This window comes from Brevundimonas sp. (assembly GCF_041911375.1).
Taxonomy (GTDB): Bacteria; Pseudomonadota; Alphaproteobacteria; order Caulobacterales; family Caulobacteraceae; genus Brevundimonas.
In genome coordinates this window covers 1-53,251 of sequence record NZ_JAYRPA010000025.1, presented here as the reverse complement: position 1 = coordinate 53,251, position 53,251 = coordinate 1, and the positions used below count along the sequence as shown (strand labels likewise).

Below are 53,251 nucleotides of genomic sequence, written 5' to 3'. Positions count from 1 at the left end.
CGTCCCACATGTCGTGTGGATCCATGACGGCGACCTGCACCGGGGTGAAAGCGCCGGTCCGCGCCATTCCAGCGCTCTTCGGCTCCGACGCGCCGGGGCTCAGCGGCACGTCGATCGCCGCGACATGATCCGCCAAGGCCTCGAACCCGCCATCGTCCTCGACGCCCACGCCACAGCCGGCCAGGGCCAGGCCCAGGACCAGGCTCAGCGCCAGGGCGGCGGCGATCGGAACTGGACGGGTCGCGCGTGCGGGCGTCATAAGCACGACCCTAACCCCCGGCCTTTGAGGTCTGGTTCAGAAACAGGCTTAAGCTGAAAGGTTAACCGCCCGATCATGACCGACGCCGCTCCCCTCCCCGTGGCCCGCACCGTCGCGAACCTGCGCGCCATCGTCGGCGACTGGAAACGCCAAGGCCTCAGCGTCGGCCTGGTTCCCACAATGGGCGCGCTCCACGAAGGCCATCTGACGCTGGTCCGCGAGGCCGCCCGCCGCACCGACCGCGTCGTCGCCTCCAACTTCGTCAATCCGACCCAGTTCGCCGCTCACGAGGACCTGGGCCGCTATCCTCGCCGCCAGGACGAAGACGCCCGGCTGCTGGAGGGCGCCGGCTGCCATCTGATGTTCGCCCCCGCTGCGCAGGAGATGTACCCGGACGGCTTCGCCACCAGCATCGCCGTCGCAGGCCCTGCCCTGGGCCTCGAGGGCGACGCCCGGCCCCAGATGTTCGGGGGCGTGGCCCTGGTCGTCACCAAGCTGTTCAACCAGGTTCAGCCGGATGTCGCCGTCTTCGGCGAGAAGGACTACCAGCAGCTGATGGTGGTGCGTCAGTTCGTGCGTGACCTGGACCTTCCGATCCAGATCGTCGGCTCCCCGACCGAGCGTGACGGCTGGGGCTTGGCCCTCTCTTCCCGCAACGCCTACCTGTCCGAGGACGAACTGGCGATCGCGCGTCGTCTGAACGGCGTGCTGGCCGAGGCCGGCGCCCGCGCATCCGCCGGCGAACCGATCGATGGCGTGGAGTCGGACGCCGCCGAGGCCCTGCTGCAGGCCGGCTTCGCCTCAGTCGACTATGTCGCCATCCGCCGTGCGGAAGACCTCGGGTCATTCGCCGGCGTCGTCGACGCGCCCGCCCGCATCCTGGCCGCGGCCTGGCTCGGGAAGACGCGCCTGATCGACAATATGGCGGTCGGCTAGCCGATTGCGCCCACGCAGCCTTCGGCCTCGCCCGGCGTCAGATCGGCGTCCGTCAGGGCGATGGTCCAGCCGTGGTGCGTGTTCAGACCCCAGCGGCGCGCGCCGCCGCCGTCGCCCGCATCGCCCCCTGCGGTGACGATCACGCGGCGGCCCTTCGGCAGCGCCGGCGGATCGATCTTGCCCACCGCCAGCGAGGTGGGCGTAGCGCCGCCATAGCCGTCGAAGACGCTCAGCATCGACCACTCGCGACGCAGGCCCATCCACCAGGCGTCGTCGGTGTTGATGGCCAGCACCGCCACCCCGTGCCCCTCGGCGGCGAAGGCCAGGGCCTTCTGCGGATCGCGCACCATCCTGATGTCGGCGGCCGCGCCGAAGCGCAGCCGGGCGCCGTCGAAGGCGCGGGTCGGCTCGATCGGCGCCCAGACCTGAACCTGCAGCCGGCCCTGGCGCGCCAGGCCCCAGCCGACGATCTCACGCCATAGGTGCTCGACGGCCTCGGCGTTCTCTGGGCTGGCCTGGGACAGCATGCGCGACAGAACGGTCTGCTCGCGGTCGGGGCGCAGCTTGGTGTGCGGGCCGGTCGGGGCGTCCTTGGCCCGGCCGACGGTGGCCGCGATGGCCAGGCGCTGCTCGAACAGCTTCAGGATCTGGTCGTCGATGCCGTCGATCTCGGCGCGCAGGGCGGCCAGCGCCTGCTGTTCGGGGGTCAGTTCGGCCACGTCAGGCCAGACCTGCTGAATGTTGGAATTGGGCATGGGTTTCGGCTTTCGGCATTCTGGAATTTCGATGTGCAAGGGCGAACAGCCGCTCTGATCCAGAGCGGTCGCCGGCGAGACGGTCAGGGACGGAGAGCGCCCGACGCCTCAGCCGGCGTATCGAAAGCCGTAGAAGCCGAAATAATAGCCGGCAGCCGCGCGCGAACGGTCAAAGGAAACAGCAAGGGTGCGCGAGCGGGACATGGGTCCGGGTCCGGTTATGCGGATCGTTGGCGATCCGTAGGGTCTAAAACACGCAAAGACCTTGCGCCGTCAACCCTCGGGAAGGCTCAGCAGGACGAAACGCGTCCGGTTATCGCTGGAATCCTGCAAATCGTTGCGCAGGATCGACAGTCCGTACACCTCCGCCGCATTGCGCGGCGCGATCGCCGCCTGGGTCGGATCGCCGGCCTCGGCCACGTCGCGCGCGGCGCCGGCGGTGTCGAAATGCTCGACCACGTTCAGGCGCATGCCCTTCAGCGTCTGTTCGCATTGCGCCAGGGCGATCGGGTGGCTCAGGACGATGCGCAGGTCGCCCACGCGTGCGCCTTCGATCCCCATCAGCGCGTGCCGGATCGGCCGCCAGGCCTCGGCCAGGATCTTCAGACCGGACTCGCGCACCAGCGTCGCCGCGGGCTCCACCGCGCCGATGGAAGAGTTTTCCACCGGGATCAGGGCGCAGTCGCAGTCGCCGGACTTCAGCGCGTCGATCGCCGCCTGAAAGGTCTCGAACGCCACCGCCTCGTCCCACGGACGAAGCGCCGTACAGGCTTCATGGCTGAACGCCCCCGGCGCGCCCTGATAGGCGACCCGGCCGGGCTTCTGGTCATTCCGGCTCGGGGCCTTGTCCATCTTCGTCACCCTCGGCTTGTCCCAAGGGCCCACCTCTCAGCATTTGCGGTCCCGAGCGGACGCCTCGCCTTCGACGACGACGCCCGGTCGGACCGCTCGTATCTGGGGCGCCGGGGGCCCTCGGGACAAGCCCGAGGATGACGGAATCTGATTCAGGCCAACGTCAGGCCGCGGCCGACCGCTGGATGCGCCCGGACTTCAGCCGCTCCGCCACCAGGAAGGCCAGCTCCAGCGCCTGGTCGGCGTTCAGGCGCGGGTCGCAGTGGGTGTGATAGCGGTTGGACAGGTCGTCCTCGGTCACGGCCTGGGCGCCCCCGATGCATTCCGTGACGTTCTGGCCGGTCATCTCCAGGTGGACGCCGCCGGGGTGCACCCCTTCCGCCTCCGCCACGTCGATGAAGGTCCGCACCTCGCTGAGGATCCGGTCGAACGGCCGGGTCTTGTAGCCGTTGCCGGCCTTCAGCGTGTTGCCGTGCATCGGGTCGATGGACCAGATCACCTTGCGGCCCGACGCCTTCACCTCGCGCATCAACTTGGGCAGGCGTTCGCCCACCTTGTCGTGCCCGAAGCGGCCGATCAGGGTCAGGCGGCCCGAAACATTGTCCGGGTTCAGGACGTCGATCAGCGGCAGCAGGTCGTCGGCCGTCATGGTTGGTCCGCACTTCACGCCGATGGGGTTCTTGATCCCCTTCATGAACTCGACGTGGGCGCCGTCCAGCTGGCGCGTCCGCTCGCCGATCCACAGCATGTGCGCCGAGGTGTCGAACCATTCGCCCGAACCGCCGTCCAGACGCGTCAGCGCGCTCTCGACGTTCAGCAGCAGGGCCTCGTGGCTGGTGAAAACCTCGACCCGGCTCAGGTCCGGATGCGTTTCCGGCGTGACGCCGACCGCCTCCATGAAGGCCAGGGCCTCGGTGATCTTGTCGGCCAGTTCGCGGTACTGCGCGCCCGCCGCATTGTCCCCGGCGAAGCCCAGCGTCCAGCGATGGATGTTGTACAGGTCGGCGTAGCCGCCGCCGGCGAAGGCGCGCAGCAGGTTCAGCGTCGAGGCCGACTGGTTGTAGGCGCGGATCAGCCGCTGGGGATCCGGCATGCGCTCCTCAGGCGTGAACCCCATGCCGTTGATGATGTCGCCGCGATAGCTGGGCAGTTCGACGCCGCCGATCTCCTCCAGCGGCGACGAGCGCGGCTTGGCGAACTGGCCGGCGATCCGCCCCACCTTCACCACCGGCTTGCGCCCGGCGAAGGTCAGCACGACCGCCATCTGCAGGATCAGGCGGAAGGTGTCGCGGATGTTGTCGGTCGAAAACTCCTTGAAGCTCTCGGCGCAGTCGCCGCCCTGCAGCAGGAAGGCGTCGCCCCGCTCGACCTGCGCCAGCTTCGACGTCAGGGTCCGCGCCTCGCCCGCGAAGACCAGCGGCGGCAGCGCGCGCAATTCGTCTTCCACGGCGGCGAGCGCCTTGGGATCCGGATAGTCCGCCGGCATGTGCAGGGCGGTCTTGGTTCTCCAGCTTTCGGGGGTCCAGCGTGTCATGGCGCAAGAATAGGGCTTAGCGCCCAGTCAAACAACGAAAACACGAACGGTTATTGCGCCGCCGCCTCAGTCCTCGGCCGGGGGCGCCTTTTCACCGGCGGCTTCGGCTTTCCGTTCAGCCTTCATCGCCGCCTTCTCAGCCGCCTTCTTGGCCGCCGCGCGCTCGCGTTCCTGGCGTTCGAAGCTGTAGTTCGGTTTGCGGGCCATCGGCGCCTCCATTCGTATCCACCCGCGCCAGATGGCGATGCGGACGGGCAGACACAACGGACGGATTCGTCGCAGGAAGCGACAGCCGACGGACGATTTCGACAGGGACTTCTCGGCGGCCTTGCCCGACCAGGCTTTGATCGCCCGCGCCTGCCCAAAGCCTGAATTGCTAAGGGGCCGCCCGAGAGCGACCCCTTCAACCAACCGTCTTCATTGGGGAAGATGGTCGGAGCGACAGGATTCGAACCTGCGACCCCTTGACCCCCAGTCAAGTGCGCTACCAGGCTGCGCCACGCTCCGAAGGCGCTCCCTATAGACGGGCGCCTCGCCCGCCGCAAACCCAAAAACCGGGTTTTCCACCTAGTGTGAAAGAACGGCGTCCAGACGGGCCCTGGCCTGCTCCAGATCGGCCAGCAGGGCGCGCAGCCGTGCGGCGTCGACGGGCGATTTCGCGCCTGCCGACGGCGTGGCGGCCGGTTCCGGCGACTCGCCCTCGTCGACCAGCACGGACGCCTCCGCGCCGAGAAGCCGCTTGAGCCCCTGGTCCTTGTGCAGGCGCTGCACGCCGCGAATCGTCAGCCCGTCGTCGTGCAGCAGCCGCTTGACGGCCTTCAGCACCGCGATGTCCGCGGGACGATAGAAACGCCGCCCGCCCGCCCGCTTCACCGGCGTGACGAAGGCGAACTTCGTCTCCCAGAAACGCAGCACATGCTGCGGCGCGCCGACTTCCTCTGCGGCCTCGGAGATGGTGCGGAAGGCGTGGGCGCTCTTGGTCGAGGCCACGGCGATCAGTCCTCCAGGACCGCGTCGTGAACCCTGCCCTTCATGATCTGCGAGGCGCGGAAGCTGATGACGCGGCGCGGGCTGATCGCCGCCGGCTCGCCGGTCTTGGGATTGCGGCCCATGCGGGCGCGCTTTTCGCGCACCTGAAAGACGCCGAAGCCCGACAGCTTGACCGTCTCGCCCCGTTCCAGCGCGTCGACGATCAGGTCCAGGGTGCGCTCGACCAGTTGCGAGCATTCCTGACGCGACAGTCCGACTTCCGCGTGAACCGCCTCGCAGAGATCCGCGCGCGTGAGGGTCTGCTGTCCAGCCATGGCGACCGCCTCCCTGATTGCCTTGCGCCTCATAGAGACGCGAAATCCGTCAGAAATCAATGGGCCGGACGACGATCCTACAGCCGCAACGCGCAGGCGCCCCAGGTCAGGCCGCCGCCCATCGCCTCCAGCAGGATCAGGTCGCCCTTCCTGATCCGGCCATCCTGGATCGCGGCGTCCAGCGCCAGCGGGATCGAGGCCGCCGAGGTGTTGGCGTGCAGCGCCACGGTCGAGATCACCTTGTTCTCGTCCAGGCCCAGCCGGTCGCCCACGCCCTTGATGATGCGCTGGTTGGCCTGGTGCGGCACGAACCAGTCCACATCGGCGATTTCGACGCCCGCGGCGGCGCAGGCGGCGGTGATGCCCTCGGCGATGTTGACCACCGCATGGCGGAAGACCTGGTTGCCGGCCATGCGCAGATGGCCGACCGTCCCGGTCGAGGCCGGGCCCCCGTCGACGTAGAGCAGGTCGGTCTTCGTCCCGTCGGCGCGCAGGGCGAAGCCCAGCATCCCCTGGTCGGCGGCCGTCCCCTGCCCCTCGCGCGGCTCCAGCACCACGGCGCCGGCGCCGTCGCCGAACAGGACGCAGGTCGTCCGGTCGGTCCAGTCCATCAGCCGGGTCATCTCCTCGGCGCCGATGACCAGGGCGCATTTCGACAGGCCGCGCGCCACGAAGCCGTCGGCGACGCTCAGCGCATAGACGAAGCCCGAACACACCGCCTGCACGTCGAACGCCACGCCCACGGGCGCGCCCAGCTTGCGCTGAACGATGGACGCCACGGCCGGAAAGGTCATGTCGGGCGTGGTGGTGGCCACGATGATCAGATCGATGTCGGCCGCCGTCTTGCCCGCGTCGATCAGCGCCTTCTTGGCCGCCTCGACGGCCAGGTCGCTGGTCGGCTGGTCGTCGCGCGCCTTGTGGCGCTGCTTGATGCCGGTGCGCTCCTGGATCCACTCGTCGGAGGTGTCGACGATCTTGGACAGGTCGGCGTTGGTGACGATCTGCTCCGGCAGGAAGGAGCCGACGCCGGTGACGGCGCTGCGGGTGACGCTCACTGAAGGACCTCTCCGGCGGGGGCGGCCGAGGGCGCGGCGTGGTCGAACACGGCGTCCAGCTTGCCCAGGTTGGCGCCGACCTTGGTCATGTAGTCGCTGCGGGCCAGGTCGACGGCGATGCGGATGGCGTTGCCGAAACCCTTGGCGTCGGCGCCGCCGTGGCTCTTCACCACGATGCCGTTCAGGCCCAGCAGGGGGCCGCCGTTGATGGCGCTGGGGTCGATCTTCTCGCGCATCTTCCTCAGCGCCGGCATGGCGATGACCGCACCCAGCTTGGCCTGCAGGTTCGAGGTCAGCGCCTCGCGCAACAGGGCCGAGACGTAGCGCGCCGTGCCCTCGGCGGTCTTCAGGGCGATGTTGCCGGTGAAGCCGTCGGTGACGACGACGTCCACCGTGCCCTTGGCGATGTCGTCGCCCTCGACGAAGCCGCGATAGTTCAGGTCGAACGGGCCGTCGCGCAGGATCGCGTGCGCCTCGCGCACCTGCTCGTTGCCCTTCATGTCCTCCGAGCCGACGTTCAGCAGGCCGATGGTCGGGCGCGCCACGCCGTGAACCGCCGTCTGGAAGGCCTCGCCCATGATGGCGAATTCGACCAGCTGCTCGGCGTCGCTGCCGATGTTGGCGCCCACGTCCAGCACCGCCGTATGGCCCTTGAAGGTCGGCCAGCTGGCCACGATGGCGGGTCGCTCCAGACCCGGCGCGGACATGCGCAGGATCAGCTTGGAGATGGCCATCAGCGCGCCGGTGTTGCCGGCCGAGACGACGCCGCCGGCCTCGCCCGCCTTCACCGCCTCGATGGCGTTCCACAGGCTGGAGCCCTTGCCCCGCCGCATCGCCTGGGCGGGCTTTTCGTCCATGGCCACGACCTTGTCGGTATGCCGGATTTCACAGGTGTCCGCCGTCAGGCCGCAGCGGGCGAGCTCGGCTGAAATCCTCGTCTCGTCGCCGTGCAGCAGAAAGCGGACGCCTTCGCCGCCGTGCTCGCGAATGTAGCTGCGGACGCCCGGCACGATGACGGATGGCCCGTGATCGCCGCCCATGGCGTCAAGCGAGATCGTTACTGGGGCTGGCAAATGGACCTCGTGTGGCCGCGTCGTCTTGTCGCGACGCTTGATATGGGGCGCGGGACGATAGCGCCTAGGCCGGGGGATGCAACCAACCGGCCGTTAGGTCAACCTTAGCCCTGTTCGTCGCGCGGCTTCAGGGCCTTGAGTGCGGCGAAGGGCGAAATCTCCGCCGGCTCCTCCGGCTGGACGAATGCGGCGCCCGGCTTGCGCGGGAACGGGTCGAGCGACAGCGCCAGCTGTTCGACCGCATACTGCCCCAGGTCGATCTTGCCGTCCTCGATGGGATCGACGTCGTCCTCGTCCTGGGTCACCTCGATCTCGTCGGCCTCCTGCGGCGCCGATTCGACCAGTTGGATCGAGAAGCGGCGGTCCACCTCCGCCGGCAGCGGCTCCAGCGTCAGGCCGCAGGTCTGCACCGCATGGGCCGTCACCCGCCCCTTCAGGGTCCAGGCGCTGGACGACGGCGTCGGCGCCAGATCCAGCTCCGCGACGAAGTCCTCCAGACCCTGGAGGTCCAGCGCGCGGGCGATTCGCTTGCGCGCGTCCGCGTCGGGTTCCAGCCTGCGCTGCAGGCCGGCGCCGATCTGATTGATCCGCACGATCTCGCTGTAGGGGGGCGTCACGCTCATGGATCAGATCTCCGCCCAGGCCGGCCGCGCCAGCACGTCGTTGAATTCCTGCGCCGCCAGACCCGCCCGCGCCGCCAGGGCGTAGCGCGCCAGGGCGGGCGCATGTTCCGCCTCCGCCGCGCCATAGACATTGCGCGCCAGGGCGTCCGACAGGGCGGACGCGTCCGCGCCCCGCAGGGGCTGTTCATAGGCGGTCATGCGTCCGTACAGGGCCTCGCCCAGCTTGCGCATCTTCTTGCCCACCGAGATGTCGCCCACGCCCTCCTCGCGCAGCGCGTGGTCCAGCGCCGAGACATAGACGTCGAACAGCGCCTGCGCCGTCTCCTGCCCCCGCACCGTGTTCTCGTCGCGCAGCCTCAGCACCATCAGCAGGACGTGAAGCGTATAGAGCTCGAACCGCGCGTCGATCCGGTCGGCCACGCCCAGGCGCGTGTAGAAGGCGGGGTTGCGCGCCTGCGCCACCGCCAACGCATAAAGTTCGTCGCCGATGCGGGCGCCGGGTCGCGGTTTGAACAGGTTCTTGAGCATGGTTTCGGACGGCCCCTTTTATGCCGCGTCGTTGAACTAGGACGCGGGTCCGTCTAGGTCAAAGACCTTGTTCTCTCGCAGGCGCCCGATCATGTCCCGTTTCGCCCCGCTCCTCGTCGCCGTTTCGCTGGCCGGCCTGTCCGCCGCCTGCGCGCCGACCATCGGCAACAACGGCTTCCAGGCCATCGACGCCAAGCCCCAGGACGTCGTCGCTGGCACGGACACCAAGGAGACGGTGCTGGCCAAGCTGGGCTCGCCGTCGACCACCTCGACCTTCGAACCGGATCAGGTCTGGTACTACATCAGCCAGACCACCGAGAAATACACCTACAACCGCCCGGTCATCTCGCAGCGGACCGTGACCGAGATCACGTTCGAAGAGGGCGGCGACAAGGTCGCCGGCGTGCGCACCCTGGGCATGACCGACGGCCAGCAGATCGCAATGAACGAGAACGAGACCCCCACGCGCGGCCGTTCGCTGACGGTCCTGGAACAGCTGCTGGGCAACGTCGGCCGCGGCCAGCTGCCCCGCACCGAGGAAGACGTCCCCGGCCAGCGCCGCCCGGACTAGTCCGCCTCCGGCCTCAAGCCGCAAGCGACCGCGTCGCGCGCACAGGCCACAAAAAGAAACGCCCCGGAGATCGCTCTCCGGGGCGTCTTTCGTTTCGCGGCTTGCGATCAGCCGACCGTGCCGCTGGCCAGCACCGCCAGCAGCAGCAGGGCCACGATGTTGGTGATCTTGATCATCGGGTTCACCGCCGGGCCGGAGGTGTCCTTGTAGGGATCGCCGACCGTGTCGCCGGTCACCGCGGCCTTGTGGGCCTCGGAACCCTTGCCGTGAACCACGCCCGCCTTGTCGGTGAAGCCTTCCTCGATCACCTTCTTTGCGTTGTCCCAGGCGCCGCCGCCCGAGGTCATCGAGACGGCGACGAACAGGCCGGTGACGATGACGCCCATCAGCATGGCGCCCAGGGACGCGAAGGCGTTGGCCTTGTCCGAGATGGCCAGCACGGCGACGAACAGCACGATCGGCGACAGCACCGGCAGCAAGCTCGGCACGATCATCTCGCGGATCGCCGCCTTGGTCAGGATGTCGACGGCCCGGCCGTATTCCGGCTTGGTCTGATAGGTCATGATGCCGGGGTTCTCGCGGAACTGGCGGCGGACCTCGGCCACCACGGCTTCCGCGGCGCGACCGACCGCCATCATCGACACGCCGCCGAACAGGAAGGGCAGCAGCCCCCCGAACAGCAGGCCGACCACGACATAGGGGTTGGTCAGGTCGAAGGCGATCGGCCCCATGTCGGCGAAGAAGGGATAATCCGCCGGATTGGCCGAGAAGTACTGCAGGTCCGACGTATAGGCCGCGAACAGCACCAGCGCGCCCAGACCCGCCGAGCCGATGGCGTAGCCCTTGGTCACCGCCTTGGTGGTGTTGCCCACCGCGTCCAGGGCGTCGGTCGAGTGCCGCACTTCCGAAGGCAGGCCCGCCATTTCGGCGATGCCGCCGGCGTTGTCCGTCACCGGACCGAAGGCGTCCAGCGCCACGATCATCCCCGCCACGCCCAGCATGGTCGTGGTGGCGATGGCGATACCGAACAGCCCCGCCAGCTGGAAGCTGGCGATGATGCCGACGATGATCGTCAGGGCCGGAAGCGCAGTGGCCTCCAGCGACACGGCCAGGCCCTGGATGACGTTGGTGCCGTGGCCGGACACCGAGGCGTTGGCCACCGACCGCACGGGACGGAAGTTCGAGCCGGTGTAGTATTCGGTGATCACCACGATCGCCGCCGTCACCGCCAGGCCGACCATGCCGGACCAGAACAGGGCCATCGGCTGGATCTCCAGGCCGCCGACCGTGACGATCGGACCCGTCACCATCTGGTTGATCACCCAGAAGACCGCCCCGATGGACAGCACGCCGGTGACGATCAGGCCCTGATACAGCGCCCCCATGATGTTGTTCGACTTGCCCAGCCGCACGAAGAAGCTGCCGATGATCGAGGTGACCACGCACGCGCCGCAGATCGCCAGCGGCAGGGCCATCATCACGCCCACATAGGGCTGGTCGCGGAAGAAGATGGCGGCCAGCACCATGGTCGCCACCGTCGTCACCGCATAGGTCTCGAACAGGTCGGCGGCCATGCCGGCGCAGTCGCCGACGTTGTCGCCCACATTGTCGGCGATGGTGGCGGCGTTTCTGGGATCGTCCTCGGGAATGCCCGCCTCGACCTTGCCCACCATGTCGCCGCCCACGTCGGCGCCCTTGGTGAAGATGCCGCCGCCCAGTCTGGCGAAGATGGAGATCAGAGAGGCGCCGAAGCCCAGCGCCACCAGACCGTCGATCACCTCGCGGCTGGTCGGGTCCAGCCCCATGTGATGGGTCAGCACGATATAGTAGCCGGACACGCCGATCAGCGCCCCGCCCGCCACGAACATGCCGGTGATGGCGCCCGAGCGGAACGCCAGGTTCAGCCCCTTGGCCAGGCTCTCGGACGCCGCCTGCGCGGTGCGGACGTTGGCGCGCACGGAAATCAGCATCCCCGCATATCCGGCGGCGCCGCTGAGCACCGCGCCGATCAGGAAGCCGACCGCCGCATAGGGGCCGATCAGGAAGAAGGCGGCGATCAGGATCACGATCCCGACCAGGCCGATGGTCATGTACTGCCGCTTCAGATAGGCCGAGGCACCTTCCTGGATGGCAGCCGCGATTTCTCGCATCTTGTCGTTGCCGGCGCTGGCCTTCATCAGCACGCCGGTCTGGACGGCGCCGAACAGCACCCCCAGAACGCCGGCCGCGAAGGCGAGCGAAAGATAAATGGTCATTGGCGTTTCCATGCCCTTGCAAAGTAAAGCGCACGGACCCTTGGCGCGGCGGGCGTTATCGCCTCTATCCGCCTTCCGGTCCCCCCGAGCGCGGCGGACGCACAATCGCGTCCCTTTGGGAATTGCCGGGCGAGCGTGTCATGCGGCGAAAGCTGGCGCAACGGGGGTATTCAAGCTTGGCCGGCCGCAGATTCGCCTCCCCCGCCGCCTCCTGAGAACCGTTATCAATTAAGGCTTTGGACGTTTTGTCCATGCCCCGGACATGGACAAGCCCGGCTTGCGGGCGCAAATACCGTTCAACATCGCCATAAGCGAAAGAATGCGTCTGTTGTTCGACTATAAGGCCGCCTTTCAGAACTCCGTCGAACAGGTCCGCAGCGAGGGACGCTATCGTGTCTTCGCGGACCTGAAGCGCGTGCGCGGCCAGTTCCCCAAGGCGGTGCGGCGGCGCGAGGACGGGTCCGAGCAGGACGTCGTCATCTGGTGCTCGAACGACTATCTCGGCATGGGCCAGCACCCGGCGGTGCTGCAGGCCATGAAGGACGAGATCGACGCCGTGGGCGCCGGGGCCGGCGGCACCCGCAACATCTCGGGCACCACCCGTTCCGCCGTCGACCTGGAGGCCGAGCTGGCCAGCTGGCACCAGAAGGAAGCGGCGCTGCTGTTCACCTCCGGCTATGTCGGCAACGAGGCGACGCTGTCGACGCTGCAGAAGATCCTGCCGGGCCTGATCACCTTCTCCGACTCTCTGAACCACGCCTCGATGATCGCCGGCATCCGCCACGGCGGCGGCGAGCGGCACATCTACAAGCACAATGACCTGGCGCACCTGGAGGCCATGCTGGCGGACGCCCCGGCGGACGCCCCCAAGCTGATCGCCTTCGAGAGCGTCTATTCGATGGACGGCGACATGGCCGACCTGGCCGGGACGATCGCCCTGGCCAGGAAGTACGGCGCCCTCACCTATCTGGACGAGGTCCACGCCGTGGGCCTGTACGGCGAAACCGGCGCGGGCGTGGCCGAGCGCGACGGCGTGCTGGACCAGATCGACATCATCGAATGCACCCTGGGCAAGGCCGTCGGCGTCATGGGCGGCTATATCGCCGCCGACGCCGTGATCATCGACGCGGTGCGCAGCTGGGCCTCGGGCTTCATCTTCACCACCTCCCTGCCCCCGGCCCTGACGGCGGGCGCCCTGGCTTCGGTGCGCCACCTGAAGGCCCATCCCGAGCTGCGCGCCCAGCACCAGGAACGCGCCGCCACGCTGAAGGCCCGCTTCGCCGCCGCCGGCATTCCGGTAATGGAAAGCGAGAGCCACATCGTGCCGGTGCACGTCGGCGATCCGGTCCACTGCAAGATGATCTCGGACATGCTGCTGGACGAGTACGGCGTCTATGTTCAGCCGATCAACTATCCGACGGTGCCCAAGGGGACCGAGCGCCTGCGCTTCACCCCCTCGCCGAACCACACCGACGCCATGATGGACCACGTCGTCCAGGCGATGGACAAGCTGTTCGCCCACTGCAACGTGGCGCGGCGTCCGGTCGCCGCTTGAGCGGCGACGCCGATCTCGGCGAGGTGATCGTCGAGTTCACCCGCAACGGTCCCTACGTCAAATGCTCGGCCATCCACGTGGCCACCGGCCGCGAGGTCAGCGCCATGGGTCCGGTCAACGAACCCAAGGCGGTCGAGCGCGTGGCGATCGCCAAGCTGAGGCGGGCGTTGGGCGCGTCCTGACCACAAGATGTTGTGGTCGGCCCCGCTGGGGACTAGATAGGCGGCCTTCTGATTTCCGGGGATTTCAGCGTGACCGCCTTCACCCACGACGCCTATTTCACCAAGACCCTCGCCGACGCCGATCCGGACGTCTTCAAGGGCATCCAGGGCGAGTTGGGCCGCCAGAAGGAACAGATCGAGCTGATCGCCTCCGAGAACATCGTCTCCAAGGCGGTGCTGGATGCGCAAGGCTCTGTCCTGACGAACAAATACGCTGAGGGCTATCCCGGCCGCCGCTACTACGGCGGCTGCGAATACGTCGACGTCACCGAGGACCTGGCCCGTGAGCGCGCCAAGCAGCTGTTCGGCGCCGCCTTCGCCAACGTCCAGCCCCACTCGGGCGCCCAGGCCAACCAGGCGGTCTTCTTCACCCTGCTGCAGCCGGGCGACACCTTCCTGGGCATGGACCTGGCCTGCGGCGGCCACCTGACCCACGGCTCCCCGGCCAACCAGTCGGGCAAGTGGTTCCGCCCCGTCACCTACAAGGTCACCGAAGACACCCATCTGATCGACTATGACCACGTCGCCGAGATGGCCGAGCGTGAGAAGCCCAAGCTGATCCTGGCCGGCGCATCCGCCTACAGCCGCCACATCGACTTCAAGCGCTTCCGCGAGATCGCCGACAGCGTCGGCGCCTATCTGATGGTCGACATGGCCCACTATGCGGGCCTGATCGCCGGCGGCGCCTATCCCGATCCGATCCCGCACGCCCACGTCGTGACCACCACGACGCACAAGACCCTGCGCGGCCCGCGCGGCGGGATGATCCTGTCCAACGACGCGGACCTGGGCAAGAAGATCAACTCGGCCGTCTTCCCCGGCCTGCAGGGCGGCCCGCTGGAGCACGTCATCGCCGCCAAGGCCGTGGCCTTCGGCGAGGCGCTGAAGCCCGAGTTCAAGCTCTACGCCCAGCAGGTGGTCAAGAACGCCCAGGCCCTGTCCGGCGTGCTGATCGAGCGCGGCCTGGCCATCATCTCGGGCGGCACCGACAGCCACCTGGCCCTGGTCGACCTGCGACCCAAGGGCGTGACCGGCAAGGCGACCGAGCACGAGCTCGAAAAGGCGCTGATGACCTGCAACAAGAACGGCGTGCCGTTCGACACCGCCCCCTTCACCGTCACCTCGGGCGTCCGCCTGGGCACGCCCGCCGGCACCACGCGCGGCTTCGGCGAGGAAGAGTTCAAGCAGATCGGTCACTGGATCGCCGACGTCGTCTCTTCGATGAACGGCGGCGACGAGGCCGATCCGGCCGTGGTCGCGGGCGTGGCGGCGCAGGTGCGCGAGCTGACGCACCGCTTCCCCATCTACGGATAAGCCGCTGATGAAGTGCCCTTTTTGCGGTCATCAGGACACCCAGGTTAAGGACAGCCGGCCGTCGGACGACGGTTCGGCCATCCGTCGCCGCCGGTCCTGCCCGAACTGCAACGGGCGCTTCACCACCTTCGAGCGGGTGCAGCTGCGCGAACTGGTCATCCTGAAGCGCAACGGCCGCCGCACCCCCTTCGACCGCGACAAGCTGGAGCGGTCGCTGGGCGTGGCCCTGCGCAAGCGCCCGGTCCAGGCCGAACAGATCGAGCAGATGGTCAACCGCATCGTCCGCCAGCTGGAAAGCCTGGGCGAGACGGAAATCCAGTCCAGCACGGTCGGCGACTTCATCATGAAGGCGCTGAAGGGCGTGGATGAGGTGGCCTATGTCCGCTACGCCTCGGTCTACAAGGACTTCCGCCACACCGGCGACTTCGCCAAATTCCTCGGCGACGAAGGCTTCGACGAGCCGTCCGGCAAGGTCTGATGCGCCCGCGCGTCACCCTGAAGCTGGCGACGTCGCTCGACGGTCGCATCGCCACGGCGTCGGGCGAGAGCCAGTGGATCACCGGCGAGGCCGCGCGGCTTGAGGGCCATCGCCTGCGCGCCGCCCATGACGCCATCCTGGTCGGCGTCGAGACCGTGCTTCACGACGACCCCGAACTGACCGCCCGCCTCCCCGGCCGCACGGTGGACCAGCCGTTGCGCGTCGTGCTGGACAGCCGCCTGCGGACCCCCGCGAAGGCGAAGGTGGCGTCCGCCAACACCCTGATCCTGACAGCCGCCGACCCTCGCCCCGTCGGGGGCGCCCAGGTGCGCCGCATCGAAGCGGCAGAGGGCCGACCCACGGTTCCGGCGGTGCTGGACGCCTTGGCGAAAGCCGGCGTCGCCTCGATCCTGATCGAAGGCGGCGGCCAGGTCGCCGCATCCTTCCTCAGGGCCGGCGTGGTCGACCGCCTGGAATGGTTCCGCGCCCCGATCCTTCTGGGTGCCGAAGGCCGCCCCTGCGTCGCCGCCCTGGCGCTTGCAAAGCTGGCCGACGCCCCCAAGTTCCGGCGCCTGGGCGCCGCGCCCGCCGGAGACGATATGTGGGAACGTTACGACCGAATCTGACGCCGAACGCGCCCTCGGCCGGTCGATTTCAGACATTTCACACCATTCACACCCTGTTTTTCGCGTCCGAAGGGGACCGAGCGTAATGTTCACCGGCATCGTCACCGACATCGGCCGCGTCCGCGATGTGCGCGCCACCGACCGCGACCGCCGCTATGAGGTCGAAACCGCATGGGACACCGCCTCCATCGACCTGGGCGCCTCCATCAGCCATGCGGGCTGCTGCCTGACGGTCGTAGAGAAGGGCCCCGGCTGGTTCGCCGTCGAGGTTTCCAACGAGACCCTGTCCCGGACCACGCTTGGCGCATGGCAGGCCGGCGACGGCGTCAATCTGGAACGCGCCGCGAAGCTGGGGGACGAGATGGGCGGCCATGTCGTCTCCGGGCACGTCGACGGCCTGGGCCGCGTCGTTTCGATCACCCCCCAGGGCGGATCGCATCGGATCGACGTGGAGGCGCCCGCCCCTCTGCACCGCTACATCGCCGCCAAGGGCTCGATCACCGTGGACGGCGTGTCGCTGACGGTGAACAGCGTCGAGGGACGCGTATTCTCCCTGAACATCATCCCCCACACCTGGGACTCCACCACCCTCGGCCGCCTGAAGGTCGGAGATTCGGTCAATCTCGAGATCGACATGCTGGCGCGATACCTCGCGCGGTGGCAGGAGACGGCATGATGCAGCTTGCGGCCAGCAATATGAACGACAGCCCGATCAGCCCCATCGAGGACATCCTGGAGGACGCCCGCAACGGCCGCCCCTACATCCTGGTGGACGCCGAGGATCGCGAGAACGAGGGGGACGTGATCATCCCCGCCCAGTTCGCCACGCCGGACCAGATCAACTTCATGGCCAAGCACGCGCGCGGCCTGATCTGTCTGGCCATGACGGCTGAACGCGCCCGCCAGCTGCGACTGCCGCCGATGGCCGCCGAGAACCGCGAGAGCATGAGCACCGCCTTCACCGTCTCGATCGAGGCGAAGGAAGGCGTCACGACCGGCATCTCGGCCGCCGACCGCGCGCGCACGGTGCAGGTCGCGTCCGACCCCAGCCGGGGCGTCGACGACATCGTCTCGCCCGGTCACGTCTTCCCGCTGGTCGCGCGCGACGGCGGCGTGCTGGTCCGCACCGGCCACACCGAGGCGGCCGTGGACATCAGCCGCATGGCCGGCCTGACGCCCGCCGGGGTGATCTGCGAGATCATGAACGACGACGGCACCATGGCGCGGATGCCCGACCTGGTCGCCTTCGCCCAGTTGCACGGACTGAAGATCGGCACCATCGCCGACCTGATCGCCTACCGCCGGCGAACCGAACGTTTCGTCGAGCGGATCATGGATACGCCCTTCGACAGCGTCCACGGCGGCCCGTTCCGCCTGATGCTCTACAAGAACACCATCGAAGGCGCCGAACACGTCGCCCTGGTCCACGGGCGGATCGAACCGGGCAAGCCGACGCTGGTGCGCATGCACCAGGTGGATTTCGCCTGCGACCTGCTGGGCCATGTCGAGCAGCGGCAGGACTATGTGCCCAAGGCCCTGAGACAGATCACCGACCATGACGGACCGGGCGTGGTCGTCTTCCTGCGCGACCCGACGCTGCATTCGCTGGCCGAGCGCCTGGCGGGGGCGGACAAGCCGGCGGCCCTGGATCGCTCGCTGAAGGCTTACGGCGTCGGCGCGCAGATCCTGCTGGATCTCGGCGTGCGCGACATGATCGTGATGAGCTCGACGCGGCCTGAGCCGACGGCGCTGGAGGGCTATGGCCTGCGCATCGTCGGCTGGCGCGACATGGACGGAGAAGACAAGAAGTGAAAGACGCCCCGCGCATCCTGATCGTCGAGGCGCGCTTCTACGACGAACTGGCCGACGCCCTGCTCGAGGGCGCCAAGGAGACCCTGAAGGCGCACGGCGCCGACTTCGACGTGGTCACGGTCCCGGGCGCCCTGGAAGTCCCCACGGCCATCGCCCTGGCCGACGAGGCCGGGCGCTATCCGACCGCCCCGCGTTACGACGGCTATGTCGCCCTCGGCTGCATAATCCGCGGCGAGACCTATCATTTCGAGATCGTCTCGGATCAGTCCGCCGCCGGCATCACGCAGTTGGGCGTCAGGGGCCTGGCCATCGGCAACGGCATCCTGACGACCGAGGACGAGGACCAGGCCTGGGCCCGCGCCCGGCTGTCCGAAGGCGACAAGGGCGGCGGCGCGGCGAAAGCCTGCCTCGACCTCATTGCATTGCGTCGTCGGTTGCGCTTAGGCCTCGGCGCATGACCGAACCGAACAGCCTGAAATCCGTCCTCGAACAGTTGGCCGAGGCAGAGCGGCAACGCGCCGAACCTCAGCTCACCTCCAGGCAGCGTCGCGCCCGCACCGTGGCGCGCCTGGCCGCCGTCCAGGCCCTCTACCAGATGGAGCTGGCCGGCGAGGGCGTGGAGACGGTGATTTCCGAGTTCTCGAACCACCGCTTCGACGCCGACATCGAAGGCGAGGCCCTGGCCGAGGCGGACGAGACCTACTTCGCCGAGATCGTGCGCGGCGTCGTGACCGAGCAGCGCGAGTTGGACGCCGCCGTAAAGGCGCGGCTGGCGTCGAACTGGCGGCTTGAGCGGCTGGACGCCACCCTGCGCGCCCTGCTGCGCTCGGGCGCCTGGGAACTGCTGAAGCAGCCGGAAACCCCGCGTGAGGTGGTGATCGACGAATACGTGGAACTGGCCAAGGCCTTCTTCGACGACGCCGAGGCCCGGTTCGTCAACGCCGCCCTGGATGGTGTCGCCCGCGACGCCCGCGCCTGATGCCCGCCCTCGACGTCGCGGGCGAGTTCGAGACGATCGACAAGCTCCTGGCGCCGCTGGCCCATCCCGAATGGGCGCGGGGCCTTCGTGACGACGTGGCCGCCCTGCCCGCCCGGGCCGGCTTCGACCTGGTTCTGACCAAGGACGCCATCGTCGAGGGCGTCCACTTCCTGCCCGACGACCCGCTGGACACCGTGGCCCGCAAGCTGTTGCGGGTGAACCTGTCGGATCTGGCCGCGAAGGGGGCCGACCCCTTCGGCTACCTGCTGGCCTGCCAGTGGTCCGAGCGTTGCGGCTGGCCGGAACGGGAAGCCTTCGCCGCCGGCCTGGCCGCCGACCAGGCGACCTTCGGCGTTCACCTGCTGGGCGGCGACACCGTGACCACCCCTGGCCCTGCCTCCTTCTCCCTTACGGCCCTGGGCTGGACGCCCACGGGCCGGACTGTGCCGCGCTCCGGCGCCCGTCCCGGCGACCGGGTCTTCGTCACCGGCCATATCGGCGACGGGAGACTGGGGCTGAGGGCCGCGCGCGGCGAGCTGTCATTGGGTCAGGAGCGCCTGGACGCGCTGATCGCCCACTATCGCACGCCCGTTCCGCGCCTGGACTTCGCGGAGGTCGTGCGGGACTACGCCACCGCCTCCGTCGACGTCTCCGACGGCCTGGCGGCGGACCTGACCCACATCGCGCGCGCCAGCCGCGTCCAGGTGGGGCTGAACCTGAACGTCCTGCCCCTGTCGGCCGCCGCCCAGGCCTGGTTCGCCGAACGCGTCGATCCGCAGCTGTCGCTGGAGGAGCTGGCGGCCGGGGGCGACGACTATGAGATTGCCTTCACCGCCGACCCTCGCCATGAGGACCTGTTGCGCCGCGAGGCCGAGCGACGCCTGGTGCGCCTGACCCTGATCGGCGAGGTGTCGACCGGCCAGGGTCTGGCCGTCACCTACGATGGCCGCCCCGTCGCCCTCGCACGGGGGGGCTGGACCCACGGCTGAGCGGAAAGGGAATCCTAACCGCGCCGTGACACAGGGTTCTCATGAACCGCCGCGCCCTCATCGCCGCCGGAGGCCTGGCCCTGGCCGCCGCCCCCGCTCAAGCCTCCGCGCCCAAGGCCCAGTCGGCCGAGGCGCCAACCCTCGGCATCGCCGGGGTCGGCCTGCCGGTGATCGAAGGCGGCCGCCTGCGCAACTACGTCTTCGTCTCGCTGCGGCTCCACCTGGGCGCCGGCAAGACCGTCGAACAGATGCGGCCCAAGGAGGCCTTCTTCCGCGACGCCCTGGTCAAGGCGGCCCACCGCACCCCCTTCACGGTGCCCGGCGACTGGACACGGCTGGACGCGCGCGCCCTGTCGAACGCGCTCGTCGCGGCGGCGAACGGCATTTCAGGGCGCGGATCCGTGACCCGCGTCGAGATCATCGCCCAGAACCCGCGCCGCCGCTCGGGCATGCCGACGGCGCGCTGAGGCCGTCAGCCCGGCTTGCGGAAGCGATAGACGAACTGGTCCGTGCGCCCGCGGATGCCCGCGTCGAAGACGTTCAGGCTGTGGTCGTCGGCGGGGTTGGCGACGGCGCGACTTTCACCCTCGAACACGAACCCGGCCGCCTCGACCTCGCGCCGCAGATAGTCCCCCTCGATGCGGTGAAGCGTCGATACGGCCGAGATTCCCGTGCCCGGCGCGGCCTCATGGTCGATGACGACGTAGCGCCCGCCTGGCTTCAGGGCCGCGAACACCGCCGCGTTCATGCGCGCCACGTCGGTCTCGAATCCGGGGATGTGGAAGTCGTGGTACTCCTGGCTCATGAAGACCAGGTCCAGCGGTTCTTGGAAGGTCATGGCGTCGAGCGCCCCGTTGACCCGGCTGACGTTTGAATAGGTCTGGGCCAGGGCGTCGCCGCCGGCGTTCTCGCGGGCGGCGGTGCGGTTCGGGATGAAGGCGTAGACGTGGCCGTTTGGACCGGCGACCGAAGAGAACAGCCGGGTGAAATAGCCGGCGCCCGGCCGGATGTCGGCGATCTTGTCGCCCGGCGCGACTTCGGCGAAGGCCAGGATGTCCAGCGGGTGGCGCAAGGCGTCGCGCGCCGTCTCTTCGGCCGGGCGCCGCGCATCGGCGACCGCATCCTGGTACAGGGCGGCGAAGCTGGCCGCGGGGGCCGCGACGGGCTCGGCGGTCCACGACGCGGCCGGGGTGACGACGGTCCGTTCGCCGCCTTCGGAATCGATGATGATGCACCCCGAGAGCAGCGCGCCGAGCGCCACTGCCGACGCCGCCGCCGCAAACCGCCTGATCATATCGTCTCTCCTCGCTCGCGCGTTCAGCGCGCCCTGTCCTATATCCGCAGATTGTCGAGGTAACGATCCGACGCAAGACGCGATTTGCGCGAAAGTCCGCCGGGCGTTAGTCCGACGCGTCCGGTTCCGAGGTTCCCATGCTTGCCTATCCGCCCGCCCCCTTCCCGCTTGCCCGGCCTCGCCGTCTGCGGTCCAGCCCCTGGGTGCGTCGGCTGGTGGCCGAGACGACCCTGACGCCATCCGACCTGATCTGGCCGCTGATCGTCCATGACGGCGCCGAGGACCGCCAGCCGGTCGCCTCCATGCCTGGCGTCTTCCGCCTGTCGCCAAAGGCCGCCGCCGCGGCGGCCGTGGAGGCGCGCGACCTGGGCATCCCCGCCGTCGCCCTGTTCCCCAACGTCGACGGCGCGATCAAGGACGGGGTCGGAACCGGCGCCACCGATCCGGACGGCCTGATCCCCGACTGCATCCGCGCCATCAAGGACGCCGCGCCGGAGATCGGCGTCATGACCGACGTGGCGCTGGACTGCTACACCGACCACGGCCACGACGGCGTGCTGGAGGACGGTCGGGTTCTGAACGACGCGACGGTGGAGCGGCTGGCCGAACAGGCCTTCATCCACGCCCACGCCGGCGCCGACATCGTCGCGCCGTCGGACATGATGGACGGCCGGATCCAGGCCGTCCGCGAGGCGCTGGAGGCCAATGGCTTCCAGGACACGCTGATCCTGGCCTATGCGGCCAAATACGCCTCGTGCTTCTACGGCCCCTATCGCGACGCCGTCGGCTCGGCGCGCTCGCTGACGGGCGACAAGAAGACCTATCAGATGGACTACGCCAACTCCGACGAAGCCCTGAAGGAGGTCGCCATGGATCTGGCGGAAGGCGCCGACGCCGTCATGGTCAAGCCCGGCATGCCGTACCTGGATATCGTCCAGCGGGTGTCAGAGACCTTCCGCGTGCCCACCTTCGCCTATCAGGTGTCCGGGGAGTACGCGATGATGCAGGCCTCGATCGCCAACGGCTGGCTGGACGAGGACCGCGCCATCCTCGAGACGCTGCACGGCTTCAAGCGCGCGGGCTGCGCGGGCGTGCTGAGCTATTTCGCCCCCAAGGCGGCGCGACTGCTCGGCGCCTGATCCATGAAAGTCCGGCCGCTGACCGACGCGGACTGGCCGGGCCTGTGGCCGATCATCGAAGCCGTCACGCGTGAAGGCGAGACCTACACCTATCCGCTCGACATGACCGAGGCGGCCGCGCGCGCCATGTGGACGCCCGCCCCGCCTGGCGGAACCCTGGTCGCGGTGGAGGATGGCGGCATCCTCGGCGCCGCCAAGATCGTCCCGAACCAGCAGGGCAACGGCGCGCACGTCGCCAACGGCAGCTTCATGGTCAGTTCGAAGGCGCGCGGACGCGGCGTCGCTCGTCGGCTGGGTCAAGCCGCGCTGGACTTCGCCCGCGCCGCCGGTTTCCGATCCATGCAGTTCAACGCCGTGGTCGAGACCAACGCCCACGCCGTCGCCCTGTGGCGCTCGCTGGGCTTCGAGATCGTCGGCACGGTCCCCGAGACGTTCGACCATCCGAGGCACGGCCTCGTCGGCCTGCACGTGATGTATCGGCGGCTTTAGCGCGGGGATTGAAGCCGCGCCGCCAGGCTGGAGGTGTCCCAGCGATTGCCGCCCATGGCCTGCACCTCGGCGTAGAACTGGTCGACCAGCGCCGTCAGCGACAGCCGCGCGCCGTTCGCCCGCGCCTCGTCCAGCACCAGGCCCAGATCCTTGCGCATCCAGTCGACGGCGAAGCCGAACTCGAACTGCCCCTTGGCCGCCGTCTTCCAGCGGTTGTCCATCTGCCAGCTCTGGGCGGCGCCCTTGGACACGGCGTCGTAGACGGCGTCGGTGTCCAGTCCCGCGGCCTGGGCGAAATGCACCGCCTCGGCCAGTCCCTGGACCACGCCCGCGATGGCGATCTGGTTGACCATTTTGGTCAGCTGGCCCGCGCCGGACGGCCCCATGTGCTTTATCGCCTTGGAATAGGCCCTCAGCGCCGGTTCCGCTCGCGCCAGGGCGGCGGCGTCGCCGCCCGCCATGACGCTGAGCTGGCCGTTCTCGGCGCCCGCCTGGCCTCCAGAGACCGGGGCGTCGATGAAGAACCGCCCTTGTCCCTGCGCCAGTTCGGCCATCTCCCGCGCGACCTTGGCCGATGTCGTGGTGTGGTCGACAACGACAGCCCCCGGGGCGAGATGCGGCAGGGCTTCGGTCGTCACGGCGCGCACGTCGTCGTCGTTACCGACACACAGGACGAACAGTTCGGAGCCGTCCGCCGCCTCCGTGACCGTCGCCGCGAAACGCCCGCCGGTCGACTGAGCCCAGGCCTGCACCTTGCCCGGCGAGCGGTTGAAGCCCGCGACCTCGTGCCCGGCGTTCACCAGGTGTCGCGCCATCGGCGCGCCCATCACGCCCAGGCCGGCGAATGCGATCTTCATGGCGGTGCTCCTATGCTCGCCGTCGCACTAGGACCCCTGTCCGGCGGGGGCAAGGGAAAGGACGCCTTAACCTTATCTGGCGCACAATCGGGCACAGACTCCAGGGGTTGCGTCCATGGCCGTGAGCGATCGCCCGATCCTCATCAAGAAGGTGAAGAAGAGCGGGGGCCACGGCCACCACGGCGGCGCGTGGAAGGTCGCCTATGCGGACTTCGTCACCGCGATGATGGCCTTCTTCCTCCTGATGTGGCTGATCAACACGACCGACCCGGAACAGAAGAAGGGCATCGCCGAATATTTCGCCCCCGCCAGCGTGTCGGAGACCACCTCCGGCTCGGGCGGCATTCTGGGCGGCACGGCGCTGGGTGACGACGGTCCCAAGAGCTCCGGCTCCATGGCGGTGATCGAACAGCTGGCGCCCGAGGCTCCGCCTAACGCTGCCGAGACCGGTCCCAGCTCCAATCTGTCCTCGGCCAGCGACGCCGCGCTGGAGGCCGAAATGCGCCGGCGCGAGGCCGAAGAGTTCGCCAGCGCGGCCGAATCCCTGCGTCAGGCCATGCAGTCGATGCCGGAACTGGCCGAACTCTCCAAGCAGCTGATCGTGGACCAGACGCCCGAGGGACTGCGCATCCAGTTGGTCGACCAGGAAGGCCGGTCGATGTTCGACAACAACTCGGCGCGCCCCAATGCACGCGCCCAGGTGCTGCTGCGCGCGGTCGCCAGGGTCATCAACCAGCTGCCGAACCGCATCTCGATCACCGGCCACACCAGCGCCACGGCCGGCTCCGGCCGCGCCAGCGCCGCCGGCGACTGGACCCTGTCGTCCGAGCGCGCCAACGCCTCGCGTCTGGTGCTGCAGGGCGCGGGCGTGGATGCAGACCGGGTCTATTCCGTCGCGGGCAAGGCGGGCTCGGATCCGCTCTACCCTGACGATCCCAGCCTGGCCGGGAATCGCCGCATCGCCATCGTGCTGCTGCGCGAGGCGCCGGTGCTGCCGATGGACACCTCGCTGTGATGGCGGCCGGCTGTGGCGCCCCTGCGCTTGCGGCCGGATGGTTAATGCCGCCAAATCGCGCCATGCGCGTTGCACCGTCGCAATATTGGCAAGATTGGATGCGGACCTGAAACCGTGACGCAGCACGTACCGACACGGCAGCTTCGGTTCTTCATGACCTCGGTGGCCCCGTGCCCCTATCTGCCGGGCCGGACCGAGCGCAAGGTCTTCGCCAACCTGCCCTTCTCGGACGGCGCCCACGTCAATGACGAACTGACGATCGCCGGCTTCCGCCGCAGCCAGAACATCGCCTATCGCCCGGCGTGCGAGGCCTGCGACGCCTGTCTGTCGGTTCGCCTGCCCGTGCCCGACTTCGTGTTCAGCCGCTCGCAGCGCAAGGTCCTGAGCCGCAACGGCGACCTGTCCTGCAGCCTGGTCGAGGCCGAAGCCACGACCGAGCAGTTCCAGCTGCTGCGCCGCTATCTGACCGCGCGTCACCCCCAGGGCGGCATGAGCGACATGGGCTGGCTCGACTATGTCGCCATGGTCGAGGACACGGCCGTGCGCACCCATCTCATCGAGTACCGCCTGCCCTCGCAGGACGGCGGCCCCGGCGACCTGGTGGCCGTCACCCTGACCGACCTGCTGCGCGACGGCCTGTCCATGGTCTACAGCTTCTATGACCCGACCATGGTCCGCCGCAGCCTCGGACGGTTCGCCATTCTCGACCACGTCCGGCAGGCGGCCCTGGTCGGCCTGCCCTTCGTCTACCTGGGCTACTGGGTCCAGGGCTCCGAGAAGATGGACTACAAGGCCGACTTCCGCCCGATGGAGGTTCTGCGTCCGCTTGGCTGGACGCGGCTGGAGGATTAGGCGGCCGCCGGCCGCCTATCGGAACTTCCTCATCCCCCGCGGCCCCTGACGCCCCGCGCCCGCGCGCTTGCCCAGCCAGTCCTTCCAGTCGGGCCAGTTGCGACGGCGGCCGCCGCCGTCCGCCCACTCCGGCCCGGCCTCGGCGTTGAACACGGTCACGTCCGCCAGGCCGCCCTGTTTGAAGGATTGCAGCTTCACGCCCTTGCCGCGCCCCATCTCGGGCAGTTCGGCCAGCGGGAAGATCAGCGTCTTGATGTTCTCGCCGATGGTCGCGACGTGGTCGCCGCCGATCCGCAGCATGGCCAGCATGTCGCCGTTCAGCACCTGCTTGCCGCCCCGCTTCTGGGCCAGGGTGTCGTCTTCGGGCGCGATGAAGCCATAGCCCGCCTTCGACGCGATCAGCAGCTTGCCGCCCGGCTGGTGCGCCAGCACGTTGATGATCTCGGCCTTCTCGTCCAGGTCGATCATCAGGCGCAGCGGCTCGCCGTGGCCGCGCCCAGACGCCAGCTTGTCCGCGCCGATGGTGAAGATGCGTCCGTCGGACGCGCCGACCAGCAGCTTGTCCGTCGTATAGGCGGGCACGAGGAAGGCCAGTTGGTCGCCTTCCTTGAACTTCAGTTCCGACGGATCCTCCACCTTGCCCTTGGCGGCGCGGATCCAGCCGCGTTCCGACAGGATGACGGTGATGGCCTCGCGCGGGATGAAGGCTTCCGGCGCCACGAAGGCCGAGCTGTCGACGGCCTCGGCGATCGTGGTTCGGCGCGGCGAGACCAGCGCCTTGCGCACCGCCTCAAGTTCCTTGGAGATCGCCTTCCACTGCTTGCCTTCCGATGAGGTCAGCGCCTTCAGGCCGGCCAGTTCCTCCGAGAGTTCGTTGAACTCCTTCTCGATCGTCATCTCCTCCAGACGCGCCAGCTGGCGCAGCCGGGTGTCGAGGATGAAGTCGGCCTGGACTTCGGTCAGGCCGAAACGCGCGATCAGCACCGCCTTGGGCTGTTCCTCCTCGCGAACGATGCGGATCACCTCGTCCAGGTTCAGGAAGACGATGCGCAGGCCTTCCAGCAGATGAAGCCGCTTCTCGACCCTTTCGATCCGCCATTGCGAGCGGCGGTTCAGCACCTCGCGGCGGTGATCCAGGAACGCACGCAGGCAGTCCTTCAGCCCCATGACGCGCGGCGTGCCACTGGCGTCCAGCACGTTCATGTTGATCGGAAAGCGGACTTCCAGATCCGAGAGTTTGAACAGGCTCTCCATCAGCATCTCGGGCTCGATGGTGCGGTTCTTGGGCTCCAGGATCAGGCGGATGTCGTCGGCCGACTCATCGCGCACATCGCCCAGCAGCGGCGCCTTCTTTTGCTCGATCAGGTCCGCCAGCGCCTCGATCAGGCGCGACTTCTGCACCTGATAGGGCATCTCGGTGACCACGATCCGCCAGACGCCGCGTCCCAGGTCCTCGGTTTCCCAGCGCGCCCGCAGGCGCACGCCGCCCCGGCCGGTTTCGTAGGCGTCCAGGATCGCCGCATGCCCTTCGACCGCCACGCCGCCGGTCGGGAAGTCTGGGCCAGGCACGATCTGCGCCAGGTCTTCGGTCGTCGCCTCGGGCCGCTCCAGCAGCAGTTGGCAGGCGTCGATCAGTTCGCCCACATTGTGCGGCGGGATGGAGGTCGCCATGCCCACGGCGATGCCGGAAGAACCGTTGGCCAGCAGGTTGGGGAAGCCGGCCGGCAGGACGACCGGCTCCTCGTCCTGGTCGTCGTAGGTGGCGCGGAAGTCGACGGCGTTCTGGTCGATGCCCTCCAGCAGCAGGACGGCGGCAGGCGTCAGCTTGCACTCGGTGTAGCGCATGGCCGCGGCGCTATCGCCGTCGATGTTGCCGAAGTTCCCCTGCCCATCGACCAGCGGATAACGCTGGGCGAAATCCTGCGCCAGGCGCACCAGGGCCTCGTAGATCGAGGCGTCGCCGTGCGGGTGATAGCCGCCCATCACCTCGCCCACGACCTTGGCGCACTTGCGCGCCGCCGCCTGCGGGTTCAGCCGCATCTGGTGCATGGCGTACAGGATGCGCCGGTGCACGGGCTTGAAGCCGTCGCGCACGTCCGGCAGGGCGCGATTTGTGATAGTCGACAGGGCGTAGGCCAGATAGCGGCGGCTGAGCGCCGTCTCCATCGGCTCGTCGATGATGCGGCCGCCTTCCGGCGGCGGAGCGTGGATCGTCATGGGCCAGCGAATCAGGGAACGGGAACCGGAAGTCTAGCCCGAAGTGACCTCTAAGTCGGGGATAGTCCCCGCGACGCAAACCGAAGATGCAGCCAGCAAGAGCGCCGACGGCTTCCGACAATCGTGCGCGGCGAACCGACCATATCGCGCGCAAGGGTAACCCAAACCCGTCGCCCGTCGTATCTAGGGACATAGTCGAGGACGCGAAGCGATGATCCTGTTCCTGCTTTCCTATCTGGCCGGCGTCCTGACGATCGTCAGCCCATGCATCCTGCCGGTGCTTCCGTTCGTCTTTGCGCGCGCCGAACGCCCCTTCATCCGCAACGGCTTTCCGCTGCTGGTCGGCATGGCGGTGACCTTTGCGGGCGTGGCGACCCTGGCGGCGCTGGGCGGCGGATGGGCGGTGCGGGCCAACGAGGCCGGACGGTGGATCGCCCTGGCCGTCATGGCGGTGCTGGGCCTCAGCCTGCTGCTGCCCGCCGTGGGAGACCGGCTGATGCGGCCGTTCGTGGCCCTGGGCTCCTGGCTGACCGAACGCGCGGAAAAGCGGTCGCGCGACGAGGGCGACGTGCGGGCCTCCCTTCTGCTGGGCGTCGCCACGGGCCTGCTGTGGGCGCCGTGCGCTGGACCGATCCTGGGCCTGATCCTGACCGGCGCGGCGCTGCAGGGGGCGGGCGTGGGCACGACCGTGCTGCTTCTGGCCTATGCTGCGGGGGCCGCGACCTCGCTGGCGCTGGCCCTGCTGGTCGGCGGGCGGGTGTTCCGGGCCATGAAGGGCGCGCTCGGAGCCGGCGAATGGATCCGGCGCGGCCTGGGGGCCCTGGTGCTGGTCGGGGTGGTCGCAATCGCCCTGGGCCTCGACACCGGCCTGCTGACCCGCGTCTCGGCGGGCAGCACGGCCCGGATCGAACAGGCGCTGCTGAGCCGGATCGGCGCGGGCGTGCCGACCAACGCCGCGCCCGCCGACCTCGCCAACCTGCCGGTCGAGGGGGTCATGCCTCCGCTTACGGGCGCGACGACCTGGCTGAACACCCCGCCCCTCACGACCGAGCAGTTGCGCGGCAAGGTGGTGGTGGTCGACTTCTGGACCTACTCCTGCATCAACTGCCTGCGCTCCATCCCCTACGTCAAAGCCTGGGCCGAGAAGTACAAGGACCAGGGCCTGGTCGTGATCGGCGTGCACACGCCGGAGTTCGCCTTCGAGAAGTCCGAGGCGAATGTCCGCCAGAACGTCCGGCGCCTCGGGCTGACCTATCCCGTCGCCATGGACAACGATTTCGCCGTCTGGCGAGCGTTCCGGAACCAGTACTGGCCCGCCCACTATTTCGTCGACGCCCAGGGCCGCATCCGCCATCACCATTTCGGCGAAGGCGACTACGAAGGCTCCGAACGGGTCATCCAGCAGTTGCTGAAGGAGGCGGGCGTGCAGGTCGACGGACGCACGGTCCAGGTCGACGCCAGGGGCGCCGAAGTCGCCGCCGACTTCGCCCAGGTGGATTCGCCCGAGACCTATGTCGGCTATGCGCGGGCCGAGAACTTCCGCTCGCCCGGCGGCCTGGCCCGCGACACGATCAAGACCTACGCAGCCGCGCCCCTGCAGTTGAACGGCTGGAGCCTGTCCGGTCGCTGGCGGGTGACGCGCGAACACGCCGACCTGCAGGATGCGGGCGGCAAGGTCGCCTTCCGCTTCAAGGCGCGCGACCTGCACCTGGTGATGGGCTCCGGCAGGGCCGGAACCACGCCCCGCTTCCGGGTGCGGATCGACGGCCAGGCGCCGGGCGCCGACGCCGGCATGGACATCGACGCACAGGGCATGGGCCGGGTCGACGGCGAGCGCCTGTATCAGTTGGTGCGTCAGGCCGGCCCGGTGCGCGAACGCACGTTCGAGATCGAATTCCTCGACCCCGGCGCCCAGGTCTTCGCCTTCACCTTCGGCTAAAGGAAAAGGGCGCGGTCGAAACGACCGCGCCCTGAAACCCTCGCGTTCGGCGGCCGGTCAGGCGGCGCCGTCGGCCTTCTTCTTGGACGCTTCCGAATAGATCAGCAGCGGCTGGGCCTTGCCGTCGATCACCTCGGCGTTGACCACCACCTCCTCGACGCCTTCGAAGGTCGGCAGTTCAAACATGGTCTCCAGCAGGATGCCTTCCAGGATGGAACGCAGACCCCGCGCGCCGGTCTTGCGCGTGATGGCCTTCTTGGCGACGGCGGTCAGCGCGTCGTCGGTGAAGGTCAGTTCGACATTCTCCATCTCGAACAGGCGCTTGTACTGCTTGACCAGGGCGTTCTTGGGCTCGGTCAGGATGGTGACCAGCGCCGCCTCGTCCAGATCTTCCAGCGTCGCCAGCACGGGCAGGCGGCCGATGAATTCGGGGATCAGGCCGAACCGCATCAGGTCATCCGGCTCGACGTTCTTCAGGATCTCGCCGGTGCGGCGCTCGTCGATCTCCTTGACCTTGGCGCCGAAGCCGATCGAGGCCCCCTCGCCGCGCGCCGAGATAACCTTCTCCAAACCGGCGAAGGCGCCGCCGACGATGAACAGGATGTTGGCGGTGTCGACCTGCAGGAACTCCTGCTGCGGGTGCTTGCGGCCGCCCTGCGGAGGCACGGAGGCGACGGTGCCTTCCATGATCTTCAGCAGCGCCTGTTGCACGCCCTCGCCCGAGACGTCGCGGGTGATCGACGGGTTGTCGGACTTGCGCGAAATCTTGTCGATCTCGTCGATGTAGACGATGCCGCGCTGGGCCCGCTCGACGTTGTAGTCCGACGCCTGCAGCAGCTTCAGGATGATGTTCTCGACGTCCTCGCCCACGTAACCGGCTTCGGTCAGGGTGGTGGCGTCGGCCATGGTGAAGGGCACGTCGATGATCCGCGCCAGCGTCTGGGCCAGCAGCGTCTTGCCCGAGCCGGTCGGCCCGATCAGCATGATGTTGGACTTGGCCAGCTCGACGTCGTTGTTCTTCGTCGCGTGGTTCAGGCGCTTGTAGTGGTTGTGAACCGCGACCGAGAGCACCTTCTTGGCGTGCGACTGGCCGATGACGTAATCGTCCAGGACGTCGCGGATTTCCTTCGGCGAAGGAACGCCATCGGTCGTCTTCTTGAAGCCGATCTTGTGCTCTTCACGGATGATGTCCATGCACAGTTCGACGCATTCATCACAGATGAACACCGTCGGGCCGGCGATGAGCTTGCGCACTTCATGCTGGCTCTTGCCGCAGAAGGAACAGTACAGGGTGCTCTTGGCGTCGGTGCCGGCTGCTTTGGTCATAGACCCTTCTCACTCTCGCGGTCCGCCCCGACATGAGGCGAAACGCGCTTCCCTCGCGTTGATTCGACGATCATGAACGCGAAGGTTTTCAAAAAATGACAATCACCCATCCCTCGTTCCACCACAACCCCGTTGAAGACGTGGGATTGAGACGGCGCGGGGATGTTTCAGTTTCAATGTGGATCACGGCGAATGTCTGACATGGGTAGTCTGCAGGATTTTCGCCAGTCCGGCCCGCCCGAGGGGCGACCGATCGTCGCGTTCGATTTCGACGGCACCCTGACGATTCGCGACAGCTTCACCGAATTCCTGCGCTGGCGGGCCGGCTCCGGCGGCTGGGCGCTGGGTCTTGTGCGCATGGCCCCGGCGGTGGCGGCCTATGCGCGCGATCGCGACCGGGGGCGGATCAAGGCGGCGTCGGTGAAGGAATTCCTTCTGGGCGTTGATCGTGCGACGCTGGAGGCGGACGCCGAACGGTTCGCCGACAGGGTCTGGACCCGTTTCATGCGGCCCGACGCGCTGGAGGTCTGGAACGACTGGGGCGACCGCGGCGCGCATCGCGTCATCGTGACCGCCTCGCCCGAGACGACCGTCGCCCCGTTCGCCCGACGGCTGGGCGCCGAAAGCCTGCTGGGAACGCATCTGGCGTTCGATTCGCAGGACCGCGTGACGGGCGCCTTCGCCACGGCCAACTGCCGGGGCGAGGAAAAGGTGCGCCGTCTTCACGCCGCCTACGGACCCGGGCTCCGCCTGGCCGCCGCGTACGGCGACACTTCCGGGGACACGGAAATGCTGGCCATCGCCGACCAGCCCGGTTTCCGCGTCTTCACGCGCCGCCCCTGAACGGCAAGAAGGCCCGGCGACGATCGCCGGGCCTCCCGCTTCTGCTCTCGCTGATCAGACGGTCTTGACGCCGTCCGCATCGGCCTGGTCGCGCTTGTCGTAGACGTGATCGACGATGCCCCAGGCCTTGGCTTCCTCGGCGCTCATGAAATGGTCGCGGTCCAGGGTGTTCTCGACCTCTTCCAGCGTGCGCCCGGTGTGGTGGACGTAGATCTCGTTCAGCCGACGCTTGGTGTAGCGGATGTCCTCGGCATGGCGCTCGATGTCCGAGGCCTGACCGCGGAAGCCGCCCGAGGGCTGGTGCACCATGACCCGGGCGTTCGGCAGGGCGATCCGCTGGCCGGCCTCCCCGGCCGTCAGGATCAGCGAGCCGGCCGAGGCGGCCATGCCCATCACCACGGTCGAGACCGGGCTCTTGATGTATTGCATGGTGTCATAGATCGCGAGCGCCGAGGTCACCTGACCGCCGGGGCTGTTGATGTACATGCTGATTTCCTTCTTCGGGTTTTCCGATTCCAGGAACAGCAGCTGGGCGCAGATCAGCGAGGCCATGCCGTCCTCGAAGGGCCCGGTCAGGAAGATGATCCGCTCGCGCAGCAGTCGCGAGAAAATGTCGAACGACCGTTCGCCCCGGCTGGATTGCTCCACGACCATGGGAACGAGGTTGGATTGCAGATAGTCGATGGGATCGCGCATTCGGGCCTTCTCGAGATGCCTAAGGGCGGACACGACTCGAAAGCCACGTCTCGTTGTCTTCCATATCGCGTTCCCGCGAACGCCCCGCAAGGCCGACGGCGTAATGAAAAAGGCGGCCGTCGCAGCGACCGCCTTTCATCGTCTCTGGGAGAAAGGCGCTTACGCCTCGTCTTCTTCCTTGAGCAGCTCTTCCTTGCTGATCGGCTTGTCGGTGACCTCGGCGACGCCGACGATCAGGTCGACCACCTTTTCCTCATAGATCGGCGCGCGCATCTGGGCGGCGGCGTTCGGGTTCTGGCGATAGAAGTTCAGCACCGCCTGCTCCTGGCCCGGATAGTTGCGGGCTTCCTGCAGGATGGCGGCGTTCAGCTCCTGGTCGGTGACCTGGACGTTGTTGGCGCGACCGATCTCGGCCAGCACCAGACCCAGGCGCACGCGGCGCTCGGCGATCTTGCGGTATTCGGTCTTCAGCTCGTCGTCGGACTTCTTGGCGTCCTCTTCCGGCAGGCGGCCGGCGGCCTTGTCGGCCTCGACCTGCTGCCAGATGCCGTCGAACTCGGCCTCGACCATCTTGGGCGGCAGCGGGAAGTCATGCGCTTCGTCCAGCTGGTCCAGCAGGGCGCGCTTCAGCTTGAAGCGGGCGGCGCCGGCGTACTGCTGGTTCAGGTTCTGGCTCAGCAGTTCCTTCAGCTTGTCCAGCGACTCCAGGCCGATGCGCTTGGCGAACTCGTCGTCCACCTTGGATTCGGCCTCGGCCTTGATGGCCTTCACCTTGATGTCGAAGGTGGCCTTCTTCCCGGCCAGATGGGCGGCCTGATAGTTCTCGGGAAAGGTGACCTCGATGGTCTTTTCTTCACCGACCTTGGCGCCCGTCAGCTGCTCTTCGAATCCGGGGATGAAGCGGCCCGAGCCGATCACCAGGTCCGCGTCCTCGGCGGCGCCGCCTTCGAAGGGCTCGCCGTCCAGCTTGCCCAGGAAGTCGATCGTCAGCTGGTCGCCCTCGGCGGCCTTGACGGTCTTGCCCTTCTTGTCCTCGTAGGTCTTGGCCTGACCGGCCAGTTCCGTCAGCGCCTCGTCCAGATCGGCGTCGGACGCCTCATAGGTCGGGCGCTCCAGCTTCAGGGTCTTGGGATCGACCGGGGTGAAGTCCGGCATGATCTCCAGGGACATCTCATAGGCCAGGTCTTCCTCGCCCTTGATGACCTTGTCCATGTCGCTGGTCAGCTTCATCTCGGCCGGGGCGGCCGGACGGACCTTGGCCTCGTCCAGGGCCTTCTGGCTGGATTCGTTCAGCTCGGCGTTGATGATCTCGCCCATGAAGTCGCGGCCGAAGGTCTTCTTGACGTGCGCGACCGGCACCTTGCCCGGACGGAAGCCCTTCAGCTTCACCTGCGGCGCGACTTCCTTGACGCGGGCGTCGAGCTTCTCGTTCAGCTCCGCGACGGGAATGGTGACCGCGATCACGCGGCTGAGGCCTTCGTTCGACTTTTCGACGACTTGCATGGTCGGGATTCTGACGCTCTGGGGCGCTTGGCCTGGAGGACGGCCGGCGCGGAATGGATAAAGCAAGAAGGCCGCCCCTTGCGGAGCGGCGCCTCGAAGCCCGCCCTTATGTCGAGAAGGGCGTCAAAGGTCAACGTGGGCCCGCGCCGCGCGGCCGGATTACAGACGTCCGGCCTCGGACAGGCGGTCCAGCATCCACACCCGCGCGGGCGGCAGGGGCCGGTTCTGGGGGTGGAAGACGAACTGTTCCAGGAAATGGCCGGTCAGGTCGAAACCGGCCCGCACGTCGCCGTCGACCAGTCCGGCCTGGGCGCCCAGAAGAAACGGCGGCAGGGCCAGCATCTTGTCGGCGTAGGGCGCGCCGGCCTCGCGGCTGACGGCGCGGCCCGTGCGGGGACTGACGTAGATCAGGTCGTCGCTAGAGCCGGTGGCCGCGCACTTCGACAGGTCCAGTCCGAAACCGAGATCGTCCAGCAGCCCCATTTCGAACCGTACGAAGATGGCGGGCCAGACCTCCGGCAGGGCGAAGGCGGACATCAGCGCCTCGAACGCCAGGAAGACGCCGGGGTGCGCCTCCCGCTCCGGCAAGGCGCCCTGCGCCACCGCGGCGGCGCCCGCCAGCCCGACAAGCGCCAGGGGATCGTCGAACAGGGCGCTGGGCCCCTCCCCCATCGGCTCCAGACGGGCCGAGCCGAGGTGGTCCGCCGTCCGGGCGCGGTAGTCGGCCACGACGCGCGCCCCGGCCTGCAGGAAGGGCCGCATCTTTCGCGACGCGCCGCCGGCGACATAGGCCGAACGCCGCCCATGCCCCTCGGTCAGCAGATCGACAACCGCCCCGGTGTCGCCGTGCGCGCGCGCCGACAGGACGAAGGCCTCCTCGTGAAAATCCATCAGCGGGCGGGTTCGGCCTGGATCAGATCGACAACGGCCCGCGCCTTGTCGTTCGGTATGGGCATGGACAGGACATACTGCTCGATCTTCCAGCCATCGGCCGTCAGCCGCAGCACGCCCGACCCGCGCGTCAGCCCATAGGCGTCATTGTCCAGCAGTTCGTCGAACCAGACGACACAGCGACAGTCGCCGGGCGCTAGGGTCGCGACCCGGTCGTGCGGCCGATAGGTCCATCCCTGGCCGCGCGAGAAATGCGGCTGGGCGTAGGCCTTGAACGCATCCAGGGTCCATCGCTCTGTCGCGTCGGTGCCGATGAAGCGCGCGTCGGGCGTGAACAGCGCGAAATACGCCGGCCCGTCCGCCCGCGCCGCGGCGGCGTGCATGCGGTCGATCACCGCCTCCGCTTCCGATACGGGATCGAGGGCCGGCTGCGTCGAGGCCAGCGCGAGGGCGAGAAGGGCGGCGATCATGCCGCCGTTCTAGTCCTGTTCTCAGCTTTCGGGAACAGGATAGGTGTCCGGCCTCAACACCTTGGCCAGGGCCAACAGGTTCCGCGCAGCGTTGCGCCCCACGCGGTCGGAGTAGTCGTGGCCCTGGTCCGTCTTGACGTAGTCCGGCCCGGGCCCGGGGCCCAGGTGCCAATAGGTCCAGCTCTGCGCCGGAATGGTGAAGCCCATGTCGATCAGGGCCTGGGACACGGTGGCGACGATGTGGTGCGCGCCGTCCTCGTTTCCGGTGATGACGATCCCGGCCACCTTGCCGAAGGCGACCGGACGGCCGCTGTCGTCGGTTTCCTCGAACAGGGCGTCCATCCGCTCCAGCGCGCGCATGCAGACGCTGGACATCTGACCGACCCAGGTCGGGGTGGCGAACACCACGATGTCGGCGGCCATGATCTTGGCGTGAACGCCGGGCCACTCGTCGCCCTCGCCTTCATCCGTCTTCACGCCGGGCTTGATGTTCAGATCGACCAGACGAACCAGCTCGGTCTCCGCCCCGCCCTTCTCCAGTTCCGCCATCACGACCCTTGCCAGCGCTTCGGTGCTCGACGTTTCCGGCGACGGCTTGAGGGTCAGGTTCAGGATCAGGGCTTTCATTGCGGGTCCTCTCGTTCGGTCTTTGGGCTAACCGCTGCCCCGCTGGCCCGTTCCCGCAGGACCGTATTTAACCGAACGGTTGACAACAAGGCGTCGAGCGGCGCATTTAACCGATCAGTTACACATGAAGCCGCCATGCAGACCGATCCCCTGTCCGTCCAGTTCGCCGCTTTGGCCGACCCCACGCGTCGGGCGATCCTGGCGCGTCTGGCGCAGGGCGAAGCGTCGGTGGGAGACCTTGCCGCCCCCTTCGACATGAGCCTGCCGGCCGTGTCGAAACACCTGAAGGTGCTGGAAAGGGCCGGCCTGATCAGCCGCGGCCGCGAGGCCCAGTGGCGCCCCGCCCGGCTGGAGCCGATGGCCATGCGCAGCATCGCGGAATGGCTGGAAACCTATCGCCGGTTCTGGGACGGCGGGTTCGACCGCCTGGACGGCTACCTGCGCAAGATTCAGACCGGAGACGACAATGGCCCAAGAAGTTGAGAACAACCCCTGCGACACCGACGGCGTCGCCCACGCCTTCGATCTTGTGCTGGAGCGCGTGATCGACGCCTCGCCCGAGAAGATCTACCGCGCCTATACCGACCCCGCGATTCTCAGCCAGTGGTTCGCGCCGAAGCCCTGGCGCATCACCGACGCGGTGATCGAGCCCAAGGTCGGCGGTCGCTTCGACTTCGTCATGCATGGCCCCGAGGGCGAGCGGTTTCCGAACTCGGGCGTCTTCCTGGAGGTCGTGCCGAACCGCCGCCTGATCTCGACCGACGCCTTCACGCCCGATTGGAAGCCGGCCGGCCAGCCCTTCATGGTCGCGCGCATCGAGCTGGAGCCGACCGGCGACGGCAGGACGAAATACACCGCCACCGCCAGCCACTGGACCGCGGCGGCCATGAAGCAGCACGAGGACATGGGCTTCCACGACGGCTGGGGCCAGGTCGCCGACCAGTTGGCCGAGATCGTGAAGACCCTCTGACGCCTTCCGCCGAACACCGACTTCCCGGGATCGAACCATGACCCTCGCCGAAGACCTCGACAGCCGGCCCACCCTGCGCATGCGGCGGACCTTCGATGCGCCCCGCGGCCTGGTCTGGCGTGCATGGAGCCGGCCGGAGATCCTGGTCCTCTGGATGGGGCCGGTCGAATGGCCCGCCTTCAGCGTGACCAGCGACTTCCGCGTCGGCGGCGCCTGGCGCATCGGGCTGAAATCGCCCGGCGCCGGAGAGGAGCTATGGCAGGGCGGCGTCTATCGCGAGATCGTGGAGCCGGAACGTCTGGTCTTCACCTTCAAGTGGGAGGGCGACAACCACGAGGACGGGCCGGCGGTGGACACCCTCGTCACCGTCCAGCTCAGCGAGACGCCCGATGGCCGAACCCAGATGGACTTCACCCAGGAGGGCCTGAAGAACGCCCGCAGCCTGACCGGACACGCGCACGGCTGGACGTCGACGGCCGACCGCCTGGAGGCCTGGCTGGCGGCCAACCCCGACTGAACCAGAACCGGAGGAGACGACCATGAAGATCGTGACCAGCCTGAGTTTTCAGGGCCAGTGCCGCGAAGCGTTCGACCTGTACGCCCGAATCCTGGGCGGCAAGGTCACCGCCGCCTTTCCGTTCGGCGACGGCCCGCCCGACATGCCGGTCGATCCCAAGTACAAGGACTGGCTGATGCACGCCTGGCTCGACGTCGGCGACCAGTCGATCATGGGCGCGGACCTGCCGCCCGAGTTCGCGCCGAACATCGACAAGCCCAAGAACGGTTTCGACGTCACCTACCATACCGAAGACGCCGTCGAGGCGAGGCGGGTCTTCGACGCCCTGGCCGAGGGCGGAACGGTCGGCATGGCCTTCGGCGAAACCTTCTGGTCGCCCGGCTACGGCAGTCTGACCGACCGCTTCGGCGTCCCGTGGATGGTGAACACAATACCGGCCGAAGGCTGGACGCCCGAGCAGACCTGAATGCCCGGGGGCGGTCCGGCGCCGCCCCACCCTGCCCTTTTACAATGGAGATCGAACCATGAAGGCCTCGCCCATGGTGTGGACCGGCCGCGTCCTCAGCGCGCTGTTCGTCCTGTTCATGCTCGGCGCGTCCGTCGCGCCCAAGTTTCTGATGCCGGACGCGAATCTGGACTACTTCCGCTCGCTCAACATCGATCCGGCGGATGTGCCGCTGATCGGCGTCGTCGAGCTGACCGGAACCCTGCTCTACGCCTGGCGGCGCAGCAGCCTGCTGGGCGCGGTGATCATGACCGGCCTGCTGGGCGGCGCCATCGCCACCCACCTGCACGTCGACAGCCCGCTGTTCAGCCACACCCTGTTCGGCGTCTACCTGGGCCTGATCATGTGGGCCGGCCTGTGGCTGCGCGACGCCCAGGTGCGCGCCGTCCTCCCCTTTCTTCCTTCGACGAGGGCGTCATGACCATCGCCGATGCCATTCCGGTCTAGGACCGAGCGCTGCCTGTTCGAAACCGCCCACGTCGTGACGTTCGAAGAAGACGGCGACCGCACCGTCGTCACCCTGGACGCGAAGGTGGTTTTCGCCCAGGCGGGCGCGGCCGGGCCCCTGTCCGGCATGGTCCAGGGCTGGGCCATGGGCCTGGATCAACTGGCCGAAGTGGTCGCCGACCGGGCCTAGCGGTCCAGCTGGGTCGGGAATTCCCGGCCCAGCGCCTCGGCCATCGCCTGCTCCGCGATCATGAAGACCTGGTCACGCAGGTGATAGTTGTTCGACAGCACGATCACCGAGACGTCCGCCTCCGGCTGATAGAGCATCAGGTTGCGGAACCCGCCCCAGCTGCCGGTGTGGTAGATTTGGCGGTCCTCGAACGACGGCTTCACCTGCTCGCCCAGGCGTTTGGAGAAGATGCCGTAGCCCCAGTCCCGGTGCTCGCGCCCGCGCTCCTTGGGCGTGTCGGCCGGCGAATGGTCCGTCAGCATCTGCTGATAGCTGAACGGCTTGAGCAGTTCGCCGCGATGCAGCGCCCTCTGCCAGACCAGCAGGTCGTCCAGGGTCGAATAGACCGCGCCGGCGCCCGCCACGATCGAGGTGTTGGCGTTCGGCTGCGCCGCCAGGCCGCCGGGGAAGTTGGCGTAACCCATGACGACGCCATGGTCGCCGCCGTCCAGGTCCAGCCCGGTGTCCGCCATGCCCAGGGGCTGGAAGAAGCTTTCGCGCATATAGGCGTCGAACGGTCGCCCGCTGGCCTTTTCGACGATGGCGGCGGCCAGGTTGAAGCCCGCGTTGTTGTACCGGACCTTGGACCCCGGCTCGAACTGCAGCCCGAAGCCCTTGGAGTCCTCCGTCAGCTCGTCCAGCGTCGCTGGCGTCACCCGCCGCAGGCCCCAGCCGCCCCGCGCCATCAGGTCCGGAATGCCCGAGGTGTGGGACAGCAGATGGTGGATGCGGACGGGCGCCCAGGCGTCCGGACAGGGCTGGATCCACTTGCAGACCGGATCGCCGATCGTCAGCCGACCCTCGTCCTGCAGCTTCAGGATCGCCGCCGCGGTGAACTGCTTGGACACGGACGCCAGTCGGAAGCGCGAATCCAGCGCCAGCGGCTGGTCGGTCTCGTAATTCGCCTTGCCATACACCTGGCGGAACAGGACCCGGTCGCCCTTGGCAACCAGCACCGCCCCCATGAAGCCGCGCGACGCCGCCGCGCGATCCAGCCGTTCGGCCAGTTGCGGCAGGTCCTGCACCACCACGAGGGGCGGGCGTGGCGGAACCGCCGGTCGCAGGGCAGCCAGAACCGCCTCTCGCGGCGGACGGGTCGCGGTGGCCACGCCGGCCCAGACCGCCCCGCCGACAGCGAGGGCGATCAAAAGACCGATCACGGTGCGGGGGTGGCCCCCGGCGGTACGCGGCACTTCGAACACGACGCGATCAGACGTCGAAATCGAGGCCGAACTGAGCGTAGAGCGCCCGCGAATCCTGCCACTTCGGATCCACCTTCACCGTCAGGAACAGGTGCACCGGCCGCCCGAGGATCTCGGTCAGCTCCTCGCGCGCCTTCTGGCCGATCCACTTCAGCGTCTGCCCGCCCTTGCCCAGGACGATAGGCCGCTGGCTCTCGCGTTCGACATAGATGGTCTGCTCGACCCGGGCCGAGCCGTCGGCGCGGTCCTCGAAGCTGGTCGTCTCCACCGCCGCGGAATAGGGCAGTTCCTCGTGGACGCGCAGATAGACCTTCTCGCGCGTGATCTCGGCGGCCAGAACCCGCACCGGCACGTCGGCGGCCTGGTCCTCGGGATACAGCCACGGCCCCTCGGGCATGGAGCGCGCCAGTCGCTGCTTCAGGTCCTCGACCCCGTCGCCGGTCGCGGCGGAGATCATATAGACCTCCTCATAGACGCCGCTCTCGAACAGCTTCTGCGACAACGCCAGCAGGGTGTCGCGCCGCATTCCGTCGATCTTGTTCAGCGCCAGCACGACCTTGGTCCCGGTGGCCTGCAGATTTGCGATGATGGTCTCGGTGTCCTCGGCCGAGCGACGGTCCGCCGCCGCGCCGTCGCGGCCTTCGGCGGCGATGTGCGACTGGGCGTCGATCAGGTGAACGACGATGTCGGCGTCCTCGGCGCCGCCCCAGGCCGAAGCGACCATGGCCCGGTCCAGCCGCCGACGCGGGGTGAAGATGCCGGGGGTGTCGACCAGGACGATCTGGGCGTCGCCTTCCATGGCGATGCCACGCACGGGGAACCGGGTGGTCTGGACCTTCTGGGTGACGATGGAGACCTTCGATCCCGTCAGCCGGTTCACCAGGGTGGACTTGCCGGCGTTGGGCGCGCCGATGATGGCGGCGAAGCCGGCGCGCTGTGCGGGGTTGGGGGTCTCGGTCAAATCACGCCTTCACGTTTCAGGAGCGCCGTCGCGGCGGCCTTCTCCGCCTCCTGACGCGAACGGCCCTGTGCGGTCAAGGGTTCGACGCCCTCGACGACGACTTCGACCGTGAAGGTCGGGGCATGGTCCGAGCCGGTGCGCTCGACGATGCGATAGGTCGGCAGGGGGCGTCCGCGCCCCTGCGCCCACTCCTGCAGCGCCGACTTCGGATTGGTGGCGGCGCGCGGCGGCGGTGCCGCCAGATCGCCGGCCCAGCCGCGTTCGAAGGCGCCCCGCGCCGCGTCCAGGCCCGCGTCCAGATAGACCGCCGCCAGGATCGCCTCGACCGCATCGGCGATGACGCCGGCCTTCTTGCGGCCGCCGGTCTTGGTCTCGCCCGGCGACAGGCGCAGCGCCGCGCCTACGCCCCAGGCCTCGCCCACGCGGGCGCAGGCGGTCTTGTCCACCAGGGCGTGAAGCGTCGAGGACAACTGCCCTTCGTCGGCCAGCGGAAAATCGCGGAACAGCCGTTCGGCGGTCAGCAGCCCCAGGATACGGTCGCCCAGAAACTCCAGCCGCTCGTTGTCGCGCGGACCGTGCGCGCCTGGAGGCGCCCCCTCGCCCACGCTGGCGTGGGTCAGGGCGCGCTCCAGCAGGGCCTTGTCGCGGAAATCGTGGCCGATGCGCTGCTCCAGCGCGGCGACCGCCTCGGCGCGACTGTTCGCCATCAGTGAAGAACGGTGAAGAAGCGGTCCAGCCGCACGCGGAACCAGCTGGCCGGGTTCCACAGCGAAGAGCCCGGCTCCCACGAGAACAGGATCATCTGCGCCTTGCCGACCAGGTTCTCGGCCGGAACCATGCCGACGCCGTTCAGCGGGTCGACCCGGCTGTCGATCGAGTTGTCGCGGTTGTCGCCCATCATGAAGTAGTGGCCGGCGGGCACCTCATAGACCGGCGTGTCGTCCAGGTCGCCGCCGGCGCCGAAGTCCTGGGTCATGAAGGCCTTGCCGTTCGGCAGGGTCTCGCGGACCTTGGTGATCGGGCGCGGGCCGAAGATGTCCTGCATCTCGGTCTGGCTGACCACCACGTCCTGCACCGGCTGGCCGTTGATGTAGAGCTTGTTGGCGATCATCTGCACCCGGTCGCCCGGCAGGCCGATCACGCGCTTGATGAAGTCGGTCTTGTTGTCCCGGGGCAGCTTGAAGACGACGATGTCGCCGCGCGCCGGGGCGCCGGCCGGGATGCGGCCGTCGAACAGCGGCGGGCTGAACGGGATCGAGTGCTTCGAATAGCCGTACGACCACTTGGACACGACGATGTAGTCGCCCTCGTAAAGGTTGGGCTCCATCGACGCCGACGGGATGGTGAAGGGCTGAAACAGGAAGATGCGCAGCACCATGGCGATCAGCAGCGCAAAGACGATGGTCTTGACGACCTCGACCGTCTCGTTGCCCGCCGATTTCGCCCTGCCCCTTTCCGGAGCGCCGGACGCGTAGACCGGACCGTTGCCGGCCGTCCTGGAGGTCTCGACCGCAGGCTCGTGGTGCGGCTTTTCGGTTTCGCTCATGCGATCAGGCATCCCTTGCCGCGGGGTCGCGGTCGTCAGCGGACGGGTATAGCGCGATTACGCCACCGGCAAGGCTTCGATGACGACAAAAGCCAGCGCATACGGATGTTCGTCGCTCAGCGTCAGATGGATCTTCGCCTCATGTCCCGGCGGGGTCAGACGCGCCAGATGCTCCGCCGCGTGGCCGGTCAGCGCCATGGTCGGCTGGCCTGACCGCAGGTTCACCACCCCCATGTCGCGCCAGTAGACGTCGGCCCGCATCCCGGTGCCCAGCGCCTTGGCGCAGGCCTCCTTGGCCGCGAACCGCTTGGCGTAGCTCCAGGCCGGATCGGGCTTGCGATCCGAGCGGGTCCGCTCCAGTTCGGTGAAGCAGCGCTGTTTGAAACGGTCGCCGAACCGATCCAGCGACGTCTGGATGCGCCGGATGTCCGACAGGTCCGCGCCCACCCCGATGATCATGCGGCGTCCATCGCCGCGCGCATCCGCCGGATGGCGGCGTCCAGGCCGATGAAGATCGATTCGCCGATCAGGAAGTGCCCGATGTTCAGCTCCCGCACCTCCGGAATGGCCAGCAGGCGCGGCGCCGTGTCGTAGTCCAGCCCATGCCCGGCGTGCACTTCCAGACCCAGGATGTCGGCCTGGGCGGCGGCGGCGGCCAGGCGTTCGAACTCCACTTCCCGCTCGCCGGGATCGGTCAGGTGGCAATAGCGGCCCGTGTGGAACTCGACCACCTGCGCGCCCACGGCGGCGGCGGCCTCGACCTGATCCTCGGCCGGTTCGATGAACAGCGACACCCGCACCCCGGCGTCGGCCAGGGCCTTCACCACCGGCGCGATGCGCGCCTCGTGCCCGGCCACGGCCAGACCGCCCTCGGTCGTCACTTCCTCGCGCCGCTCGGGCACCAGACAGGCGGCGTGCGGACGGTGCCGCAGGGCGATGTCCAGCATCTCCTCGGTCACCGCCATCTCCAGGTTCAGCGGCTTGCCGGCCCGCGCGCAAAGGGCGCTCAGCACGTCGATGTCGGCGTCGGTGATGTGGCGGCGATCTTCCCGCAGGTGGGCGGTGATCCCGTCCGCGCCCGCCGCCAGCGCCGCCTCGGCCGCGCGAACCGGATCGGGATGCGCGCCACCCCGCGCGTTCCGCACGGTGGCCACGTGGTCGATGTTGACCCCCAGCCTGACCCGATCGCGCCTCATCCTATTTCGCCAACCGACGGCTGCCCGGATCCTCGACCGGGATAGCCGCCAGTTCCGGCGGCAGGGCGTCGGCCGGATAGGCGGGCACTTCCAGCGAGGCCAGGGCGATCAGCGGCACGCCGACATCCGCCTTGCCGCCGGACCGATCGACGATGCAGGCCGCCGCGACGACCTCGCCGCCCGCCGCCTGGATGGCCGCGATGCACTCGCGCGAACTCAGGCCGGTGGTGACGATGTCCTCGACCATCACCACCTTTTCGCCCGGCTCGACCGAAAAGCCGCGGCGCAGCCTGAACTGGCCGCCGTCGCGCTCGACATACATCGAACGGACCTTCAGGTGCCTGGCGGTCTCATAGCCGGGGATGATGCCGCCCACGGCCGGCGAAATGGCGACGTCGACCGCGCCGACCGCGGCCGTGATCTTCTCGGCCAGCGCCTTGCACAGCCGCTCGCACCGGGCCCCATCCATGAAGACCAGGTTCTTCTGCAGGAAGACCGGGCTGTGCAGCCCGGACGACAGGACGAAATGGCCTTCGCGCAGGGCGCCGGCGTCACGGAACTCGTTGAGGACGTCTTGGGTGTTCATGCGCCGTCTCTAAACCCGGAACACGCGCGGATGAAGCCTCCAGCGTCGCTATTCGATATCCTCATGCGGTCTCAGCCCCCGACGCAGCAGTTCGGCCCAGACGCCCTCGGCGTCCTCGGCGAAGCCCATCAGGTCCAGATGCCTGTCGGCGATCATGCCGTGCCGGGCCAGGGCGTCGAAGTTGATGATCTCTGTCCAATAGCTTTTGTCGAACAGGACGATGGGTATGGGCGGCGCCTTGCCTGTCTGGCGCAGGGTCAGAAGTTCGAACAGTTCGTCGAAGGTGCCGAACCCGCCGGGAAACACCACCAGCGCATTGGCCCGCATGGCCAGGTGCATCTTCCGCATCGCGAAATAATGGAAGCGGAAGGTCAGCTCCGGCGTGGAATAGGCGTTGGGCTCCTGCTCGTGCGGCAGGGTGATGTTGAAGCCGACCGACGGCGCCCCGGCGTCGACGGCGCCGCGATTGGCCGCCTCCATGATTCCCGGACCGCCCCCCGTGGCGATGACGTTGTCGCGCGGCTCGCCGACCGATCCCCGCAAGGCGCCGCCCCGCTCCGACGCCAGGCGGCCGAAGGCGCGCGCCTGATCATACCAGCGCTGGCCTTCGCGGATGCGGGCGCTGCCGAATACGACGATGGTCGAGCGCACGCCCCAGGCCCTCAGCGCCTCCTCCGCCTTGGCGTATTCCATCAGGAACCGCACGCCGCGCATGGAATCGCCCAGCAGGAAGTCCTGGTCCATGGCCGCCAGGCGATAAGACGGCGACGCCATCTGGCCGGCGTTCATCTTCGCGTTGTCCTTCATTCGCCCCGGGCGCGCTCGACGTTGTCGACCGACGGATTGGCGCGCAGGGCGGCCATGATCATGGTCGCGTGCTTGGCGTCCTCGACCTCGACGTCCACGTCCACGTCGAAGAAGTCCTGCTGCCGGTGCGCCATGGACAGGTTGATGATGTTGCCGCCCGCCTCGCCGATCAGCGTCGTCACCTGCCCCAGCACGCCGGGCGCATTGCGGATCGTGGCGCGGATGCGCGCGGCGGCGACGGCCCGCTGCTCGGCCTCCGGCGTCCACTGAAGGTCATGCCAGACCGAATCGTCGTCGGCGTAGTCGGCCAGGGTCTGGCAGTCGATCGTGTGCACCGTCAGCCCGACCTCGGGCTCCAGAATGCCAACGATGCGGTCGCCCGGCACCGGCGTGCAGCACTGGCCGAAATGGACGCTGACGCCCGGCGTCAGGCCCCCGCCGCGCACGAACAGCCGCGCCTTGTCGTCCTTGATCCGCTGCTTCTCCGGCCCGGCCTTCAGCCGACCCTTCAGGGACGGGAACAGCGTTTCGGCCACCACGGTCGGCGACACCCGGCCGCGCCCCAGCGCCTCGAACAGATCGTCGTCGGCGGCGACCGCAAAGGTCTCCAGCACCGGCTTCAGCGACACGTCCGCCAGCGCCTTCTCCACCCGCGTCAGGGTGTGCTCCAGCGCCGTGCGGCCCAGCTTGATGAACTCTTCCCGCTCGGTCGTGCGGATATGACGGCGGATGGCCGAGCGCGCACGTCCGGTGACCGTCAGGCTGCGCCAGTCCGCAGGCACCTCGCGCTTGGTCCCGGTGATCACCTCGACCACGTCGCCGTTCTGCAGCGGCGTGCGCATGGGCTTCAGTTCGCCGTTGATCTTGACGCCCACGGCGGTGTCGCCGACCTCAGTATGGACGGCGTAGGCGAAGTCCAGCGGCATGCCGCCGCGCGGCAGGGTCACCAGGCGGCCCTTGGGCGTGAAGACGAAGACCTGGTCCAGGTACATCTCCAGCTTGGCGTGCTCGACCCAGTCCTCCCCGCCCTCGCCGTGTTCGATCACCTGCACCAGGTGGCGCAGGTTCTGCAGGGGGTCGCGGCCCCCGCCTTTCTCCATCGCCTCGTGATCGAAACCGTAGGACTGGTTCTTGTAGCGCCAGTGCGCCGCCACCCCGTCCTCGGCCACCCGGTCCATGTCCTCGGTGCGGATCTGCATCTCGATCCGCAGGCCGCGGGGCCCCACCACCGTCGTGTGCAGCGAGCGGTAGTTGTTGGACTTGGGCGTGGAGATGAAGTCCTTGAAACGCTCCGGCACCATCGGCCAGGCGCGGTGCAGCACCCCCAGGGCGCGGTAGCAGTCGTCCTCCGCCTCCACGATCACGCGGAAGCCGTAGATGTCCGACAGCGACGAGAAGCCCACGGACTTGCGCTGCAGCTTGCGCCAGATCGAATAGGGTGTCTTCTGACGACCGAACACCCGCGCGGGCATGCCCGCCTCGGCCAGCACCCGCTCGATCTCGACCGAGACGCCCTCGATGGCGCGCCCGTGCTCCAGCTTCAGCGCCTCCAGCCGCCGCTCGATGGCGGTCTTGGCGGTCGGGTTCAAATGGGTGAAGGCCAGTTCTTCCAGCTCGGAAGCGATCGAGTGGATGCCGATCGACCGGCCCAGCGGCGCATAGACCTCCAGCGTCTCGCGGCTGATGCGCTCGCGCTTCTCCGGCTTGACGTACTGGAGGGTGCGCATGTTGTGCAGCCGGTCGGCCAGCTTGACCAGCAGCACCCGCACGTCCCGGCTGATGGCCAGGATGAACTTGCGCAGGTTCTCGGCCTGGCGCGTATGCTCGGCCTGCAGCTCCAGGCGCGACAGCTTGGTCACGCCCTCGACCAGGACAGCGACCTCCTCGCCGAACATGCCCGCGATATCGTCGCGCGTCGCCGAGGTGTCCTCGACCACGTCGTGCAGCAGGGCGGTGACGATGGTGGCCGTGTCCAGCCGATAGTCGGTCAGAATGCCCGCGACCTGGATCGGATGGGCGAAATAGGGATCGCCCGAGGCCCGCAGCTGCGAGCCGTGCATCTTCATCGCATAGACGTAGGCGCGGTTCAGCAGCGCTTCGTCGGCGGTGGGGTCATAGGCCTTGACCGCCTCGATCAGCTCGAACTGGCGCATGATCGGCGCACGCTTCGGCGCCGGCGTCTCTTTCGATGGCGCGGGAACGGGCTCGTTTCGGTTTGCAGCTTGGGGCGCCGGCGGAACCGCTTCGGTCCGCGCCGGCAGGATAGTGACGCCAGGGGCTCCCTCGGGCGTCAGTACCGCTCCTCCTGACCGCCGTCACGGTCGCTTTGCAGGGCGCGGATCAGCTCGGCCTCGGCCATGTTCATGTGCTGCGGCTCGGCCAGCAGGGCGACGGTCTCGGCCTCGTCCTCGGCTTCGGTGCGCTCGTCGACGCGTTGCAGCGTCGTGATGATGTTCTCGCGCAGTTCTTCCGGCTTAACCGTGTCCTCGGCGACTTCGCGCAGGGCCACGACCGGGTTCTTGTCGTTGTCGCGGTCGAGCGTCAGGGCGGCGCCGTTGGCGATGTTGCGGGCGCGGTGACCCGCCAGCAGCACCAGACCAAAGCGGTTCGGAACCTTCTCGATGCAGTCTTCGACGGTGACGCGGGCCATGAAATTCCTCGAACGCGGGGGAGAACCGCGTCAAATACAGATGGGGACGGCTTTTTGCAACGCCACAGGGGCGGAAGTTAGGCGTCAGGTCGGATGCGCGTCGCGGGCCACGGCCGCCCCGCGCGCCAGATCGGCGGCGGCGGCGCCGGTGACGGGATGGCTCCAGTCCGGCGCGATCTCGGCCAGCGGCCCCATGACGAACCGCCGCTCGGCGGCGCGCGGATGCGGCAGGATCAGGCCGTCCAGGTCGCCGCTCAGCCGCCCGTAGGCGATCAGATCCAGATCCAGGGTGCGGGGCGCGTTGCGCAGCGACCGCTGCCTCCCAAAGGCGTCCTCGATGCGGCCCAGCGCGGCCATCAGGGCGTGCGGATCATGCTCGGTGCGCACGATCACGACGCCGTTGAGGAACGGCGGGTCCGTCGGATCGGGCCAGGCCAGCGACGACCACCAGGCCGACCGCGCCACCACATCAATCCCCTCGCACCGGAAACGGGCCAGCGCGGCCTCCAGCGCCTCCCGGCACGATGACCACGCCCCCTTGTCATTGCAGCCCAAGGCCACGATGACTGCGGCGTCCAGATCAAGGTCGTCGTCGATTCCGACGTCCGGCCGGACGCCATTTTCTTCATCGCTTTCGACGGCCTCGACCATGTTTCATTCCAACGACCGCCTGGCGGTCTTCATCGACGGTTCGAACCTCTACTCGGCCGCCCGGGCCCTGCAGTACGACCTGGACTTCCGGCGGATGCTGGAGTGGTTCCGCGAGAAATCCATCCTGACGCGCGCCTATTATTACACGGCGGTGATCGAGGGCGAAGAGTTCTCGCCGGTGAAGCCCCTGGTCGACTGGCTGGACTACAACGGCTTCTCCGTGGTGACCAAGCCGGTCAAGCGGTTCACCGACGGACAGGGTCACAGCCGCATCAAGGGCAACATGGACATCGAGATCGCGGTGGACATGCTGGAGCTCGCGCCCCGGCTGGACCATGTCGTGCTGTTCTCCGGCGACGGCGACTTCCGCCGGCTGGTGCAGGCGGTCCAGAACAGGGGCGTCCGCGTCACCGTCATATCCACCCAGAAGACTCAGCCGCCGCACATCGCCGACGAACTGCGCCGCCAGGCCGACGCCTTCCTGGACCTGAACGACCTGATGGCCGACTTCGGCCGACCGAAGGCCGCGCAATGAGCCTGACGCCCGAACCGCCCCGCGACTGCCCCCGCTGCCCGCGCCTGGTCGCCTATCGCCAGGAGAATGCGCGCCAGAACCCCGACTGGTGGAACGGCCCGGCGCCGTCGTTCGGCGATCCGAACGCCCGCCTGCTGGTGGCGGGCCTGGCGCCCGGCCGCACCGGCGCCAACCGCACCGGCCGGCCCTTCACCGGCGACCACGCCGGCTGGCTGCTCTATGACACGCTGAAGAAGGCGGGGTTCGCGAGCGGGACCTACGACCCCGACGGCGACGACGATCTGACGCTGACCGACTGCATGATCACCAATGCGGTGCGCTGCGCCCCGCCGGGCAACAAGCCCCTGCCGATCGAGGAGACGACCTGCCGCCCCTTCCTGATCGATCGTCTCAAGCTGCTGCCGAACCTGAAGGTGATCGTCACCCTGGGCGACGTGTCCCGCCGCAACATCCTGAAGGCGTTCGGACGCCCCGGAACGGCCATGCCCGCCGGCCACGGCGCCGAGGGCGAGGCCGGCGGCTATGTCATCCTGAACAGCTATCACTGCTCGCGGCTGAACACGAACACCGGTCGCCTGACGCCGGCGATGTTCGAAGCCATCTTCGCGCGCGCCCGGACGCTGATCGAGGCGTAGGACCAGCCGAACAGCCTCGCAGCCCCCGGGATCGTCATTCCGGGGCTGAGCGAAGCGAAGAACCTGGAACCCACGCCCGCGCTCACGCGCGCCGGAAACATCAACGCCGGATGCAAGTCTCCTGGGTTCCGGGTTCGTCCTGCGGACGCCCCGGAATGACGGCTGAGACTGAACGCCGCGCGGTTCTAGCCTTCAGCCCTTGTCGCGCATCAGGCGGGCCTTGTCCCGCTGCCAGTCGCGCTCGGCCGAGGCCTCGCGCTTGTCATGCAGCTTCTTGCCCTTGGCCAGGGCGATCTCCAGCTTCGCCTTGCCGGCCTCGTTCAGATAGAGGCGCAAGGGAATGATCGTCTGGCCGTCGCGCTGGACCGCGCCGATCAGCTTGTCGATCTGCTTCCTGTGCAGCAGCAGCTTCCGGTGCCGGCGCGGCTCGTGGTTGAACCGGTTGGCCTGCTTGTAGGGCGGGATGTCGGCGTTGATCAGCATGATCTCGCGCCCTTCCACCGCCGCATAGCTCTCGGCGATGTTGGCCCGGCCGTCGCGCAGCGCCTTGATCTCGGTGCCCAGCAGCTGGATTCCGGCTTCCAGATTGTCGGTCAGGAAATAGTCGAACTTCGCCCGGCGGTTCTCCGCCAGCACCTTCATCTTGGGCTTTTCGGCGGCCATCAGGTCAGGCCCGCCGCGGCCATGGCGCGGTCGATGGACGGGCGCACCGCCTCGGCCGTCGGCGCCAAGGGCAGCCGCACCTCTTCGCCGCACATGCCCAGCCGCGACAGGGCGTACTTCGCCGGCGACGGCGAACTGTCCAGAAACAGCGCCTGATGCAGGCCGATCAGGCGATCCTGCCACGAGCGGGCCGTCGCCAGATCGCCGGCCACGATGGCGTCGTGCATGGCGACCATGGCCTCGGGCGCGACGTTGGACGTCACCGAGATCACCCCATGCCCGCCGTGCGCGGCGTAGCCCAGCCAGCTGGCGTCGTCGCCCGACAGATAGGCGAACGGCGCGGGGACGGCGGCGTGCATCCAGCTGATGCGCCCCATGTCGCCGGTCGCGTCCTTCAGCCCCACGATGTTCGGATGCTCCGCCAGCGCCGCCACGGTCTCGTTGGCGAGGTCCGAACCCGTACGGCCCGGCACATTGTAGAGCACCAGCGGAATCTGCACCGCCTCGGCGATGGCGCGGAAATGCGCCGTCATCCCCGCCTGCGAGGGCCGGTTGTAATAGGGCGTGACCACCAGGACGCCGTCCGCCCCGACCGCCTTGGCGTGAGCGGCCATTTCGATGGCCTTGTCGGTGGCCGAGGATCCCGCGCCGGCGATCACCCTGGTCCGGCCCGCGGACACCGAAACCGCCAGTTCCACCACCCGCTTGTGCTCGTCCGGATGCAGGGTCGCGCTTTCGCCCGTCGTGCCCATGGGGACGACGCCGTGGACCCCTGCGGCGATCTGGCGCTCCAGCAATTTGACGAAAGCGGCCTCGTCCACGTTTCCGTCACGAAGTGGTGTGATCAGGGCGGTGATCACACCCTTGAACAAGGGAGCGGTCATGGGACTAGCTTGGCCTGCGCGGGAATGGGCGACATCGATCGTCGCGAAATGAGCGCGGGAAGTTAGGTCGCCGACGGCCTTGCCGCAACTGGATTGAATGGGAACAGGAAAGATCATGATCGGAACCAGCCTGGCGGCGATGCTTGCGGTGCTTGCTCCCAATCCGCAGGACGTAACCTCCGGCCCCGTTCCCTATACGGCGGTCCAGTCCACGCCCGCCTATGCGCCGACCTATCAGGGACCGCGCGTGCTGAACGATCAGGACACGGCGCTTTTCCGCCAGGGCCTGGCCGCCGCCCGGGCGCGGGACGTCTCCGGGACCCAGGCCGTGATGGCCCAGATCGGCGACCCGGCGGCCCGCAAGCTGGTCGAGTGGGCCTTGATCGACACGTCGGGCGAGCAGTTGTCCTACGCCCAGCTGGCCCAGGCTCAGACCAGCATGGCCGGCTGGCCCCGGGCCGAATCGCGCCGAGCGGCCGCCGAGAAGGTGCTGGACCGTTCCGGCATGGGCGCCGACGCCGCCCTGGCCCTGTTCGCCGACCAGCCGCCCACGACCGTAGAGGGCGCCATCGCCCTGGCGTCCGCCTATGAACAGCGCGGCCGCACCGACGAGGCCCGCGCCCTGGTTCGCGACTGGTGGACCACGCGATCCTTCGACCAGGCGCCGCAGTCCCGCATCCTGGCCCGCTGGGGCGGCTGGCTGACCCAGGCCGACCACGACGCCCGCCTCAGCATGCTGCTGCTTGGGCCGCACGGCCCGGCCACGCGCGCGATGATGGACCTCGTCTCGCCTGAGCGCGCCGTCGTCGGCAATGCGGTGATGGCGCTGCGCACCGCCTACAGCCCCGACGCCGTCGTCGCCGGCCTCAGCCCCGCCCAGGCCGCCGATCCCGCGGTCGTGCTGGAGCGTGTCCGCATCCTCCGTTCCCAGAACCGCCAGTCCGAAGCCTTCCCCATCCTGGCCTATCTGCCGCCCGCGCCGTCGCACGACAGCGGCCAGAACACCCTGTGGAGCGAACGCCGCAACTATTTCCTGGACGCCCTGCAGCAGGGAAACTGGCGCGCCGCCTACGATGCGATGAATGGCCACGGCTTCGCCTCGGGCGACCGCATGGTGGACGCCGATTTCTTCGCCGGCTGGGTCGCCCTGACCAAGCTGAACCAGCCCGAGGTCGCCGCCCGCCATTTCGAGGCGCTGCGCGGCGCCTCCTCGACGCCGATCACCCAGGGCCGCGCCTACTACTGGCTGGGCCGAGCGGCCGAGGCCCGCGGCGAGCGCGACGCCGCCCAGACCTATTACCGCAACGGCGCCCAGCACTGGCAGACTTTCTACGGCCAGCTGGCGGCCGAGAAGGCCGGCCTGACCACCCTGGCCCTGCCGGGCGAGCCCGCACCCGATCAGGCCGCCGTCGCCGCCTTCGAGCGTAATGAAATCGTGCGCGCCACGCGCATCCTCGGCGAAACCGGCGAAACGACCCTGCTGCGCGTCTTCGCCTATCAGCTGGACAACGACCTGCCGACGATCGAGGACCTGGCCCTGCTGATGGACCTGTCCCGCGGTTACGGCGAGGGCTTCACCGCCATGATGGTTGGACGCGCCGCCAGCCAGCGCGGCTTCGTCCTGCCCGAGCGGATGTATCCGATCCGCATCCCGCCTTCGGTCAACGGGGCGGCGCCCCTGCCCTTCACCCTGGCCATCACCCGCCAGGAATCCAGCTTCGACCCGCGCGCCCGGTCCCACGCGGATGCGCGCGGCATGATGCAGTTCCTGCCCGCCACCGCCTCCGGCGTCGCCCGTCGCCTGGGCATGAGCTATTCCGCCGAACAGCTTTGGGATCCGGACTACAACATGACCCTGGGCAGCTATCACCTGGGCGAGCTGATGGCGGCCAACAACGGCTCCATGCTGCTGGCGACGGTGGGCTACAACGCCGGTCCGGCGCGGCCGAACCAGTGGATCGCGCGCTGCGGCGATCCGCGTGGCGATGCGAACGCCACCATCGACTTCATCGAATGCGCGCCCTTCACCGAGACGCGCAACTACATGATGCGGGTGATGGAGAACATGGCCGTCTACAAGGCGCGGCTGAACGGCGGCTCGGCGCCGCTGACGCCGTCGGCCGACATCTCGGCCGGGGCCGCCGCCGGTCCCCGTCCCTACACGGGCTACTGAACGCGCCGGGCCGCCAGCAGCGGCCCGTCCGGCCCGTCGATCCACCGGCCGTCCAGCCCGAACGTCCGCCTCAGCACGGCGGGCGACAGCGCCTCCAGCGGCGGGCCGTCCGCGACGACCCGGCCGGCGTCCAGCACCACGATGCGATCCGCGAAGGCCGCCGCCAGCGTCAGGTCGTGCAGGCTGACCAGCACGCCCTGCCCGGCGTCCGCGCGCG

At 68.4% G+C, this 53,251-nt stretch carries 61 protein-coding genes, 1 tRNA gene and 2 pseudogenes (1 of these 64 cut by a window edge); 28 read left to right on the top strand and 36 right to left on the bottom strand.

Going from position 1 to position 53,251, the window contains the following annotated elements:
• A protein-coding gene (locus ACE3PU_RS05270) for an SPOR domain-containing protein (protein ID WP_374387408.1) crosses the window boundary here: on the bottom strand, window positions 1-259 show its 5' end (the start). It extends 377 nt beyond the left edge of the window; the window shows 259 of its 636 coding nt (coding positions 1-259); the start codon lies at window positions 257-259; the stop codon falls past the left edge of the window.
• 75 nt (window positions 260-334) lie between these two features.
• On the opposite strand from ACE3PU_RS05270, the gene panC reads away from it, so the two are divergent.
• Window positions 335-1,195, top strand: a complete 861-nt coding sequence (gene panC, locus ACE3PU_RS05265) for a pantoate--beta-alanine ligase (protein WP_374387406.1) — start codon at window positions 335-337, stop codon at window positions 1,193-1,195.
• On the opposite strand, the gene ACE3PU_RS05260 is transcribed toward panC, so the two are convergent.
• The 11 genes from ACE3PU_RS05260 to ACE3PU_RS05210 form a co-directional block, all read right to left on the bottom strand.
• Window positions 1,192-1,950, bottom strand: a complete 759-nt coding sequence (locus tag ACE3PU_RS05260; protein WP_374387404.1) for a chorismate mutase — start codon at window positions 1,948-1,950, stop codon at window positions 1,192-1,194. The genes panC and ACE3PU_RS05260 overlap by 4 nt on opposite strands.
• A gap of 273 nt (window positions 1,951-2,223) precedes the next feature.
• Window positions 2,224-2,802, bottom strand: coding sequence for a prephenate dehydratase domain-containing protein (locus ACE3PU_RS05255; RefSeq protein ID WP_374387402.1), 579 nt, complete (start codon window positions 2,800-2,802; stop codon window positions 2,224-2,226).
• A 163-nt stretch (window positions 2,803-2,965) separates the two neighbouring features.
• Window positions 2,966-4,336, bottom strand: coding sequence for a class II 3-deoxy-7-phosphoheptulonate synthase (locus tag ACE3PU_RS05250; RefSeq protein ID WP_374387400.1), 1,371 nt, complete (start codon window positions 4,334-4,336; stop codon window positions 2,966-2,968).
• Window positions 4,337-4,402: 66 nt separating this feature from the next.
• Window positions 4,403-4,543, bottom strand: coding sequence for a hypothetical protein (locus tag ACE3PU_RS05245; RefSeq protein ID WP_374387398.1), 141 nt, complete (start codon window positions 4,541-4,543; stop codon window positions 4,403-4,405).
• Between the two features lie 223 nt (window positions 4,544-4,766).
• A tRNA-Pro gene (locus ACE3PU_RS05240) sits at window positions 4,767-4,843 on the bottom strand.
• 60 nt (window positions 4,844-4,903) lie between these two features.
• Window positions 4,904-5,326, bottom strand: coding sequence for a MerR family transcriptional regulator (locus ACE3PU_RS05235; protein WP_374387396.1), 423 nt, complete (start codon window positions 5,324-5,326; stop codon window positions 4,904-4,906).
• 5 nt (window positions 5,327-5,331) lie between these two features.
• Window positions 5,332-5,640, bottom strand: coding sequence for an integration host factor subunit alpha (locus ACE3PU_RS05230; RefSeq protein ID WP_249750520.1), 309 nt, complete (start codon window positions 5,638-5,640; stop codon window positions 5,332-5,334).
• Between the two features lie 77 nt (window positions 5,641-5,717).
• Window positions 5,718-6,695: a beta-ketoacyl-ACP synthase III gene (locus ACE3PU_RS05225; protein WP_374387393.1), complete on the bottom strand. Its 978-nt coding sequence runs from the start codon at window positions 6,693-6,695 to the stop codon at window positions 5,718-5,720.
• A complete protein-coding gene (plsX, locus tag ACE3PU_RS05220; protein ID WP_374387391.1) occupies window positions 6,692-7,768 on the bottom strand; it encodes a phosphate acyltransferase PlsX in 1,077 nt (358 codons plus the stop codon). Before plsX ends, ACE3PU_RS05225 begins: the two co-directional genes overlap by 4 nt.
• Before the next feature lie 104 nt (window positions 7,769-7,872).
• On the bottom strand, window positions 7,873-8,391 hold the full coding sequence (locus tag ACE3PU_RS05215; protein WP_374387388.1) for a DUF177 domain-containing protein: 519 nt from the start codon (window positions 8,389-8,391) through the stop codon (window positions 7,873-7,875).
• A gap of 3 nt (window positions 8,392-8,394) precedes the next feature.
• Window positions 8,395-8,919: a ubiquinol-cytochrome C chaperone family protein gene (locus ACE3PU_RS05210; protein WP_374387386.1), complete on the bottom strand. Its 525-nt coding sequence runs from the start codon at window positions 8,917-8,919 to the stop codon at window positions 8,395-8,397.
• A gap of 91 nt (window positions 8,920-9,010) precedes the next feature.
• Here ACE3PU_RS05210 and ACE3PU_RS05205 point away from each other — a divergent pair, with 91 nt between their 5' ends.
• On the top strand, window positions 9,011-9,490 hold the full coding sequence (locus ACE3PU_RS05205; protein ID WP_374387383.1) for an outer membrane protein assembly factor BamE: 480 nt from the start codon (window positions 9,011-9,013) through the stop codon (window positions 9,488-9,490).
• A 107-nt stretch (window positions 9,491-9,597) separates the two neighbouring features.
• Here ACE3PU_RS05205 and ACE3PU_RS05200 read toward each other — a convergent pair whose 3' ends face one another.
• On the bottom strand, window positions 9,598-11,745 hold the full coding sequence (locus ACE3PU_RS05200) for a sodium-translocating pyrophosphatase (RefSeq protein WP_374387381.1): 2,148 nt from the start codon (window positions 11,743-11,745) through the stop codon (window positions 9,598-9,600).
• Between the two features lie 319 nt (window positions 11,746-12,064).
• Here ACE3PU_RS05200 and hemA point away from each other — a divergent pair, with 319 nt between their 5' ends.
• The 11 genes from hemA (at window position 12,065) to ACE3PU_RS05145 (ending at window position 20,186) form a co-directional block, all read left to right on the top strand.
• Entirely contained in the window at window positions 12,065-13,300 is a 1,236-nt protein-coding gene (hemA, locus tag ACE3PU_RS05195) for a 5-aminolevulinate synthase (protein ID WP_374387379.1), read from the top strand.
• Window positions 13,297-13,482 carry a hypothetical protein gene (locus ACE3PU_RS05190; protein WP_374387377.1) on the top strand — a complete coding sequence of 62 codons (186 nt, stop codon included), beginning with the start codon at window positions 13,297-13,299 and terminating at the stop codon, window positions 13,480-13,482. Before hemA ends, ACE3PU_RS05190 begins: the two co-directional genes overlap by 4 nt.
• A 69-nt stretch (window positions 13,483-13,551) precedes the next feature.
• Window positions 13,552-14,835 carry a serine hydroxymethyltransferase gene (gene glyA / locus ACE3PU_RS05185; protein WP_374387375.1) on the top strand — a complete coding sequence of 428 codons (1,284 nt, stop codon included), beginning with the start codon at window positions 13,552-13,554 and terminating at the stop codon, window positions 14,833-14,835.
• Between the two features lie 7 nt (window positions 14,836-14,842).
• The gene (gene nrdR / locus ACE3PU_RS05180; protein ID WP_374387373.1) at window positions 14,843-15,313 is read left to right on the top strand and encodes a transcriptional regulator NrdR; all 471 of its coding nucleotides are present in this window, start codon (window positions 14,843-14,845) and stop codon (window positions 15,311-15,313) included.
• Window positions 15,313-15,939 (top strand): RibD family protein, encoded by a 627-nt coding sequence (locus tag ACE3PU_RS05175; protein ID WP_374387371.1) that lies wholly within the window; start codon window positions 15,313-15,315, stop codon window positions 15,937-15,939. Before nrdR ends, ACE3PU_RS05175 begins: the two co-directional genes overlap by 1 nt.
• Window positions 15,940-16,024: 85 nt before the next feature.
• On the top strand, window positions 16,025-16,615 hold the full coding sequence (locus ACE3PU_RS05170) for a riboflavin synthase (protein WP_374387369.1): 591 nt from the start codon (window positions 16,025-16,027) through the stop codon (window positions 16,613-16,615).
• Window positions 16,612-17,751, top strand: a complete 1,140-nt coding sequence (gene ribB / locus ACE3PU_RS05165; protein ID WP_374387367.1) for a 3,4-dihydroxy-2-butanone-4-phosphate synthase — start codon at window positions 16,612-16,614, stop codon at window positions 17,749-17,751. The genes ACE3PU_RS05170 and ribB overlap by 4 nt, the downstream gene beginning before the upstream one ends.
• Window positions 17,748-18,209: a 6,7-dimethyl-8-ribityllumazine synthase gene (gene ribH, locus ACE3PU_RS05160; protein ID WP_374387365.1), complete on the top strand. Its 462-nt coding sequence runs from the start codon at window positions 17,748-17,750 to the stop codon at window positions 18,207-18,209. Before ribB ends, ribH begins: the two co-directional genes overlap by 4 nt.
• Complete coding sequence (nusB, locus tag ACE3PU_RS05155) at window positions 18,206-18,730, top strand: transcription antitermination factor NusB (protein ID WP_374387363.1); 525 nt, start codon at window positions 18,206-18,208, stop codon at window positions 18,728-18,730. Before ribH ends, nusB begins: the two co-directional genes overlap by 4 nt.
• Window positions 18,730-19,719: a thiamine-phosphate kinase gene (gene thiL / locus ACE3PU_RS05150; RefSeq protein WP_374387361.1), complete on the top strand. Its 990-nt coding sequence runs from the start codon at window positions 18,730-18,732 to the stop codon at window positions 19,717-19,719. Before nusB ends, thiL begins: the two co-directional genes overlap by 1 nt.
• A 41-nt stretch (window positions 19,720-19,760) precedes the next feature.
• On the top strand, window positions 19,761-20,186 hold the full coding sequence (locus tag ACE3PU_RS05145) for a hypothetical protein (RefSeq protein WP_374387359.1): 426 nt from the start codon (window positions 19,761-19,763) through the stop codon (window positions 20,184-20,186).
• Between the two features lie 5 nt (window positions 20,187-20,191).
• On the opposite strand, the gene ACE3PU_RS05140 is transcribed toward ACE3PU_RS05145, so the two are convergent.
• Window positions 20,192-21,013: a class I SAM-dependent methyltransferase gene (locus ACE3PU_RS05140; RefSeq protein WP_374387357.1), complete on the bottom strand. Its 822-nt coding sequence runs from the start codon at window positions 21,011-21,013 to the stop codon at window positions 20,192-20,194.
• A 137-nt stretch (window positions 21,014-21,150) separates the two neighbouring features.
• Between ACE3PU_RS05140 and hemB the strand changes: the two genes are divergently transcribed.
• Together hemB and ACE3PU_RS05130 are read left to right on the top strand one after the other, a co-directional pair.
• Window positions 21,151-22,152 carry a porphobilinogen synthase gene (hemB, locus tag ACE3PU_RS05135; RefSeq protein ID WP_374387355.1) on the top strand — a complete coding sequence of 334 codons (1,002 nt, stop codon included), beginning with the start codon at window positions 21,151-21,153 and terminating at the stop codon, window positions 22,150-22,152.
• Between the two features lie 3 nt (window positions 22,153-22,155).
• Window positions 22,156-22,641 (top strand): N-acetyltransferase family protein, encoded by a 486-nt coding sequence (locus ACE3PU_RS05130; RefSeq protein WP_374387353.1) that lies wholly within the window; start codon window positions 22,156-22,158, stop codon window positions 22,639-22,641.
• Here ACE3PU_RS05130 and ACE3PU_RS05125 read toward each other — a convergent pair.
• Window positions 22,638-23,498 (bottom strand): NAD(P)-dependent oxidoreductase, encoded by an 861-nt coding sequence (locus ACE3PU_RS05125; protein ID WP_374387351.1) that lies wholly within the window; start codon window positions 23,496-23,498, stop codon window positions 22,638-22,640. The two genes, ACE3PU_RS05130 and ACE3PU_RS05125, sit on opposite strands and share 4 nt — an antisense overlap.
• A 115-nt stretch (window positions 23,499-23,613) precedes the next feature.
• Between ACE3PU_RS05125 and ACE3PU_RS05120 the strand changes: the two genes are divergently transcribed.
• Window positions 23,614-24,513, top strand: a complete 900-nt coding sequence (locus tag ACE3PU_RS05120) for a flagellar motor protein MotB (RefSeq protein ID WP_374387349.1) — start codon at window positions 23,614-23,616, stop codon at window positions 24,511-24,513.
• A 114-nt stretch (window positions 24,514-24,627) separates the two neighbouring features.
• Window positions 24,628-25,442 (top strand): annotated as a pseudogene (locus tag ACE3PU_RS05115) (arginyltransferase); the annotation flags it as partial.
• On the opposite strand, the gene parC reads toward ACE3PU_RS05115, so the two are convergent.
• Complete coding sequence (parC, locus tag ACE3PU_RS05110) at window positions 25,381-27,582, bottom strand: DNA topoisomerase IV subunit A (RefSeq protein ID WP_374387347.1); 2,202 nt, start codon at window positions 27,580-27,582, stop codon at window positions 25,381-25,383. The pseudogene ACE3PU_RS05115 and the gene parC sit on opposite strands and share 62 nt — an antisense overlap.
• Before the next feature lie 211 nt (window positions 27,583-27,793).
• Here parC and ACE3PU_RS05105 point away from each other — a divergent pair, with 211 nt between their 5' ends.
• Complete coding sequence (locus ACE3PU_RS05105) at window positions 27,794-29,521, top strand: cytochrome c biogenesis protein DipZ (RefSeq protein WP_374387345.1); 1,728 nt, start codon at window positions 27,794-27,796, stop codon at window positions 29,519-29,521.
• 57 nt (window positions 29,522-29,578) lie between these two features.
• Here the strand turns inward: ACE3PU_RS05105 and clpX are convergent, their stop codons facing one another.
• The gene (gene clpX, locus ACE3PU_RS05100) at window positions 29,579-30,847 is read right to left on the bottom strand and encodes an ATP-dependent Clp protease ATP-binding subunit ClpX (protein ID WP_374387343.1); all 1,269 of its coding nucleotides are present in this window, start codon (window positions 30,845-30,847) and stop codon (window positions 29,579-29,581) included.
• 192 nt (window positions 30,848-31,039) lie between these two features.
• Here clpX and ACE3PU_RS05095 point away from each other — a divergent pair, with 192 nt between their 5' ends.
• Complete coding sequence (locus tag ACE3PU_RS05095) at window positions 31,040-31,690, top strand: HAD-IB family hydrolase (RefSeq protein WP_374387341.1); 651 nt, start codon at window positions 31,040-31,042, stop codon at window positions 31,688-31,690.
• A gap of 54 nt (window positions 31,691-31,744) precedes the next feature.
• Here ACE3PU_RS05095 and ACE3PU_RS05090 read toward each other — a convergent pair whose 3' ends face one another.
• The 5 genes from ACE3PU_RS05090 to ACE3PU_RS05070 form a co-directional block, all read right to left on the bottom strand.
• A complete protein-coding gene (locus tag ACE3PU_RS05090) occupies window positions 31,745-32,386 on the bottom strand; it encodes an ATP-dependent Clp protease proteolytic subunit (protein WP_374387339.1) in 642 nt (213 codons plus the stop codon).
• A gap of 159 nt (window positions 32,387-32,545) precedes the next feature.
• A complete protein-coding gene (tig, locus tag ACE3PU_RS05085) occupies window positions 32,546-33,889 on the bottom strand; it encodes a trigger factor (RefSeq protein ID WP_374387337.1) in 1,344 nt (447 codons plus the stop codon).
• Between the two features lie 159 nt (window positions 33,890-34,048).
• Window positions 34,049-34,780, bottom strand: coding sequence for a DNA repair protein RecO (recO, locus tag ACE3PU_RS05080; RefSeq protein ID WP_374387335.1), 732 nt, complete (start codon window positions 34,778-34,780; stop codon window positions 34,049-34,051).
• Entirely contained in the window at window positions 34,780-35,250 is a 471-nt protein-coding gene (locus ACE3PU_RS05075) for a nuclear transport factor 2 family protein (protein WP_374387332.1), read from the bottom strand. The genes recO and ACE3PU_RS05075 overlap by 1 nt, the downstream gene beginning before the upstream one ends.
• Window positions 35,251-35,271: 21 nt before the next feature.
• Window positions 35,272-35,877, bottom strand: coding sequence for a flavodoxin family protein (locus tag ACE3PU_RS05070; RefSeq protein WP_374387330.1), 606 nt, complete (start codon window positions 35,875-35,877; stop codon window positions 35,272-35,274).
• Window positions 35,878-36,012: 135 nt separating this feature from the next.
• Between ACE3PU_RS05070 and ACE3PU_RS05065 the strand changes: the two genes are divergently transcribed.
• Genes ACE3PU_RS05065 through ACE3PU_RS05040 form a run of 6 tightly spaced genes read left to right on the top strand, consistent with a single transcriptional unit; the run spans window position 36,013 to window position 38,506 of the window.
• Window positions 36,013-36,360, top strand: a complete 348-nt coding sequence (locus ACE3PU_RS05065; protein WP_374387328.1) for an ArsR/SmtB family transcription factor — start codon at window positions 36,013-36,015, stop codon at window positions 36,358-36,360.
• The gene (locus ACE3PU_RS05060; RefSeq protein ID WP_374387326.1) at window positions 36,344-36,847 is read left to right on the top strand and encodes an SRPBCC family protein; all 504 of its coding nucleotides are present in this window, start codon (window positions 36,344-36,346) and stop codon (window positions 36,845-36,847) included. The genes ACE3PU_RS05065 and ACE3PU_RS05060 overlap by 17 nt, the downstream gene beginning before the upstream one ends.
• A gap of 37 nt (window positions 36,848-36,884) precedes the next feature.
• Entirely contained in the window at window positions 36,885-37,364 is a 480-nt protein-coding gene (locus ACE3PU_RS05055) for an SRPBCC domain-containing protein (RefSeq protein ID WP_374387324.1), read from the top strand.
• A gap of 22 nt (window positions 37,365-37,386) precedes the next feature.
• The gene (locus ACE3PU_RS05050) at window positions 37,387-37,830 is read left to right on the top strand and encodes a VOC family protein (protein ID WP_374387322.1); all 444 of its coding nucleotides are present in this window, start codon (window positions 37,387-37,389) and stop codon (window positions 37,828-37,830) included.
• Window positions 37,831-37,888: 58 nt separating this feature from the next.
• Window positions 37,889-38,290 carry a DoxX family protein gene (locus ACE3PU_RS05045; RefSeq protein WP_374387320.1) on the top strand — a complete coding sequence of 134 codons (402 nt, stop codon included), beginning with the start codon at window positions 37,889-37,891 and terminating at the stop codon, window positions 38,288-38,290.
• 9 nt (window positions 38,291-38,299) lie between these two features.
• Window positions 38,300-38,506 carry a hypothetical protein gene (locus ACE3PU_RS05040; RefSeq protein ID WP_374387318.1) on the top strand — a complete coding sequence of 69 codons (207 nt, stop codon included), beginning with the start codon at window positions 38,300-38,302 and terminating at the stop codon, window positions 38,504-38,506.
• Here the strand turns inward: ACE3PU_RS05040 and ACE3PU_RS05035 are convergent.
• The 11 genes from ACE3PU_RS05035 to folK form a co-directional block, all read right to left on the bottom strand.
• Window positions 38,503-39,738 (bottom strand): serine hydrolase domain-containing protein, encoded by a 1,236-nt coding sequence (locus tag ACE3PU_RS05035; RefSeq protein ID WP_374387316.1) that lies wholly within the window; start codon window positions 39,736-39,738, stop codon window positions 38,503-38,505. The genes ACE3PU_RS05040 and ACE3PU_RS05035 overlap by 4 nt on opposite strands.
• A gap of 16 nt (window positions 39,739-39,754) precedes the next feature.
• Window positions 39,755-40,708: a GTPase Era gene (gene era, locus ACE3PU_RS05030; protein ID WP_374387314.1), complete on the bottom strand. Its 954-nt coding sequence runs from the start codon at window positions 40,706-40,708 to the stop codon at window positions 39,755-39,757.
• On the bottom strand, window positions 40,705-41,415 hold the full coding sequence (gene rnc / locus ACE3PU_RS05025) for a ribonuclease III (RefSeq protein ID WP_374387312.1): 711 nt from the start codon (window positions 41,413-41,415) through the stop codon (window positions 40,705-40,707). Before rnc ends, era begins: the two co-directional genes overlap by 4 nt.
• Window positions 41,415-42,254 (bottom strand): signal peptidase I, encoded by an 840-nt coding sequence (lepB, locus tag ACE3PU_RS05020; protein ID WP_374387310.1) that lies wholly within the window; start codon window positions 42,252-42,254, stop codon window positions 41,415-41,417. The genes rnc and lepB overlap by 1 nt, the downstream gene beginning before the upstream one ends.
• Window positions 42,255-42,311: 57 nt before the next feature.
• Window positions 42,312-42,713: a holo-ACP synthase gene (gene acpS / locus ACE3PU_RS05015; RefSeq protein ID WP_374387308.1), complete on the bottom strand. Its 402-nt coding sequence runs from the start codon at window positions 42,711-42,713 to the stop codon at window positions 42,312-42,314.
• Window positions 42,710-43,450 carry a pyridoxine 5'-phosphate synthase gene (locus ACE3PU_RS05010; protein ID WP_374387306.1) on the bottom strand — a complete coding sequence of 247 codons (741 nt, stop codon included), beginning with the start codon at window positions 43,448-43,450 and terminating at the stop codon, window positions 42,710-42,712. The genes acpS and ACE3PU_RS05010 overlap by 4 nt, the downstream gene beginning before the upstream one ends.
• Window position 43,451: 1 nt before the next feature.
• Window positions 43,452-44,036, bottom strand: a complete 585-nt coding sequence (pyrE, locus tag ACE3PU_RS05005; protein ID WP_374387304.1) for an orotate phosphoribosyltransferase — start codon at window positions 44,034-44,036, stop codon at window positions 43,452-43,454.
• A 48-nt stretch (window positions 44,037-44,084) separates the two neighbouring features.
• Window positions 44,085-44,843: an LOG family protein gene (locus ACE3PU_RS05000; protein ID WP_374387302.1), complete on the bottom strand. Its 759-nt coding sequence runs from the start codon at window positions 44,841-44,843 to the stop codon at window positions 44,085-44,087.
• Entirely contained in the window at window positions 44,840-46,996 is a 2,157-nt protein-coding gene (locus ACE3PU_RS04995) for a bifunctional (p)ppGpp synthetase/guanosine-3',5'-bis(diphosphate) 3'-pyrophosphohydrolase (RefSeq protein WP_374387300.1), read from the bottom strand. Before ACE3PU_RS04995 ends, ACE3PU_RS05000 begins: the two co-directional genes overlap by 4 nt.
• A 137-nt stretch (window positions 46,997-47,133) precedes the next feature.
• Window positions 47,134-47,493 carry a DNA-directed RNA polymerase subunit omega gene (gene rpoZ, locus ACE3PU_RS04990; RefSeq protein ID WP_374387298.1) on the bottom strand — a complete coding sequence of 120 codons (360 nt, stop codon included), beginning with the start codon at window positions 47,491-47,493 and terminating at the stop codon, window positions 47,134-47,136.
• Between the two features lie 84 nt (window positions 47,494-47,577).
• Complete coding sequence (gene folK, locus ACE3PU_RS04985; RefSeq protein ID WP_374387296.1) at window positions 47,578-48,144, bottom strand: 2-amino-4-hydroxy-6-hydroxymethyldihydropteridine diphosphokinase; 567 nt, start codon at window positions 48,142-48,144, stop codon at window positions 47,578-47,580.
• Between folK and ACE3PU_RS04980 the strand changes: the two genes are divergently transcribed.
• Both ACE3PU_RS04980 and ACE3PU_RS04975 read left to right on the top strand, forming a co-directional pair.
• A complete protein-coding gene (locus ACE3PU_RS04980; protein WP_374387294.1) occupies window positions 48,143-48,679 on the top strand; it encodes an NYN domain-containing protein in 537 nt (178 codons plus the stop codon). The genes folK and ACE3PU_RS04980 overlap by 2 nt on opposite strands.
• Window positions 48,676-49,314 carry a uracil-DNA glycosylase gene (locus ACE3PU_RS04975; protein ID WP_374387292.1) on the top strand — a complete coding sequence of 213 codons (639 nt, stop codon included), beginning with the start codon at window positions 48,676-48,678 and terminating at the stop codon, window positions 49,312-49,314. Before ACE3PU_RS04980 ends, ACE3PU_RS04975 begins: the two co-directional genes overlap by 4 nt.
• Before the next feature lie 192 nt (window positions 49,315-49,506).
• Here the strand turns inward: ACE3PU_RS04975 and smpB are convergent, their stop codons facing one another.
• Both smpB and dapA read right to left on the bottom strand, forming a co-directional pair.
• Window positions 49,507-49,977 (bottom strand): SsrA-binding protein SmpB, encoded by a 471-nt coding sequence (gene smpB, locus ACE3PU_RS04970; protein ID WP_287897816.1) that lies wholly within the window; start codon window positions 49,975-49,977, stop codon window positions 49,507-49,509.
• Window positions 49,977-50,861, bottom strand: a complete 885-nt coding sequence (gene dapA, locus ACE3PU_RS04965; protein ID WP_374387290.1) for a 4-hydroxy-tetrahydrodipicolinate synthase — start codon at window positions 50,859-50,861, stop codon at window positions 49,977-49,979. Before dapA ends, smpB begins: the two co-directional genes overlap by 1 nt.
• A gap of 115 nt (window positions 50,862-50,976) precedes the next feature.
• Here dapA and ACE3PU_RS04960 point away from each other — a divergent pair, with 115 nt between their 5' ends.
• Complete coding sequence (locus ACE3PU_RS04960; RefSeq protein ID WP_374387288.1) at window positions 50,977-53,034, top strand: lytic transglycosylase domain-containing protein; 2,058 nt, start codon at window positions 50,977-50,979, stop codon at window positions 53,032-53,034.
• Here the strand turns inward: ACE3PU_RS04960 and ACE3PU_RS04955 are convergent.
• Window positions 53,028-53,251: pseudogene (locus ACE3PU_RS04955) on the bottom strand (ABC transporter ATP-binding protein); the annotation flags it as partial. The gene ACE3PU_RS04960 and the pseudogene ACE3PU_RS04955 overlap by 7 nt on opposite strands.

Bases quoted from the DNA above. Each gene is read 5' to 3' on its own strand.
- panC (WP_374387406.1), top strand. From the start codon at position 335: ATGACCGACGCCGCTCCCCTCCCCGTGGCCCGCACCGTCGCGAACCTG.
- ACE3PU_RS05260 (WP_374387404.1), bottom strand. From the start codon at position 1,950: ATGCCCAATTCCAACATTCAGCAGGTCTGGCCTGACGTGGCCGAACTG.
- ACE3PU_RS05255 (WP_374387402.1), bottom strand. From the start codon at position 2,802: ATGGACAAGGCCCCGAGCCGGAATGACCAGAAGCCCGGCCGGGTCGCC.
- ACE3PU_RS05250 (WP_374387400.1), bottom strand. From the start codon at position 4,336: ATGACACGCTGGACCCCCGAAAGCTGGAGAACCAAGACCGCCCTGCAC.
- ACE3PU_RS05245 (WP_374387398.1), bottom strand. From the start codon at position 4,543: ATGGCCCGCAAACCGAACTACAGCTTCGAACGCCAGGAACGCGAGCGC.
- ACE3PU_RS05230 (WP_249750520.1), bottom strand. From the start codon at position 5,640: ATGGCTGGACAGCAGACCCTCACGCGCGCGGATCTCTGCGAGGCGGTT.
- ACE3PU_RS05215 (WP_374387388.1), bottom strand. From the start codon at position 8,391: ATGAGCGTGACGCCCCCCTACAGCGAGATCGTGCGGATCAATCAGATC.
- ACE3PU_RS05210 (WP_374387386.1), bottom strand. From the start codon at position 8,919: ATGCTCAAGAACCTGTTCAAACCGCGACCCGGCGCCCGCATCGGCGAC.
- ACE3PU_RS05205 (WP_374387383.1), top strand. From the start codon at position 9,011: ATGTCCCGTTTCGCCCCGCTCCTCGTCGCCGTTTCGCTGGCCGGCCTG.
- ACE3PU_RS05200 (WP_374387381.1), bottom strand. From the start codon at position 11,745: ATGACCATTTATCTTTCGCTCGCCTTCGCGGCCGGCGTTCTGGGGGTG.
- hemA (WP_374387379.1), top strand. From the start codon at position 12,065: ATGCGTCTGTTGTTCGACTATAAGGCCGCCTTTCAGAACTCCGTCGAA.
- nrdR (WP_374387373.1), top strand. From the start codon at position 14,843: ATGAAGTGCCCTTTTTGCGGTCATCAGGACACCCAGGTTAAGGACAGC.
- ACE3PU_RS05175 (WP_374387371.1), top strand. From the start codon at position 15,313: ATGCGCCCGCGCGTCACCCTGAAGCTGGCGACGTCGCTCGACGGTCGC.
- ACE3PU_RS05170 (WP_374387369.1), top strand. From the start codon at position 16,025: ATGTTCACCGGCATCGTCACCGACATCGGCCGCGTCCGCGATGTGCGC.
- ribB (WP_374387367.1), top strand. From the start codon at position 16,612: ATGATGCAGCTTGCGGCCAGCAATATGAACGACAGCCCGATCAGCCCC.
- nusB (WP_374387363.1), top strand. From the start codon at position 18,206: ATGACCGAACCGAACAGCCTGAAATCCGTCCTCGAACAGTTGGCCGAG.
- thiL (WP_374387361.1), top strand. From the start codon at position 18,730: ATGCCCGCCCTCGACGTCGCGGGCGAGTTCGAGACGATCGACAAGCTC.
- ACE3PU_RS05145 (WP_374387359.1), top strand. From the start codon at position 19,761: ATGAACCGCCGCGCCCTCATCGCCGCCGGAGGCCTGGCCCTGGCCGCC.
- ACE3PU_RS05140 (WP_374387357.1), bottom strand. From the start codon at position 21,013: ATGATCAGGCGGTTTGCGGCGGCGGCGTCGGCAGTGGCGCTCGGCGCG.
- hemB (WP_374387355.1), top strand. From the start codon at position 21,151: ATGCTTGCCTATCCGCCCGCCCCCTTCCCGCTTGCCCGGCCTCGCCGT.
- ACE3PU_RS05130 (WP_374387353.1), top strand. From the start codon at position 22,156: ATGAAAGTCCGGCCGCTGACCGACGCGGACTGGCCGGGCCTGTGGCCG.
- ACE3PU_RS05125 (WP_374387351.1), bottom strand. From the start codon at position 23,498: ATGAAGATCGCATTCGCCGGCCTGGGCGTGATGGGCGCGCCGATGGCG.
- ACE3PU_RS05120 (WP_374387349.1), top strand. From the start codon at position 23,614: ATGGCCGTGAGCGATCGCCCGATCCTCATCAAGAAGGTGAAGAAGAGC.
- parC (WP_374387347.1), bottom strand. From the start codon at position 27,582: ATGACGATCCACGCTCCGCCGCCGGAAGGCGGCCGCATCATCGACGAG.
- ACE3PU_RS05105 (WP_374387345.1), top strand. From the start codon at position 27,794: ATGATCCTGTTCCTGCTTTCCTATCTGGCCGGCGTCCTGACGATCGTC.
- clpX (WP_374387343.1), bottom strand. From the start codon at position 30,847: ATGACCAAAGCAGCCGGCACCGACGCCAAGAGCACCCTGTACTGTTCC.
- ACE3PU_RS05095 (WP_374387341.1), top strand. From the start codon at position 31,040: ATGTCTGACATGGGTAGTCTGCAGGATTTTCGCCAGTCCGGCCCGCCC.
- ACE3PU_RS05090 (WP_374387339.1), bottom strand. From the start codon at position 32,386: ATGCGCGATCCCATCGACTATCTGCAATCCAACCTCGTTCCCATGGTC.
- tig (WP_374387337.1), bottom strand. From the start codon at position 33,889: ATGCAAGTCGTCGAAAAGTCGAACGAAGGCCTCAGCCGCGTGATCGCG.
- recO (WP_374387335.1), bottom strand. From the start codon at position 34,780: ATGGATTTTCACGAGGAGGCCTTCGTCCTGTCGGCGCGCGCGCACGGC.
- ACE3PU_RS05075 (WP_374387332.1), bottom strand. From the start codon at position 35,250: ATGATCGCCGCCCTTCTCGCCCTCGCGCTGGCCTCGACGCAGCCGGCC.
- ACE3PU_RS05070 (WP_374387330.1), bottom strand. From the start codon at position 35,877: ATGAAAGCCCTGATCCTGAACCTGACCCTCAAGCCGTCGCCGGAAACG.
- ACE3PU_RS05065 (WP_374387328.1), top strand. From the start codon at position 36,013: ATGCAGACCGATCCCCTGTCCGTCCAGTTCGCCGCTTTGGCCGACCCC.
- ACE3PU_RS05060 (WP_374387326.1), top strand. From the start codon at position 36,344: ATGGCCCAAGAAGTTGAGAACAACCCCTGCGACACCGACGGCGTCGCC.
- ACE3PU_RS05055 (WP_374387324.1), top strand. From the start codon at position 36,885: ATGACCCTCGCCGAAGACCTCGACAGCCGGCCCACCCTGCGCATGCGG.
- ACE3PU_RS05050 (WP_374387322.1), top strand. From the start codon at position 37,387: ATGAAGATCGTGACCAGCCTGAGTTTTCAGGGCCAGTGCCGCGAAGCG.
- ACE3PU_RS05045 (WP_374387320.1), top strand. From the start codon at position 37,889: ATGAAGGCCTCGCCCATGGTGTGGACCGGCCGCGTCCTCAGCGCGCTG.
- ACE3PU_RS05040 (WP_374387318.1), top strand. From the start codon at position 38,300: ATGCCATTCCGGTCTAGGACCGAGCGCTGCCTGTTCGAAACCGCCCAC.
- rnc (WP_374387312.1), bottom strand. From the start codon at position 41,415: ATGGCGAACAGTCGCGCCGAGGCGGTCGCCGCGCTGGAGCAGCGCATC.
- lepB (WP_374387310.1), bottom strand. From the start codon at position 42,254: ATGAGCGAAACCGAAAAGCCGCACCACGAGCCTGCGGTCGAGACCTCC.
- acpS (WP_374387308.1), bottom strand. From the start codon at position 42,713: ATGATCATCGGGGTGGGCGCGGACCTGTCGGACATCCGGCGCATCCAG.
- ACE3PU_RS05010 (WP_374387306.1), bottom strand. From the start codon at position 43,450: ATGAGGCGCGATCGGGTCAGGCTGGGGGTCAACATCGACCACGTGGCC.
- pyrE (WP_374387304.1), bottom strand. From the start codon at position 44,036: ATGAACACCCAAGACGTCCTCAACGAGTTCCGTGACGCCGGCGCCCTG.
- ACE3PU_RS05000 (WP_374387302.1), bottom strand. From the start codon at position 44,843: ATGAAGGACAACGCGAAGATGAACGCCGGCCAGATGGCGTCGCCGTCT.
- ACE3PU_RS04995 (WP_374387300.1), bottom strand. From the start codon at position 46,996: ATGCGCCAGTTCGAGCTGATCGAGGCGGTCAAGGCCTATGACCCCACC.
- rpoZ (WP_374387298.1), bottom strand. From the start codon at position 47,493: ATGGCCCGCGTCACCGTCGAAGACTGCATCGAGAAGGTTCCGAACCGC.
- ACE3PU_RS04980 (WP_374387294.1), top strand. From the start codon at position 48,143: ATGTTTCATTCCAACGACCGCCTGGCGGTCTTCATCGACGGTTCGAAC.
- folK (WP_374387296.1), bottom strand. From the start codon at position 48,144: ATGGTCGAGGCCGTCGAAAGCGATGAAGAAAATGGCGTCCGGCCGGAC.
- ACE3PU_RS04975 (WP_374387292.1), top strand. From the start codon at position 48,676: ATGAGCCTGACGCCCGAACCGCCCCGCGACTGCCCCCGCTGCCCGCGC.
- smpB (WP_287897816.1), bottom strand. From the start codon at position 49,977: ATGGCCGCCGAAAAGCCCAAGATGAAGGTGCTGGCGGAGAACCGCCGG.
- dapA (WP_374387290.1), bottom strand. From the start codon at position 50,861: ATGACCGCTCCCTTGTTCAAGGGTGTGATCACCGCCCTGATCACACCA.
- ACE3PU_RS04960 (WP_374387288.1), top strand. From the start codon at position 50,977: ATGATCGGAACCAGCCTGGCGGCGATGCTTGCGGTGCTTGCTCCCAAT.